Origin of the sequence: Levilactobacillus spicheri DSM 15429, from assembly GCF_001435095.1 — a bacterium.
Lineage (GTDB): Bacteria > Bacillota > Bacilli > Lactobacillales > Lactobacillaceae > Levilactobacillus > Levilactobacillus spicheri.
On the sequence record NZ_AZFC01000026.1, the window covers coordinates 1 to 57,671 of the forward strand.

53 protein-coding genes and 1 other annotated feature (1 of these 54 running past the window's edge) are annotated in these 57,671 nt (G+C 56.4%); of the genes, 17 read left to right on the top strand and 36 right to left on the bottom strand.

Annotated elements, in window-relative coordinates; translation table 11 throughout:
* Positions 1-473: 473 nt before the first annotated feature.
* From tyrS to FD37_RS07790, 5 genes are all read right to left on the bottom strand, one after another.
* Entirely contained in the window at positions 474-1,733 is a 1,260-nt protein-coding gene (gene tyrS / locus FD37_RS07770) for a tyrosine--tRNA ligase (protein ID WP_056964607.1), read from the bottom strand.
* A 54-nt stretch (positions 1,734-1,787) separates the two neighbouring features.
* Positions 1,788-1,988: a binding site (T-box leader), on the bottom strand.
* 62 nt (positions 1,989-2,050) lie between these two features.
* The gene (locus FD37_RS07775) at positions 2,051-3,433 is read right to left on the bottom strand and encodes an Nramp family divalent metal transporter (protein WP_056964609.1); all 1,383 of its coding nucleotides are present in this window, start codon (positions 3,431-3,433) and stop codon (positions 2,051-2,053) included.
* A 324-nt stretch (positions 3,434-3,757) separates the two neighbouring features.
* Positions 3,758-4,129 carry a MarR family winged helix-turn-helix transcriptional regulator gene (locus FD37_RS07780; protein WP_045807416.1) on the bottom strand — a complete coding sequence of 124 codons (372 nt, stop codon included), beginning with the start codon at positions 4,127-4,129 and terminating at the stop codon, positions 3,758-3,760.
* 131 nt (positions 4,130-4,260) lie between these two features.
* Positions 4,261-5,727 carry a helix-turn-helix domain-containing protein gene (locus FD37_RS07785; RefSeq protein ID WP_045807415.1) on the bottom strand — a complete coding sequence of 489 codons (1,467 nt, stop codon included), beginning with the start codon at positions 5,725-5,727 and terminating at the stop codon, positions 4,261-4,263.
* 174 nt (positions 5,728-5,901) lie between these two features.
* Positions 5,902-6,144 (bottom strand): hypothetical protein, encoded by a 243-nt coding sequence (locus tag FD37_RS07790; protein WP_045807414.1) that lies wholly within the window; start codon positions 6,142-6,144, stop codon positions 5,902-5,904.
* A 231-nt stretch (positions 6,145-6,375) separates the two neighbouring features.
* Here FD37_RS07790 and FD37_RS07795 point away from each other — a divergent pair, with 231 nt between their 5' ends.
* Genes FD37_RS07795 through FD37_RS07805 form a run of 3 tightly spaced genes read left to right on the top strand, consistent with a single transcriptional unit; the run spans position 6,376 to position 8,794 of the window.
* Complete coding sequence (locus tag FD37_RS07795; RefSeq protein WP_056964611.1) at positions 6,376-7,602, top strand: glycosyltransferase; 1,227 nt, start codon at positions 6,376-6,378, stop codon at positions 7,600-7,602.
* A gap of 2 nt (positions 7,603-7,604) precedes the next feature.
* On the top strand, positions 7,605-7,907 hold the full coding sequence (locus FD37_RS07800) for a hypothetical protein (protein ID WP_056964613.1): 303 nt from the start codon (positions 7,605-7,607) through the stop codon (positions 7,905-7,907).
* Entirely contained in the window at positions 7,904-8,794 is an 891-nt protein-coding gene (locus FD37_RS07805; RefSeq protein ID WP_056964615.1) for a polysaccharide deacetylase family protein, read from the top strand. Before FD37_RS07800 ends, FD37_RS07805 begins: the two co-directional genes overlap by 4 nt.
* A gap of 983 nt (positions 8,795-9,777) precedes the next feature.
* On the opposite strand, the gene FD37_RS07810 is transcribed toward FD37_RS07805, so the two are convergent.
* Positions 9,778-11,187, bottom strand: a complete 1,410-nt coding sequence (locus tag FD37_RS07810; protein ID WP_056964617.1) for a cytosine permease — start codon at positions 11,185-11,187, stop codon at positions 9,778-9,780.
* Between the two features lie 31 nt (positions 11,188-11,218).
* Positions 11,219-11,659, bottom strand: coding sequence for a nucleoside 2-deoxyribosyltransferase (locus FD37_RS07815; protein WP_056964619.1), 441 nt, complete (start codon positions 11,657-11,659; stop codon positions 11,219-11,221).
* Positions 11,660-12,000: 341 nt separating this feature from the next.
* Between FD37_RS07815 and FD37_RS07820 the strand changes: the two genes are divergently transcribed.
* Both FD37_RS07820 and FD37_RS07825 read left to right on the top strand, forming a co-directional pair.
* Entirely contained in the window at positions 12,001-12,477 is a 477-nt protein-coding gene (locus FD37_RS07820) for a PH domain-containing protein (RefSeq protein WP_045807407.1), read from the top strand.
* A complete protein-coding gene (locus FD37_RS07825; protein WP_056964621.1) occupies positions 12,464-13,921 on the top strand; it encodes a PH domain-containing protein in 1,458 nt (485 codons plus the stop codon). Before FD37_RS07820 ends, FD37_RS07825 begins: the two co-directional genes overlap by 14 nt.
* Positions 13,922-14,234: 313 nt before the next feature.
* Here FD37_RS07825 and FD37_RS07830 read toward each other — a convergent pair whose 3' ends face one another.
* Genes FD37_RS07830 through FD37_RS07840 form a run of 3 tightly spaced genes read right to left on the bottom strand, consistent with a single transcriptional unit; the run spans position 14,235 to position 16,432 of the window.
* Positions 14,235-15,158 carry an ABC transporter permease gene (locus FD37_RS07830; protein ID WP_056964623.1) on the bottom strand — a complete coding sequence of 308 codons (924 nt, stop codon included), beginning with the start codon at positions 15,156-15,158 and terminating at the stop codon, positions 14,235-14,237.
* Positions 15,159-15,169: 11 nt separating this feature from the next.
* On the bottom strand, positions 15,170-16,060 hold the full coding sequence (locus FD37_RS07835; RefSeq protein ID WP_045807404.1) for an ATP-binding cassette domain-containing protein: 891 nt from the start codon (positions 16,058-16,060) through the stop codon (positions 15,170-15,172).
* Positions 16,061-16,432 carry a GntR family transcriptional regulator gene (locus FD37_RS07840; protein WP_045807403.1) on the bottom strand — a complete coding sequence of 124 codons (372 nt, stop codon included), beginning with the start codon at positions 16,430-16,432 and terminating at the stop codon, positions 16,061-16,063.
* 276 nt (positions 16,433-16,708) lie between these two features.
* Here FD37_RS07840 and murI point away from each other — a divergent pair, with 276 nt between their 5' ends.
* The gene (gene murI / locus FD37_RS07845) at positions 16,709-17,491 is read left to right on the top strand and encodes a glutamate racemase (RefSeq protein WP_056964625.1); all 783 of its coding nucleotides are present in this window, start codon (positions 16,709-16,711) and stop codon (positions 17,489-17,491) included.
* Between the two features lie 139 nt (positions 17,492-17,630).
* Here the strand turns inward: murI and FD37_RS07850 are convergent, their stop codons facing one another.
* A complete protein-coding gene (locus FD37_RS07850; protein ID WP_045807401.1) occupies positions 17,631-18,506 on the bottom strand; it encodes a DMT family transporter in 876 nt (291 codons plus the stop codon).
* Positions 18,507-18,634: 128 nt separating this feature from the next.
* Positions 18,635-19,381 (bottom strand): DUF975 family protein, encoded by a 747-nt coding sequence (locus FD37_RS07855; protein ID WP_056964627.1) that lies wholly within the window; start codon positions 19,379-19,381, stop codon positions 18,635-18,637.
* A gap of 225 nt (positions 19,382-19,606) precedes the next feature.
* Here FD37_RS07855 and FD37_RS07860 point away from each other — a divergent pair, with 225 nt between their 5' ends.
* The gene (locus tag FD37_RS07860) at positions 19,607-21,322 is read left to right on the top strand and encodes an aryl-sulfate sulfotransferase (RefSeq protein ID WP_056964629.1); all 1,716 of its coding nucleotides are present in this window, start codon (positions 19,607-19,609) and stop codon (positions 21,320-21,322) included.
* A gap of 129 nt (positions 21,323-21,451) precedes the next feature.
* Here the strand turns inward: FD37_RS07860 and FD37_RS07865 are convergent, their stop codons facing one another.
* Positions 21,452-21,673, bottom strand: coding sequence for a hypothetical protein (locus FD37_RS07865; protein ID WP_045807398.1), 222 nt, complete (start codon positions 21,671-21,673; stop codon positions 21,452-21,454).
* A gap of 173 nt (positions 21,674-21,846) precedes the next feature.
* Between FD37_RS07865 and FD37_RS07870 the strand changes: the two genes are divergently transcribed.
* The 3 genes from FD37_RS07870 to FD37_RS07880 all read left to right on the top strand — a co-directional run bounded on the left by FD37_RS07870 (position 21,847) and on the right by FD37_RS07880 (position 24,520).
* Positions 21,847-22,785, top strand: coding sequence for a nucleoside hydrolase (locus FD37_RS07870; protein ID WP_056964631.1), 939 nt, complete (start codon positions 21,847-21,849; stop codon positions 22,783-22,785).
* A gap of 198 nt (positions 22,786-22,983) precedes the next feature.
* A complete protein-coding gene (locus FD37_RS07875; RefSeq protein ID WP_056964634.1) occupies positions 22,984-23,742 on the top strand; it encodes an NADP-dependent (R)-specific alcohol dehydrogenase in 759 nt (252 codons plus the stop codon).
* Between the two features lie 484 nt (positions 23,743-24,226).
* Positions 24,227-24,520 carry a hypothetical protein gene (locus FD37_RS07880; protein ID WP_056964636.1) on the top strand — a complete coding sequence of 98 codons (294 nt, stop codon included), beginning with the start codon at positions 24,227-24,229 and terminating at the stop codon, positions 24,518-24,520.
* 84 nt (positions 24,521-24,604) lie between these two features.
* On the opposite strand, the gene FD37_RS07885 is transcribed toward FD37_RS07880, so the two are convergent.
* The gene (locus tag FD37_RS07885; RefSeq protein WP_056964638.1) at positions 24,605-26,236 is read right to left on the bottom strand and encodes an ABC-F family ATP-binding cassette domain-containing protein; all 1,632 of its coding nucleotides are present in this window, start codon (positions 26,234-26,236) and stop codon (positions 24,605-24,607) included.
* A gap of 143 nt (positions 26,237-26,379) precedes the next feature.
* Positions 26,380-27,240: an AraC family transcriptional regulator gene (locus FD37_RS07890; RefSeq protein WP_045807393.1), complete on the bottom strand. Its 861-nt coding sequence runs from the start codon at positions 27,238-27,240 to the stop codon at positions 26,380-26,382.
* Positions 27,241-27,842: 602 nt separating this feature from the next.
* Here FD37_RS07890 and FD37_RS07895 point away from each other — a divergent pair.
* Positions 27,843-29,144 carry a DUF5776 domain-containing protein gene (locus FD37_RS07895; protein ID WP_056964640.1) on the top strand — a complete coding sequence of 434 codons (1,302 nt, stop codon included), beginning with the start codon at positions 27,843-27,845 and terminating at the stop codon, positions 29,142-29,144.
* 85 nt (positions 29,145-29,229) lie between these two features.
* On the opposite strand, the gene FD37_RS07900 is transcribed toward FD37_RS07895, so the two are convergent.
* Both FD37_RS07900 and FD37_RS07905 read right to left on the bottom strand, forming a co-directional pair.
* Positions 29,230-30,417, bottom strand: coding sequence for an MFS transporter (locus FD37_RS07900; RefSeq protein WP_045807392.1), 1,188 nt, complete (start codon positions 30,415-30,417; stop codon positions 29,230-29,232).
* A 109-nt stretch (positions 30,418-30,526) separates the two neighbouring features.
* On the bottom strand, positions 30,527-31,420 hold the full coding sequence (locus tag FD37_RS07905; protein ID WP_056964641.1) for a LysR family transcriptional regulator: 894 nt from the start codon (positions 31,418-31,420) through the stop codon (positions 30,527-30,529).
* Positions 31,421-31,535: 115 nt separating this feature from the next.
* Here FD37_RS07905 and FD37_RS07910 point away from each other — a divergent pair, with 115 nt between their 5' ends.
* Positions 31,536-32,567 carry a YeiH family protein gene (locus FD37_RS07910; RefSeq protein WP_056964643.1) on the top strand — a complete coding sequence of 344 codons (1,032 nt, stop codon included), beginning with the start codon at positions 31,536-31,538 and terminating at the stop codon, positions 32,565-32,567.
* Between the two features lie 148 nt (positions 32,568-32,715).
* Here FD37_RS07910 and FD37_RS07915 read toward each other — a convergent pair whose 3' ends face one another.
* From FD37_RS07915 to FD37_RS07935, 5 genes are all read right to left on the bottom strand, one after another.
* Positions 32,716-33,966 (bottom strand): DNA/RNA non-specific endonuclease, encoded by a 1,251-nt coding sequence (locus FD37_RS07915; RefSeq protein ID WP_056964644.1) that lies wholly within the window; start codon positions 33,964-33,966, stop codon positions 32,716-32,718.
* Between the two features lie 406 nt (positions 33,967-34,372).
* Positions 34,373-34,846, bottom strand: a complete 474-nt coding sequence (locus FD37_RS07920) for a DUF3278 domain-containing protein (protein ID WP_056964647.1) — start codon at positions 34,844-34,846, stop codon at positions 34,373-34,375.
* Positions 34,847-34,862: 16 nt separating this feature from the next.
* Entirely contained in the window at positions 34,863-35,390 is a 528-nt protein-coding gene (locus tag FD37_RS07925) for a DUF3278 domain-containing protein (protein ID WP_056964649.1), read from the bottom strand.
* Between the two features lie 33 nt (positions 35,391-35,423).
* A complete protein-coding gene (locus FD37_RS07930) occupies positions 35,424-35,954 on the bottom strand; it encodes a DUF3278 domain-containing protein (protein WP_056964651.1) in 531 nt (176 codons plus the stop codon).
* Between the two features lie 2 nt (positions 35,955-35,956).
* Positions 35,957-36,145 (bottom strand): helix-turn-helix transcriptional regulator, encoded by a 189-nt coding sequence (locus FD37_RS07935; protein WP_045807385.1) that lies wholly within the window; start codon positions 36,143-36,145, stop codon positions 35,957-35,959.
* 346 nt (positions 36,146-36,491) lie between these two features.
* Here FD37_RS07935 and FD37_RS07940 point away from each other — a divergent pair, with 346 nt between their 5' ends.
* The gene (locus tag FD37_RS07940; RefSeq protein ID WP_056964653.1) at positions 36,492-38,231 is read left to right on the top strand and encodes a phosphatase PAP2 family protein; all 1,740 of its coding nucleotides are present in this window, start codon (positions 36,492-36,494) and stop codon (positions 38,229-38,231) included.
* Positions 38,232-38,367: 136 nt separating this feature from the next.
* On the opposite strand, the gene FD37_RS07945 is transcribed toward FD37_RS07940, so the two are convergent.
* The 3 genes from FD37_RS07945 to FD37_RS07955 form a co-directional block, all read right to left on the bottom strand.
* The gene (locus FD37_RS07945; RefSeq protein WP_056964655.1) at positions 38,368-40,038 is read right to left on the bottom strand and encodes a glycoside hydrolase family 13 protein; all 1,671 of its coding nucleotides are present in this window, start codon (positions 40,036-40,038) and stop codon (positions 38,368-38,370) included.
* 37 nt (positions 40,039-40,075) lie between these two features.
* On the bottom strand, positions 40,076-41,470 hold the full coding sequence (locus FD37_RS07950) for an SLC45 family MFS transporter (RefSeq protein WP_082078037.1): 1,395 nt from the start codon (positions 41,468-41,470) through the stop codon (positions 40,076-40,078).
* A 285-nt stretch (positions 41,471-41,755) separates the two neighbouring features.
* A complete protein-coding gene (locus FD37_RS07955) occupies positions 41,756-42,757 on the bottom strand; it encodes a LacI family DNA-binding transcriptional regulator (RefSeq protein WP_045807383.1) in 1,002 nt (333 codons plus the stop codon).
* 235 nt (positions 42,758-42,992) lie between these two features.
* Here FD37_RS07955 and FD37_RS07960 point away from each other — a divergent pair, with 235 nt between their 5' ends.
* The gene (locus tag FD37_RS07960) at positions 42,993-43,334 is read left to right on the top strand and encodes an ArsR/SmtB family transcription factor (RefSeq protein ID WP_045807382.1); all 342 of its coding nucleotides are present in this window, start codon (positions 42,993-42,995) and stop codon (positions 43,332-43,334) included.
* 522 nt (positions 43,335-43,856) lie between these two features.
* Here the strand turns inward: FD37_RS07960 and FD37_RS07965 are convergent.
* The 11 genes from FD37_RS07965 to FD37_RS08010 all read right to left on the bottom strand — a co-directional run bounded on the left by FD37_RS07965 (position 43,857) and on the right by FD37_RS08010 (position 55,188).
* Positions 43,857-44,681, bottom strand: a complete 825-nt coding sequence (locus FD37_RS07965; protein WP_056964657.1) for an Ig-like domain-containing protein — start codon at positions 44,679-44,681, stop codon at positions 43,857-43,859.
* A 36-nt stretch (positions 44,682-44,717) separates the two neighbouring features.
* Entirely contained in the window at positions 44,718-45,548 is an 831-nt protein-coding gene (locus FD37_RS07970) for an Ig-like domain-containing protein (RefSeq protein WP_056964659.1), read from the bottom strand.
* Between the two features lie 396 nt (positions 45,549-45,944).
* Positions 45,945-46,634 carry a Fic family protein gene (locus tag FD37_RS07975; protein WP_056964661.1) on the bottom strand — a complete coding sequence of 230 codons (690 nt, stop codon included), beginning with the start codon at positions 46,632-46,634 and terminating at the stop codon, positions 45,945-45,947.
* 136 nt (positions 46,635-46,770) lie between these two features.
* A complete protein-coding gene (locus FD37_RS07980; RefSeq protein WP_056964663.1) occupies positions 46,771-48,309 on the bottom strand; it encodes a multicopper oxidase family protein in 1,539 nt (512 codons plus the stop codon).
* A gap of 206 nt (positions 48,310-48,515) precedes the next feature.
* On the bottom strand, positions 48,516-49,931 hold the full coding sequence (locus tag FD37_RS13035; protein WP_056964665.1) for a collagen binding domain-containing protein: 1,416 nt from the start codon (positions 49,929-49,931) through the stop codon (positions 48,516-48,518).
* Positions 49,932-50,061: 130 nt separating this feature from the next.
* Positions 50,062-50,466 carry an iron-sulfur cluster biosynthesis family protein gene (locus FD37_RS07990; RefSeq protein WP_045807425.1) on the bottom strand — a complete coding sequence of 135 codons (405 nt, stop codon included), beginning with the start codon at positions 50,464-50,466 and terminating at the stop codon, positions 50,062-50,064.
* 182 nt (positions 50,467-50,648) lie between these two features.
* Positions 50,649-51,419, bottom strand: a complete 771-nt coding sequence (locus FD37_RS07995; protein WP_147007755.1) for an MFS transporter — start codon at positions 51,417-51,419, stop codon at positions 50,649-50,651.
* Positions 51,420-51,455: 36 nt separating this feature from the next.
* Positions 51,456-51,875, bottom strand: coding sequence for an MFS transporter (locus tag FD37_RS12815; protein WP_147007756.1), 420 nt, complete (start codon positions 51,873-51,875; stop codon positions 51,456-51,458).
* A 320-nt stretch (positions 51,876-52,195) separates the two neighbouring features.
* A complete protein-coding gene (locus tag FD37_RS08000) occupies positions 52,196-52,564 on the bottom strand; it encodes a GntR family transcriptional regulator (RefSeq protein ID WP_045807426.1) in 369 nt (122 codons plus the stop codon).
* Between the two features lie 31 nt (positions 52,565-52,595).
* The gene (locus FD37_RS08005; protein WP_056964670.1) at positions 52,596-54,419 is read right to left on the bottom strand and encodes an FtsX-like permease family protein; all 1,824 of its coding nucleotides are present in this window, start codon (positions 54,417-54,419) and stop codon (positions 52,596-52,598) included.
* Positions 54,420-54,432: 13 nt separating this feature from the next.
* Complete coding sequence (locus FD37_RS08010; protein WP_056964672.1) at positions 54,433-55,188, bottom strand: ABC transporter ATP-binding protein; 756 nt, start codon at positions 55,186-55,188, stop codon at positions 54,433-54,435.
* A 901-nt stretch (positions 55,189-56,089) separates the two neighbouring features.
* On the opposite strand from FD37_RS08010, the gene FD37_RS08015 reads away from it, so the two are divergent.
* From FD37_RS08015 to FD37_RS08025, 3 genes are all read left to right on the top strand, one after another.
* Complete coding sequence (locus tag FD37_RS08015) at positions 56,090-57,043, top strand: aldo/keto reductase (protein WP_045807429.1); 954 nt, start codon at positions 56,090-56,092, stop codon at positions 57,041-57,043.
* Positions 57,044-57,234: 191 nt separating this feature from the next.
* Positions 57,235-57,507 (top strand): hypothetical protein, encoded by a 273-nt coding sequence (locus tag FD37_RS08020; protein WP_045807430.1) that lies wholly within the window; start codon positions 57,235-57,237, stop codon positions 57,505-57,507.
* Positions 57,508-57,622: 115 nt separating this feature from the next.
* On the top strand, positions 57,623-57,671 hold the 5' end (the start) of the coding sequence (locus FD37_RS08025; protein ID WP_045807431.1) for a TetR/AcrR family transcriptional regulator. Its footprint extends 602 nt past the window's final position; only the first 49 of its 651 coding nucleotides appear in the window; it begins with the start codon at positions 57,623-57,625; the stop codon falls past the right edge of the window.

The following is a 57,671-nucleotide window of genomic DNA, read 5'->3' on the forward strand; positions in this document are numbered from 1 at the left end:
GCCCTACACATATTTGGTTTGTCGAAACAATGTTCAGTTTTCAAAGGTCTACCAGTCGTCCGCTCTCACAGACAACTCGAATATCATATCATGTTATCGGCAAGCTTGTCAACAACTAATTTCGAACGCTTGATTCGAATCAGCCGCTAACGCCCTCATCAACGTATATAACTATACTAACGATTCCCGTTCACGTCAACTAAAATACTAAAATAAAAGCTATCTTTTTTCAAAGGCATATCTTATAGTCGCTGCCGGCAGAAACGTTGCGAATTGGCCGTGCGTTTCCTCCCGCTTCCGCCGATTCTGTTCGCTTTTATTTTTTGGCCGCCCACCGTGTTGTGCGCCTCCCCCCGGCCCCAGCAAAAAAGCAGGTCGGAAATTCTCAGAAAAATCGAGAATTTCCGACCTGCTGTTGGCCATTTTTTAAGTGTCCCGCGTAACCGCTAAACGGCCCGCAATTCTTAAAATGCTTAGTCGCTTACCCGGGCTAAGAAGTAACGCTTCTTCCCCCGCCGAACGATGACGAACTTACCATCGAAGGCGCTGCTTGGGTCAATCTCGGCAGCCGTATCGGTCACCTTTTCCCCGTTGATCCGGATGGCGCCGTTGGTGACGTCTTCCCGTGCCTGCCGCCGGGAAGATTCGATCTTGGTGGTGTCGACCAGCCATTCCACGATTCCCTGCTTGGCACTCGTAACCGTCACGGACGGCATGTTCTTGAAGCCTTGTTCGATTTCATTGGCCGTCAATTCCGCCACGTCCCCGGAGAACAGGGCCTTGGTGATGTGTTGGGCTTCCACCACGGCCGCCTTACCGTGCACGAAGGCCGTGACTTCTTCCGCCAACCGCGTCTGCGCTTCCCGCTTCTCGGGATGTTCCGCCACGGCGTCCGCCAACTTTTGAATCTCGTCTTGGTCCAGGAAGGTGAAGTACTTCAAGAACTTGACCACGTCCCGGTCGTCGGTGTTGATCCAGAATTGGTAGAAGTCGTACGGGGACGTCTTCTCTGGGTCCAACCAGACGTTGCCGCCTTCGGACTTCCCGAACTTGGTCCCGTCAGCCTTCAGCAACAACGGAATCGTCAGCCCGTAAACCTTGGCGTCGGACCCTTCCTGCCGGTGAATTAGGTCGATTCCGGACGTGATGTTCCCCCATTGGTCGGCCCCACCGATCTGCAATTGCACGTCTTCATCCTTGTACAAGTGTAAGAAATCGATGGATTGCAGGATCTGGTAGGTGAATTCCGTGTAGGAGATGCCGACTTCCAACCGGGACGCCACGATTTCCTTGTTCAGCATGGTGTTCACGTTGAACAGCTTCCCGTAATCGCGCAGGAAGTCCAGCAAGGACAGCTTGGACAGCCAGTCGTAGTTGTTCACGATCTTGAAGCTGCCGTCTTGACCAAAGAGGTGTTCCATCTGCTTGGTCAGGCAGTCCTGGTTGTGGCGCACCTGGTCCATCGTTTGTAATTTCCGTTCCGCCTTTTTCCCGGACGGGTCACCGATGGAGCCGGTCGCCCCACCGATCACGATGTATGGCCGGTGTCCTGCCAGCTGGAACCGTTTCAGAATCATGAAGGGAATCAGGTGCCCAATGTGCATCGAGTCCCCGGTTGGGTCGATCCCAGCGTACAGGCCGACCGCCTTTTTGTTGACCAGTTCGGCCAAACCCGCTTCATCCGTTTGTTGGTTAATGGCGCCCCGCCACTTGAGTTCATCAATAATCGACATCTGCTATTCCTCCTAGTTTATCTCAACAAAAAAGTCCCCAACGGCCAATTGGCCATCAGGGACGAATTAAAAAATCCGCGTTACCACCCAAGTTGTTGTCAAAGACAACCTCTCGTCATCGTTAACGGAATGACCCGCCGAAAATCTTCGGCCGCTCCCCAGCGTAATTCGTGTTATCGGACGTTCTAACTCGCAGCACCGTTAGATCTCTTGACCGGAGCCGAGCACACTACTCAACTGATTCATCGCTTATGCCTATGATGATACCGGCGTTGCGGCGAAAAGTCAATGCACAGTTCGTTCAGGAACCGATCCCCCTAAAAGAGGTCGGTCAGGCTGGTCCACACGATCTGACAGTTCAGCACCGTCAGGACGATCGAGCTGACCCACGCCAGCACCGTCACCCAGGTTTTATTGGCGTACTCGCCCATGATCTTCTTGGACGACGTGAAAATCGTCAGCGGAATCATTGAGAACGGCAGGGCGATCGACAGGAAGACCTGCGAGTTCACCAGCAAACGGTCCAGCGCCTGCTCGCTCCCCCCGTAAAGGATCGTACAAATGATCACCGGTGCCACCGACAGCAGCCGGGTCACCATTCGCCGGACCCACATCGGAATCTTCAGGTTGATGAACCCTTCCATGATGACTTGCCCGGTCAGCGTCCCGGTAATCGTCGAGTTTTGCCCGGAGGCCAGTAAGGCGACCGCGAACAGCGTCGATAGGAACGGTGAGGCCACCGCCCCAGCCAGGTGGTGATCCTGCAGGGCGTTGTACAGGTTGCCAAAGGTTCCCAACTGGTCGACGTCCTTACCGAAGAACAGCGCCGCCCCCAAGAGCAGCAGCAGGCAGTTGATCACGAAGGCCCCAATCAGCTGGATGTTGGAGTCCCAGGTCGTGTAGGTCACGGCCCGCTTCAGTTCGGCCGGGTCGCTCCGGTCGAACTTCCGCGTCTGGGCAATCGACGAATGCAGGTACAGGTTATGCGGCATGACCGTCGCCCCCACGATCCCCAGCGCCATGGTCAGCTGACCCGGCCGCAGAATCTCCGGTTGCGGCACGAAGTTCGCGACCGCCTGGCCCATGTTCGGCTGGGCGATGATCACCTCGTAGGCGAAGACCACCAGGATCACCGTAATCAGGCAGATGACGATGGCCTCGATCTTCCGAAAGCCCAATTTGGTCAATAATAATAGTAGTAACACGTCAAAAACGGTCAAGGCGACCCCGATGATCAGCGGGATGCCGAACAGCAGTTGCAGGGCAATCGCGCCCCCAATCACCTCGGCGATGTCCGTCGCCATGATGGCCAGCTCGGTCATGACCCAGAGCACAAAACCAATGCGTTTCGTCGTGTGGGCCCGCGTCGCCTGCGCCAGGTCCATCTGCGTCACAATACCCAGTTTAGCCGCCATGTACTGCAACAACATCGCAATCAAACTGGAGATCAGGATCACCGACATCAAGAGGTACCCGTACTGCGCGCCCCCGCCGATCGACGTCACCCAGTTCCCCGGATCCATGTACCCCACGGCGACCAGCGCCCCGGGACCCGAAAAGGCCATCAGGTTGCGCCAGAAGCCCTTCCCCTTGGGAATACTGACGGTCCCGTTGATTTCTTCCAGCGACGGCCCGTTGGCGTATCCCGCCAGGCCCTTCGCCGGTTCCCCCACTTGCTTGGTTGACACGTTATCTGTCATCGTTAAACACTCCCCTAATTTTCTTGTGTTTCCCTATTATACGGGGGGTGCGATGCCTGTAAACCCGTTTTCCGGTGGCGCCAGGGGGGCTTTCGCTTCACCCCTTAAACCACTTGACGGTCAAATCCCGGCCCGGTCGGCCTGGCCGCGCTTTTTCCATTATTACATTACTAATATCAAATTATTAGGCAACTCATATTGCGATGAAATCCCGATGATTTCGGCTTGGCGGCGGCCACGGCCGCCCCGGGCCAACTCAAAAAAGGCCTCCCCCGTGCTGCAATGGGAGAAGCCTCTCGTTTTGATTCATTTATTAGGATGGATTTACCCCTGGGCCGCCCGTTCGAGTCGGGCCAGTGCCTGATGTAAGATGGTCGGCAACTGGCGCCGAATGATCAGCAACTGCGCCTGCCCCCGCGCGGTCAACGCGAGATAGCGTCGCCGGCGGTCATCCGGGGCCACGTGCTGGTCCAGGTACCCCCGACGGCACAGGCTGACGACCAGGTTCGACGTCCGGGTGGCCGAAAAACCGAGCTTCTGGGCGACCTGCGCGACCGACAGATGTTCCACGGCCACGTAGCCAATCACCTGACATTGCGGCAGGTTCAGGTCCAGATCCGCTAGCGGCTGATTATAACAGTGCGTCACCAACCCGTAAATCGCCATCACCTTGTTCAAATCATCTTGCTCCGCCATGGTCCCCACTCCCCACGTTTTGATTCAGCTCATTTTTTGTATGCGCTTACAATCATTATACTACGCCACACGCATGACGTAGCCGGAATCTGTCCTTCCGGCCCAGATTTTTGGTGAGTGGGTGCCAGCCGTTAGTCGGAATGCTGAAAATCCAGGGCGAACAGTGACAGTTCGTGGTGCCGCAAGGTCTTGATCAACCGGTCGAGGTTTTCCCCGTACTCCAGTTCCTTGATCCAGTGGAAAGTTTCCAGATGATGTTCCTGCGCGTACTGGTACGCCAGGTCGTCGACGCCGTAGATCACCAGGTAGTTGTCCCGGTGTCGGGGGTCGATGACCATCTGGTCGCACAAAATCTGCAGGTGCACCACGCCACCCAGCAGGCGGTTGAAGACGTCGGTCGTGACCCCGACCATGTCGTAGGAGACCAGGATCTCCACCTTGGCCGCGGTCAGGTTCAGTCCGTTGGTGTACTTGCTCAGGTAACTTTGGACCAGCCGCAGGTCACTACTGGTGACCAGTTGCGGGTACAGGCGCGCCATGCTGTTGGCAATCGCCGCGGCCGCCGCCGAGGACGTCTCGGTCGCCCGGTACAGCGTGGTGATTTCCGGCCGTAAGAGCGGGTCGACCCGGAAGAGCAGCATGAACTGGCACAGCGAGAACAGCCAGTTGGCAAACCAGTTCTTCCCCTCGGCGTAGTCGGTCAGTTCGACCACCCCGGGTGCCAGGTCATAGTCGCTGACCCGTTGCTTCAGGCCCCGGTACAGGCGTTTCAGACTATCCGGCCGCAACGCCCGCACGAAGTACGGTGAACTGGTCAGCAGGTAGTCTAAGGTCGCCAGCTCGGTCAGCACCTTCTTCGGCGTGTCCCCCAGCTGCCGCTGGAAGTTCCGCGCCAAGGCCCGTAAGTCGGTCAGGTGAGCCAACGGCAACCGCAATGGCAGGTACCGGTGCCCCTGCGCCAAGCGAATCAGCGCGACCCGGATCAGGATATCCCGGTGCTGGGCCAGGCCCGGTGAATCACAGTACAGCTGACTTTCGGTGTAAGTGTCCCGAATCGCCGTGGCCAGGGGCCGGTAGTCCTGGGGCACGACCGGTAGCTCGCTCAGCTTGGTCATGGTCGTGGTGAACAGCGTCAGGTACAGCAGCTGAATCAGCGCCTCGTTCCCCGTGATTTGCAGGGGATTCGTGTTCAACTCCAACTGGTACTGGGCCAGCTGTTCACGCATCGGCCGCATCCGCCGGTTGAACGTCGACAGGCTGATGTTGTGCGCGTCACACACGTCCTGGGCCCGCTTCTCCGGGGCCATCAACGTGGTCAGAATCGCCTGGTACGGGATACTGTTCACGTACAGCCAGTGCCGGTAGGTATCCGGACTGACGGACGTGACCAACTCATCCTTGGTCAACTTGGTCGCGGGGGCCAACTTGACTAAGTCACTTCGTAAATTTAACAGGACGTGGTAGGCCTGCGAATAACTCTCGGCGGTATCGGTCGCAAAATCGGCGAGATTAAACCGGCCCCCTTGATCATTAATGAATGTTAATAACCGAATCTTGCGCGTCGCCTTAGGCGTTAACATCGCAAAATCAATTTTCACATTGCTCACTCCCCCATCTCGGACGGTCCGGCGTTTCGCTAGAGCCGTCCCTTTTTTAAAGTCTCCTGACTGCCCACGCGACCGGCCGCAACCCCGTCACGTGAGTGGGTCCCCGCTGATGATAATCAGACAGCCCCCGGCCAAAGTGGTCAGGGGCTGACACGCGGTTCCCGTCTATTCGACATCGGTAACGGTGGCGTGCTGCACGTCCAAAGCCGTGAGCGTCTCCTTCAGGATGATCCGCGGATCATCGTACCGAATTGCCGGTAATACGCTACTCAGGTAATTGCCCGTTAGCTGGCCGGCCACGATCTCGGGTTCGATGTGGACCTTTCGCCCGTCAGCCAACACCAGCGTGACGTGCTTCCCAGCTACCAGCCGGTCAACTAATGGTAACGTTTGAACTTTTTGAACCATTCAATCACCCTCCTATGCGCTTTTCTACATATATATTCTACCACGCCGTCCCCGGTTTCGTTGGCTCGGCCACTTGCCAACGTACCCACCCGAAAAATGATTCAAATGCAAAAGTTTACGTTTTCCTTATGATTTTTGCGGAACGTATTTTGGCGAGCGCTTTCCATGCTATGCTCTATGCCAGACTGGTTGATGTTATCGACAATTTACAACGGGGAGAGAGAACATACCATGTGGCTAAGCAACCTTAATACTTTTTTTGTCATCGGCTACCCCATATTCGTGTCCGTTATCTGGATTACGGGGAGCCTCTTTTTTGGCCTTTTTCGCCGGCACCAGCGACTTCGACGGGACCATCTGGTTGCCGCCACAGCGCCGTTCGTGTCCATCTTAGTCCCGGCGCATAACGAAGTCGCCACCCTCGAATCGGCGGTGCACTCGTTGGCCAACCTGGACTATCCGCACTACGAGGTCGTCCTGATCGACGACTGCAGTACCGACGAGACCCTGGCGATGATGTACCGGCTCAAACAGCAATGGGCCTCACGGTTAGCGCTCAATATCGTGGCATTGCCGGTCAATCAGGGAAAAGCCAACGCCTTAAATCAGGGGTTTAAGGTCGCCCAAGGGGACTACTTAGTGGCCATCGACGCCGATTCCTTACTGGCACCGGACGCCGTCGCCCAACTGATCACCACGCTCCAAGAAAATCCCAACTACGGTGCCGTGACCGGTAAACCGGTCGTGCGGAACCGGACCAGCCTCCTGGGCCGGCTACAATTGTTGGAATACGTGGCCGTGATCGATCTGATCAAGAAAGCACAATCGTACTTAACGGGGAGTATCACCACGGTCTCCGGGGTCCTGGTGGCCTTTCGCCGCGAAGCCCTTACGGCCGTGGGCGGCTGGAATCCGGCCGTGATGACCGAGGACATCGACATCACCTGGCGGATGTACCGTCACCACTGGCAGGTCGCCTACGAACCGCAGGCCATCTGCTGGATCCTGGTGCCCGAGCGGTTCCACGGCCTGCTCAAGCAGCGTCAACGCTGGGCGCGGGGGGGCCTGGAAGTCCTGCTGACCAACTGGCGGGGGCTGTTCAGCGCCCCACTGGGCCAGCGGTGGCTCCTGCTGGAGTCGATTGTCAGCAACGTCTGGGCCGTTTTGACGGCCTTCGGGATGCTGGTCTACGTCTTCCAGCTGGCCTTCTTGCATTCCTTATCACTGGACGGCAACCTGCTGGTCCTGATGTTCTCGTTGAACGGCATCCAATTCACCCTGGGCTTTTTGGCCTCCCAGGGCACCGCCCAGTTAGCGGGACCGGAATTACTGTTAGTGCCAATTTACGTACTGTATTACTGGCTCATCAACCTGGCGAGCTGTCTGATGGCCATCGGGTCTTACCTGGTCAATCCGCAGCGCTCCGGGACTTGGCGGAGTCCAGATCGGGGGTTATAACCGTGGAAAAACGGGGAAATTTTTCACCAATCATTCGCCGGCACACCAGCTGGCATAGTCGGAGTTTTCGGGGAATCATCTTAGTGCTTTTATGGGGCTTCATCGCGCTGGTCGTCCTGGCCAACCTGGGCTTTAGCCTGGGCTGGTACAACGACTCACTGGTCAGCCTCTACTTACTCTTTAATCTCAAGATTCACGGCGATAATCAGCTGCTGCTCTTCATCGCCGTCCTGATCGTGCTGACGCCCATCTACTGTGGGTGGCGCTGGCACCGTCTCAGTCACCACACGGGAGGTCGCCGATGAGTCAACGTCTTCGGCGCGGCCTCCTGACGCTCATCCTACTCGCCGTCGTGCTCGGCGTCGGGTGGACGATCCGTAAACAGGCCGTCGCGCAACACACCATGCAGGAAAGCTACGCCCTGCCGCAACAGTATCAAAAGATGGACCACGGCATCATGGTGCTGTGTTACCACCGGATCCTGGGTAATAACTGGTCCACGCAGGTCATTCGGGACCTGTCGCCGAACTCCCAGCTGCACGAATTCAACGTGCCGGCTGACAAGTTCGCTGAACAGATGAAGTACCTGCACGACCACCACGTCAAGGTCATCTCGGCCGATACCATGGCCCGGATGGTCGAACGACACCAACCAATTCGCGGCAAGTACGCCGTCTTAAGTTTTGACGACATCGACCGGACCGTGCTGGACCACGCCGTGCCGGTCATGAACCGCTACAAGTTCCCCTTCACAGCCTTCATCATCACGGGGAACACCGGCGAATACCGGGAAGGGACGCAACTGGCGACCTGGAAACAGATTCAGGCCGCCCAACGAACGACCGCGGGCCGGATGACGCTGGGGCTGCACACGCACGACATGCACCACTTGAACGCGCACATGCAGCCGGTCTTCATGCAGCCGCACTACGCCGGCAAGTTCCAGAAGGACTTCGCCATCTCCAAACGGGAGCTGGCCGCCCACACTGGGACCCACGCCAATTCGTTCGCCTTTCCGTACGGGTCGGGCACGGCGCAGATCGACCGTTTCCTGGCCCAGCAGAAGCTGGCCTGGGTCGCCACGCTGGACACCGGCCTGGTCACGGACGACACCGACCTGAACGCCACACCCCGGGTCATCGTCAACAGCGACAGCTGGCCGTCCATCGCCAAGTGGTTCAATCATCAATAACATGCAAAAGCCCCGGCAACGCCATCGAATTGGCGTTGTCGGGGCTTTTGCATGTTCATCAAATTAATCGCTCCATGCCGGCGAGCAAGATGGTCGCTGGCATGCGCCTACCGGTCGATCAGCCTGGGGCTGGAACGTCCCCTACACGACCACGAGCTCCTCGCAAAACCCGCGACGATCTCAAAGCTCGGTCTTTCTATAATCCAGGCAGCCCACCCGGATAACAGAAACGAGGCTACTGAGCCCCATTCTGACCTCCCTCTCGGCTGAGGTTGGTGACACCAATTTCTAACAAGAGAACGTATCTAACGTCAACCATTGTTCATTCATGACACATTTCAACAGCTATGCCACGGCAATGGGTGGGCAGCTACCATTACGGTTGATCCGCCCGAATAATCAGACGCAACTGCAACTTGCGCATCCTGCTAGCTAATCAGAAAACGGCGGTGGCCTCGAATGGCCGTTCTGTTGGCTGATGTTTCCCATTGCTAACCACGCGGAATAAGCACCGACACCACTCTAAGACGAAATAGTTGGATAACCGCTATCGACGTACCCAGGTTGAGCGGAAGCAATCGGCAACTGCCGCTGATTTTAACGAGCACACCGCGCAGCCGAAACTTCCGAAATTTACCAGTTGGGGATGTTGCGGCGATGTCACTAGGTCAGCGCAACAGAGGCGACTTGATGGTCGTGGTGAAATTGATGTTGGTCGGGGTCCTTTCCCGGCCTACATCAAGGCCGAGCTCCGGAGACTCGTGGGTTTCGAGGCTCTGGAGTCGTGCCCACCTCGACCATCTTGCTCGCCGGCGTGGAGCGAAAATCCCCACTATTATCCCTTTGTCCGCACGCACAAAAACACCACCTGCCCACCGGGCGCAAGGGAGCGCCGGCGGAGGCAGGTGGTGTCATTGTTAGTGTCCGTGAGCCGTCACCGGTGTTGCCACCGGTCCTTTAGTTTGACGGTCAAACGATGTTGGTTACTCTTGTGTAGCGGCCGCCTGCGGTTGCGTCAAGCGCATCCCCAGGTAGTAGATGACCGCCGTGATGGCCATGGCGATGAACGTCGCCCCGACCGTGGTCGCAATGAGGGCGACCTGCTTCAGGCCCCAGTAGGCCACGACCCCGAGGATCCAGCTCGCCACCGCGACCCAGTTGACCCCGTGGTGGTACCAGTAGGCGCCCCGGACCTTGGTGAACTCGGCGAAGCGATAGTGCTTCCCCTTCAAGAAGAAGTAGTCCACCAGGAAGATGGCGATTTCCGGGCCCAGGAACATTCCAATACCGTCCAAGAAGGCCTCGAACACGTCGAGGAAGCTGGCTAGGTAGACCGGAATAAAGGTCACTGCCGTCGCCGCCAGCGTCACAATCCAGAGGCTGACGTTCAAGGACAGCTTGTGAACCATGTTGGTCAGCGCCGACCCGGCCGACATCAGGTTGACCGCGTTAGCCGTGGTACTGGTCAGCACGATGACCAGCAGCGCCAAGACGCCCAGACCCAACTTCGCCGCCACGGTGCTGGGGTCGGAATTGTTCGGGTCAAAGTGGTTCAGCGTGACCGCCGTGCCGATCGTAGCGAACAGCCCGATGAAGGCGAACCAGAAGAGTCCCAGGTTAGCCCCCAGGAAGGATGCCGTGGTCGCCGCCGACTTTTTCGCTGTGAAACGACTGAAGTCGGACGCCGCCGTGACCCAGGCCAGGTTAAAGGCCGCCAACGTGTCGGCCGCCACCCCAGAGGTCATCCGCAGATTGTGCGGCGGCTGCCAGGTCGCAATGTCGTGGAAGGAGACCATCCGGAAAACCACCACGGATTCCCAGAGAACGAAGATGACGACCAGGATGATGCCGATCCGTTCGATCAAGCGGACCGACCGTTCCCCCAAAGAAATACTCAATAAATGCAAGACACTCATGATGAGGATGCCGACGATCAGGCCGAAGGTGCCCCCGGGCTTGCCGTAGACCGGCCACCCGAACAGCTCACTAAAAATGTAGCTAATCGACGTGGCCGCGATGAACGTGTTGACCGCGGCCCAACCGATGAACTGGACCACGTTGATGATCGACGGAATGAAGCTCCCCCGCAGGCCAAACGACGCCCGGGTCAACGCCATGGCGGGCAAGCCGGTCTGGTACCCCATGTAACTGGCCACCGCCAGCAAGACGTAAGAGATGAGTCCCACGACGATCAGGGTCGTGGAGGCCGTCGCTAACCCGCAGGCGGCAATGACGCCCCCGATGTACCAGGTCCCGTTGTTGGCGTTGGCGCCAATCCAGGTCGCGAATAAGTCCCAGTTCGACATCCGCCGATTGGCCCGGGGAATCGATTCCACGTGGCCGAACGTAGCGGCATGTTTCGTTGCCGCCGGTGCTTTGATCTCTTGTGCCATTCCTCATTCACCTTTCTTGTCTTAATTGAACTTACAGAATCTCGCCCACAAACTCGCCCTGTGGCAGGGTGTTGAAGTCGTACGTCGCAAAGTCAGCAACCTGCTTGGTGTAGTAGTGCAGGCTTTCCGTGACCATCAGGTTGACGCCCTCTTCCTTTTCCTGTAAGGCCAGGATCGGCAGCTGCCGCATCGTGGCGACCCCCAGTTCGTAGGCCGTGCCGGAATCGATGTTTTGCGCCTCAAAGTCCAGGACCGTGACGATCACGTCGGCCGCGGCGATCTGTTCCATGTCCCGGTGGAAGATCTCGGTGGCCCATTCCTTGGTGAACTGTTCCGCTTGGGCGTCTTGGTGCAGGCGCGGCGAGTAGAAGTCCTTCACCGTCGGGTTGGCCGTGAGCGCTTGTTCTAACCGGGTGACCCGGTCGACCTGCTCAGGATTAAAGAACGGACTTGCAACGTAGATTTGTGCCATGAAATAACTCCTCCAACATCTTTTTTCAACCACGTAGCCACGAAAAAAGCGGCCGAATTCCGCAAGAATGTCGGCCGCTAGCCGCCTGCATGCCTGCAGACTTCTACCGCACCTTTGCCAGCCTCACGGGACTAACTTAAAAGGACTATTTGGTTGTTAGAACGTATTATACGGGCTCCCTTTCCGTTCGTCAATCGTCATTTATTTGGTACCGGTTTCGTCAAACGGTTAACTTCCCAACTAACCGGAATTTCGCTTTTTTTCTGAAATCGTTTCAACCCCTAAGTTGTCAAGCCGCTGGGAGCTTGCTACACTTAACCTACAGAGAGGAGTCCCTACTTATGCAAACCACTACGCAATCCCTACCACCCCGGATCAAACGGATCTGGGGGTACAGCGCCCTCGGCAGTTTTCTGGCCCTGTTGGTCATCACCGGGCTGCTCTGGTTAGCGCACACTTACTGGCACTGGACCGTCTGGCTGGCCGTCTTCGGCGGGATCCTGACGGTCATCGAACCGACCATCGAGGCCGCCCTGATTCCCTACCGCTACCGGTTCTCCCGGTACCAGATCACGTCGCTCGCCGTCGAGATCCAGTCCGGCTGGTTGTTCAAGAAACGCGTCGCCATCCCGATCGCCCGGGTACAAAACGTCACCCTGAACGCCGGTCCGCTACTTCAGTGGCAACACCTGACCCAGGTCACCGTCGCCACGGCCGCCACCAGCCACACCATCGAGGGCCTCGAACTCGACGTGGCCGCCCAACTGCGCGAACAGATCATGCGGTTGGCTCAGGAGGCACGCCATGACCCAGCCTAAGCACACCCACCCGTTGGGCTACGTCCAGCACACCGCAAAACAACTGAAAGATTACTGGTTTCTCATCCTCCTGGCTGTCTGGCAGTGGGACCACCTGACCACGACCTGGCGGGTGGTCGCGGTGCTCGCCATGGTGACCTGGCTCCTGATCTGGCCGTTACTCAAGTGGCTGACGCTGACCTATCAGCTGACCGCCACGGCCATCGTGGTCAACTCGGGGATCTTCGTGCGCCACCACCGGCACATCCCCTATTCCCGGCTGCAAACGGTCCAACGCAAGCAGTGGTTCTACCTGCGGCCGTTTCACCTGGAGACCCTGCAGATTGAGACCGCCAGCCACCAGGACGGCGAGCCCGAGGTCCAACTGCCGGCGGTGCCCCTCACGGTGGCCGATACCCTGGAACGCTACCGGCGCGCCAGCTACCACCCGTTGTCGCCGGACGCCCCCGCCCCTCAACCAGCAACGACCACGCCGGCATCCAATAACGGCCTCGGCGCCGTGCAGCAGCGCTACGTGACGAACCGCCACACCCTGCTCCTCTTCGCGCTGACCAGCACCGGGATCATCCCGCTCCTGTTGGTTTTGCTGGCCATCTACGGCAAGCTGCCCCACAAGTGGGTCGACCTGCTGGTGGCCGACGCCCAGCACTTCGCGTTGCCCCTGCTCATCGGCGGCGCGGTGGCCCTGCTGATCATCGCCTGGCTGGGCGCGTTGATCTGGGTCCTGATCCGCTACTACCGGTTCACCCTGACCCGGACGCCCGACCAGCTGCAGATTGCCAAGGGCCTCTTCCAGCGCAACACCATCACCGCCCCGCTGAACCGGGTCCAGGCCGTCCGCACCAAGCAAAATATCCTGCGTCAGTGGCTGCACCTGCAAACGGTTCAGGTCCTGCTGGCCTCCAAGGCCGCGACCGACGATGACGACCACGACCTGGTCATCCTGCCGGCCATCGCACAGCAGCAGTTGTACAGCACCCTGCACCCGTTCATCGACTGGGTGCCCGGGGTGGTCCCCCAACTTGAGCACCTCATCGTGCCCCAGCACGCCCGCTGGCTGCTCAGCCGCAACGCGGTGCTGGTGGTGGCCCTGCCGGTCGTCTTACTAGGGTGGCTGGTTCGTCCCTGGGGGTGGCTGGGGCTCCTACTGATCCCGTTTGCCATCCTACAGGGCCAGTTCGCCGCCCACAACACCGGGGGCAGCCTGCTGACCCACCAGCTGCTGGTCCTGCAAACGGGGCACTTCTGGACCCGCGAGACCTTCTTCGTGCCGCGCGAGCAGATCCAGTCGCTCCAGCTGAACTGGTCGGTCTGGATGGTCAAGCGCCAGCTGGCCCACCTGACGGTCAACGTCCGCCACGGCAATCACAACCAGGCCATCGAGTTGCGCTACATCAGCGCTAAGCAGGCGCAAAACATCTACGACTGGTACCAGGGGCAGTGAATCTGCGCTGCACGCTTTCAAAAAAACATCAAAAAACGGACGGTTCCGACGCTAAGTCGTGACCGTCCGTTTTGCTGTCCCGACGACGTCTGCCGCCGGGACTCCCCTTGACAGGTCCGCTAATCCCCATTGGCGAGCCCATCACTTATTCAAATATCCTACTCTCTGACCAGTTTACATTCAGACTAGACACCGAGCCCCGTGCGGCTCGGCGGGGCCAGCACGCGTTCGCGCTGACCCTTAGTTAAGATAGTAGCACCATTTCCGCACGGCGTTGTTAAAGAAATGGTTAAACCGCCACCCCCGTGAACCATCAGTCCGCGTCCGACCGGTGACGCAGCCGACTGAAGCGCGGACGCCACAGCCACCAGTACCCGAAGAGCGCGCTGATGATAAAGGCGGTCATCCCGGGAGCTAATTCCCCGGCGTTCACCGAGAACAGGAACGTCACGTACAGGACGAAGACGATGTAGACCGGCACCTTTAAGCCCGGGAACATCAGGTATTCCCCGTTGTGCTCCAGCGATAGCCGGGCATAGAGGACGCTCCCCCAGATAAACAGGATCAGTGCCGCCACCACCCAGCCGAGGGCCGAGAACCACTCCGACTGGACCGGCGTCATCTTGATCCACTCGGACCAGACATTGGCCCAGCCCACGACTGACAGGGTAAAACCGCTGACCGTGACGATCAGGGCCCCGGTCTGGCCAACGATCAGGGCCGCGAACCAGAAGATGGCGAACATCCCCACGGCGTTTGCGAGACCGATGCCCCACGACGCCAGCATGCCCGGCCAGGCCAGGTTAAACGTGACGCCCGCCGGGACCTTGAGCCAGTACACCAGGTATTGGACGCCCGTAGTCATCACGGTGATGCCCAGCAAGACGCCCAGGCCAAGTAGCAACTTGGCCCAGTAAATCGTTTGCCGGCGGTACCCGCTGGTAAAGAGAAATTGGTTGAAGTGATCCTTGAGATCCTGGTTCATCAACAGGAAACCGCCGACCCAAAAGACGAATAAGAGCCAAAACGAAAACAGGGAAACGGTCCCGCGATTGCTGAACTGATAGAGCATCCACTGGTTGACCTGATCACTCAACAGACGCTGGCCGGGCTTGACCACCCAGGTCCCGGCGTCCGCCAGGGAAATGCCGATGATCACCAGCAGGGAGATGGCCCCCAGTGCGATCAGGCGCTTACGGTAGTGCCGCCAAAGTAACTGAAATAATTGTTTGTTCATCGTGCATCCCCCTACTTCATCATCTGATAACCGGTATCCTGTGACAGGTTCGCCCGGAATAGGTCTTCCAACGTCAACGGCAGCTCTTCCATCAGCACTGGCTGGAGTGCTTGAAGTTGCGCGGCCAGCTCTGGGGTGTACGCGGGGAAGACCACCACGAGAACCCGACCGGAAACGCGGATCAGCTTGCTGTGCTGCTTCAGCAAGTCCGGAATCTGTTTATCTTTAAAGACCAGCTGGATCTTGCGAGCCTTCTCTCGGACGTCCTCCAGGTTGTAGTCGTGAGCCAACCGGCTGTCCTTGAGCAACAGAACCCGGTCACTCAGACCGTCCAACTCGTTCAGATCGTGTGACGAGATTAGGAAGCCCTTCTGCTGATCGGCCACCTCGTCGATGACCATGGTCGAGATGTTCTCCCGGACGATGACGTCCAGCCCATCGAACGGTTCATCCAAGATAATGTACGGGGCGTTGGACGTCAGTGCCAAGATGACGTTGACCAGCGCGCGCATCCCCTTGGACAGTTGCCGGTACTGGTCGCCGGCGTGCAGGTTGAACCGCTGCAAGAGCTCCCGGTAGCGTGCCTGGTCGAAGTCCCGGTAGACCAGCCGGTAGAAGTCCGGCAACTCGTTCAAGCGGTAGTTCGCCAGAAAATTGTACTGGGTATCGATGAAGAAGAGTTGCCGCTGGTAGGCCGGTTCGGCCAACAGATCGTGGTCGTCGATGGCGACCGTTCCCTGGTCGGCGACGTACTGGTGCGTCATGGTCCGAAACAGGGTGGTCTTCCCGACCCCGTTTCGCCCGACCAGCCCGACGATCTCGCCCGGTCGCCAGTCAAAACTAATGTCGTTGATGATATCGTGATGCTCGATGGTCTTTCTTAACTTGCTGACGCGTAACATCTAATCAGCCTCCTCATATGCCGTTTTAATCCACCCAATGACCTGGTTGGCCGGAACGCCTAAGTAGCGAATCTCGGTCAGCAGCGTCAGCAGGCGTTGCCGACTGGCCACAATCTGGGCGGCGTTGTCGGCCGGTTCGCCGGCCTCCCGCACGTAGGTGCCTTTGCCGTGAACCGTCACGATGACCTGTTGGGCTTCCAACTGCTTGTAAGCCTTGCTCACCGTGTTGGGGTTCAACTGTTCCTGCCGCGCCATGTCCCGCACGGACGGCAACCGGTCCCCCGGCTGGAGAATCCCCTGGACGATCTGCTGCTTGACGCGTAAGACGAGTTGTTCGTAATAGGGCAGGCCTGACGTATCCTTGACTTGCATGCCATTCATCCCCTTTAAGTTTGCCTGGGTGTTCTAGGTGTTCTGTGTGTACTATTATACACAGTACACTCGAAAAGACAACCACCTAAAAATGATTCATCCCCCACACCGTGGTCGATTCCTGCCAACTGGCAGAATTCCCCTATTCACGGGACGAGTCTCACCAATAAACGCCGCCCGTAAACCAAGTCACTAGACAATTTAGCCGCTCAGTCGGTGTAGGTGTTGCAGAATCGCGCAAAAAGGCCTTTAATGGAAGCTTAGGAGGCGTTTCGAATGTCAAAGCAACAAGCACCCATCGGCGTGTTCGATTCCGGCGTCGGTGGCATCAGCACCCTGCGGACCCTGGCCCAGGCCCTACCGAACGAGGACTTCATCTTCTATGGGGATTCCGCAAACGCCCCATACGGGGAAAAGCCGTCCGACCAGGTCTGCCAGCTGGCCACGCAGGTCCTCGACCAACTCAAGCAGCACCAGGCCAAGGCCGTGGTCATCGCCTGCAACACGGCGACCAGTGCGGCCAAGCAACAGCTCATGGCCGCCAATCCGACCCTGCCCATCCTGGGCATCGAGCCGGCCCTGAAACAGGCGGTCGATGCGGGGAAACAGCACATCCTGGTCATGGCGACACCGCTGACCATCAGTCTGCCCAAGTATCAAGCCCAGGTCACCCGGTTTGAGGCCACGACCCAGATCTACTCACTTCCCTGCCCCGGCTTGGCCGACAGCATCGAAAAGGGGCACGCCGGACTGGCCCAGACGCAGGCCCTGGTCGCCCGGTTGATGGCGGACGTGACAGCGGCGCCCATCGACGGCGTGGTCCTGGGATGCACCCACTACCCGTTCATCGCCGACATGATTCGCCGTGAGTTCGACCACCCGGTCACCGTCTACACGGGGTACGAGGGCCTGGCCAAGAACCTGACCAAGCACCTCACGGACCAGGGACTCTTGCGAACCCACAACGACCACCGTCAGATCCACTTCTACAGCAGTCGCGATACCCCGGCCGAACTGGCCCTGTACCAACACTTATTCGAACACGGTATCACCGAATAACCCTCGACCCCTTCGCCAATGACGCGGAGGGGCTTTTTGGTTGCCAAATTATTTATCGCTAATAAAAAACGGCGACGGAAAAATTTCCATCGTCGTTTTACGGAACTAACCTTATCAGCCGCCCAACCTGCGGGCAAGCTTATTGGCGGGCCGAAATCACCAGGCCACCGATCGTCAGGAGAATTCCCACGAGGACCAGTGGTGTAATGGGCTCGTGCAGAATCAGCCAGGCCGTGATCACTGTGACCACCGGTACCAGGTAGATGTAGATACTGGTCTTGACCGTCCCCAGCTTCTTCACCGCGTACGCCCAGCTCAAGAAGCACAGGGCCGAGGCGCCCAATCCCAGGAATAGGAGGTTGACCAGGTTATCCGGCTGCAGGATCACCGCCAGCCGAATCCGGCCGTGCGTCGCCCAGAAGACCGGCAGGATGAACAGAATCCCGTAGATGAACGTCCGGCGGGTCACCTGGACCGGGTTGTGTCCCAGCGTGTTCAGGTAGCTGACCACGTAGGAATACAACGCCCAGATCAGGGCCGCCAGGAGCGCCAACAGGTCCCCGGTGAAGTTGATGTGTACCCCGCTGCCGTTCAACGAGATCAGCGAGATCCCCAGCATCGAAGCGATAAAGCCGCACAAAAATTGCTTGGTCAACCGCTGGCGTCCCAGGGCCGCGGCGATCAGCGCGATAAACAGCGGCGACGTCGAGACGATGACCCCGATGTTCGAGGCGTAGGTAAAGGTCAGCGCGATATTTTCAAAGAGGTAGTACAGGCAGATGCCCAAGAGGCCGGCCGCGGCCAGCGCCCCCTCCTCCTTCCAGCTGGTGAACCCGAAGAACTTGGGGTACACCAGGAACAGCCCCACCAGGCCGATGACGAAGCGAATCAGGAGGATCTCCAGCGGCGCGAAGTCGGTCAGCAGGACCTTGGTCGAGATGTAGGTGATGCCCCACAAAAAAATCGTCAGCAGGGCCACGAGATGTCCCCTTAAAGAATGTTCTGGTTGTCGCATAAGTGTGCCAAATCCCTTCTCCATCAAATTCTCTTGGCCCCAGCACCGACTATGCCGGGTCGGTGCTGGGGGTCGTGCGAGATGAAAGGTGGGGCAAGACACCACGTGCGTGCCTTGTCCCACTCGTCTTAACTAATTGAAACGTGATCGTCCTCATCCGAATCATCGGGATGGAACGGCTCATGGTTGCCGGCCTTTTTAACCAACAATTGGTTGTAAAATTTCGCCTTGGCCGTGTAGAAGTACGGCATGACGAACAGGTCCGGGATGTTCATGAAGAGCGCGCTCAGGATGAACCAACCGATGTAGCTCAGGTCCATGATGAACAGGAAGCCCTTACTGCCGTCCATCAACTGCCGGGACTGGGTAATGGCCTCCAGCGCCGAGATGGGCTGGCCCTTATCCAGGGCGTCACGGTAGATGTAAAACGCTTGCGAATAGGCATAAGCCTTCACGATACCGGGAATCACCAGTAGCAGCGTCCAGAGAAAGACCATGATGAAGGTCAGGATGCTGATCCACAGCCAGCCCCAGAAGTACTGGCTCTTCTCGAACAATTTAAACGTGCGTTGCATGGGGTTATCCAGCGTCGCGGTCCCCCGGTCGATATCGATCATGGTCAGTTGCGACCCACTCTGCAGCATCGATGCCACGATACCAAACACCCCGGCCAAGGCACTGCCCCCCGTCGTAACGTTGACCTGATGGCCCGAGGCTATGGACTGCATAACCGACACGCTATTTTGATTACTGATCATGTTCCCGATCCAGGTCAGTGCGATCCAAAGAATCGTCAAGAGTATGTAGAAAGAAAAATGTGTCCAAACTTGATTCTTCGCACCGGCCTTAATATTCAGTCGATCTTCTGTTGTCATCCTGTAATCCCCTTTTCCCGCGGTTCGTTCCGCGTTATCCGATTCCCTCTAGTATACCGTGTTTCCCCGCCCAGTAGGAACCCTTTTTTCGGCCACAAACCACGGTAGACCACCGTTAAACGGGTGGCGCGGGCCTTGGAAGCGGTTGTCACTCCCCAGGAAAATTGCTAGAATGTAGCGAGTATCTAAATAATTCGAGTGTAGACTATCTTAGGGAGTGCTCTTATGACTAAAAAATTCTGGCGCATCGCCGGTGCGGTGGTCGTCGTCCTGCTAATTGTGGGCGGCGCCACGGCCTACCACGAACGCCACCTGATTCGCCGTTACCTGTTGGTCCACCAATCGTACGCCCAAAAAGACGTGCTGCGGACCGGGCAGATCAAGTTGAACCTGCGGCCGGCCCTGTCGACCAAAAACACCACGGCGACCAACAAACTGACCGCCAGCTACCAAAAGACGCTCAAGGCCCTGCCGACCGGGAAAAGCCATGCCAAGGTCGTGGTCAACCCGTACAAGACCTCGCCCCTCTCCGGCTTGATCCTGGTCAAGACCGCCCAACCGACCCAGGTCAAGCTGACCGTCCACGGTGACCGGCCGGCGACCACGATCCACCAGACGCTCAAGGGGTACCAGACCCGCCACAGCGTGGGGGTCCTGGGGCTCTACGCCAACCGGACCAACCGGGTGACGCTGCGGTTCACCACTAAGGCGGGGACCGTGACCCGGCAGACCTACCGGCTGACCACCGGCAAGGCGCCCCACGGCATCGGGACCAACACCCTCAAGACCAGCAAGCCCAAGCAGATGGTCCTGGGGAACGGCCACACCAAGTTGACCTTTGCCGTCAGCAGTCAGGGGTACACCTACGGGCTGGACGCGCGGGGGAAGATCCGCTGGTACGGCTCCCAGAAGATCTCCCACGTCTTCAAGGAACTGGCTAACCACCACCTCCTGATTCTGACCAAGATCGACGCGAACCAGCACAAGTACAACGCGCTGCGGGAGACCGACTTCTACGGCCGCGTTTACCGGCAGTACAACTTTAGCGGCCTCTTCCCGTCCCGGCAGGATCCCCAAAAGCTGGCGACCAACACGGTGATCCACCACGATGCCATCGAGCTGCCGAACCACAATCTCCTGCTCACGGTCGATGACGGGAGCAAGAAGTTCGTCGAGGATACCATGATCGAGATTGACCGCCAGACCGGGAAGATCCAGAAGGTCATCGACCTCAAACGCATCCTGCCGAAGTCGGCCTACCAGCAGTACACCGGGACGCACCGGCCGGACGGCAAGATCGACTGGTTCCACCAGAACTCGATGACCTACGACAAGAAGCGCAATGAGCTGGTCGTCTCCGGCCGTAACCAGGACATGGTCTTCGCCATCAACTACAAGACCACCAAGCTCAAGTGGATCTTGGCGGCACCGGAAAAGCTGCCTAAGCGTTACCAGCAGTACCTCTTAAAGCCGACCACCAAGCACTACCGCTACAACGGCGGTCAGCACGCGGTCACCCTGATCCACCAAAACCAGCATCAGGGCGATTCGGTCGAGCTGGAATTCTACGACAACAACGTGCCGGTCACCCGGGGCAAGACCGCTCAATCCAAGAAGTGGTCGGCCGGGGAGATTGTGACGATCAACCAGCTCAAACGGACCGTCACCAAGACCTGGGAGTTTGGCCAACAACTCGGCCAACGCAACTTCACCAACATCGTCGGCAGCAGCTACGCCGTCGGTAAGGGCAACACCCTGATTGGCTTCGGGTACGCCGACTGGGGCAAGCGCAGCGAGTTCGTCGAGGTCAACCGCAAGACCAACCGCGTGGTCTTCGACGTCGACCGGACTCACTTCGCACACGGCGATTGGAGCTACCGGGCTCAGCGGATGTCGCTGTATCCGGGGAACCAGGCGTTCACCCTGCAAACAATCAAGTAGCCACGCCAAACAGGCCGTCTCCGTAAAATTGGGAGACGGCCTGTTTTTAGCGTGATCTGCTGAAAAAGCGGTCGTGTCGTGCGTCGCTCAGGTCACGGACTCACGAATCGGCCGTTCATTAAATGTTCGTTAATTGCTACTACTGCTCTGACTCGGCATGCCGCTCGGTTTACCACTGGGACGCTTGCCACTCATGCCCTTGGGGCCGTTTTTCATCTGCTGGCTCTGGGTCGTCTTGGCCTGTTGTTGTCCCAGCATGTATCCCGTTCCGCCACCGCCGGCGAACAGGATGATGCCGGCGGCTAGCATGGCCAGCCAGCGTTTCGGTCCTTGCTTGGGTTGTCGTTGCATCTCGTCGCTTCCTTTCCAATACCGTGATTAAAACCCAGTATACCGGGCTTGGCTTAAGACTGGCTAAAATCCGGGAACACTTGACTTGCTTTTTAACGACCAGCTGGGTAATATAAGAACTATCAAAGAGAGTTACCAATATAACGTTCGTTATAAGAGGAGAGAATTCACTGATGCGTAATGTGTACTTTAACCACGACGGCAGCGTCGATGACCTGGTATCCCTGTTACTGTTACTGCAAATGCCCGACGTGCACCTGACCGGGGTCGGCGTGGTCGGCGCCGATTCCTACCTGGAGCCCGCCCTGTCCGCCAGTCGGAAGATCATCGACCGGTTCGGCAAGGGTGCCCAACTGAACGTGGCCGCCTCGAACTCCCGGGGCGTGCACCCCTTCCCCAAGGAATGGCGGATGGACGCCTTCAGTCTCGACGCCCTGCCCATCTTAAACGAGAGCGGGACGGTCATCACGCCGGTGGCCTCTAAGCCGGCACACCTGGACCTGATCGACAAGGTGCAGGAGACGCCCGGTAAGACCACCCTGGTCATGACCGGTCCCCTGACCGACCTGGCCCGGGCCCTCGAGACCGATCCCTCGATCACCGCGAAGATCGACAAACTCTACTGGATGGGCGGCACCTTCGACGGCCGCGGCAACGTCGCCGAGCCCGAGCAGGACGGCACCACCGAGTGGAACGCCTACTGGGATCCTCAAGCGGTCAAGACCGTCTGGGACAGCGACCTAGCCATTCAAATGGTCGGCCTCGAAAGTACCCGGCAGGTGCCTTTGACGCCCGCCATTCGCCAGCACTGGGCCACGTTACGCCAACACCCGGCCATCGACTTCATCGGCCAAGGGTACGCGCTGGTGCCACCGCTGGAACACTTCGAGACCAACTCGACCTACTTCCTGTGGGACGTGCTGACCACCGTGGCCAGTGACACCCCCTCCATCGTGACCACCAAGGAAGTCACCAGCGACGTTCTGACGACGGGGCCCGGCCAAGGCCGGACCTTCGAGGTCGCCGATGGTCGGCCCCTGACGCTGGTCACCACCGTAGACCACGACGGCTTCTTCCGGCGCATCGACGAACTCGCCAGCCGCGCCGACTAATTTAACCTGCTTCCCAAGTCACTCCAACCCTGGAGCCGTGATTGCACCCCGATCACGGCTTTTTTTGCTGGAACCCGCTTTTGAAAAAATCGTTATCTTTTTCACAAATTAGTGGCGTTTCCCGCCGGAGTGCGGTACACTTCTTTTTGTGAATAAAATAACAAAAAGATATTCGGGACATCATAGGAGGCCAACAAGATGAGTCATCGATTAGACGGTAAGGTTGCAATTGTAACGGGTGGAACGCTGGGGATTGGCTTGGCCATCGCCAACAAGTTCGTCGAAGAAGGTGCCAAGGTCATGATCACCGGCCGGCACGCCGACGTGGGTGCAGCCGCCGCTCAGGGCATCGGCGGACCCGACGTCATCCAGTTCTTCCAGCACGACGCTTCCGACGAAGCCGGCTGGGTCGACCTCTTCGACGCGACCGAACACGCCTTTGGCCCGGTCACCACGGTGGTCAACAACGCGGGTCTGGCCGTGAACAAGAGCATCGAAAACACCACGACCGAGGAGTGGCACAAGCAACTCTCCGTCAACCTGGACGGGGTCTTCTTCGGTACCCGGCTGGGGATTCAACGGATGAAGAACAAGCACCTGGGCGCCTCCATCATCAACATGTCTTCCATTGAAGGCTTCATTGGTGACCCGAACCTCGGCGCCTACAACGCCTCGAAGGGGGCCGTCCGCATCATGTCCAAGTCCGCCGCGCTGGACTGCGCCTTAAAGGACTACGACGTGCGGGTCAACACCGTGCACCCCGGCTACATCAAGACGCCCCTGGTCGAGAACCTGCCCGGCGCCGAAGAAGCCATGTCGGCCCGGACCAAAACACCGATGGGCCACATCGGGGAACCCAACGACATCGCCTACATCTGTGTCTACCTGGCGTCCAACGAATCCAAGTTCGCCACGGGATCCGAGTTCGTCGTCGACGGTGGGTACACCGCGCAATAACGCGCTGATGCATCATTTGCGGCGGCTGCCGACAAAACGCCCCCTCACTGCCACCACGACTGATTAACCTGCGTCACGCGTCTATTTTGATAAAAGCCCCGCGAATGCACGAGACGTTCGCGGGGCTTTTTGGCGGTCGGTTCGACCAATTCGCACTTATTTTTGCATACCGGTTGTATTTTTGAATAAAATGGGGTACAATTCTTTTGTGAAGTTCATAACAAGCGATTGCTAAATGGGCCCAACGGTGTTCAGTTGCGTGACACCGGCTCAAGCGCTCACCGCTTGTCACCACCTCGCCGCTCGTTTTCCTGACGACGGTTCGGGTCTCTCACCGAGGCTCCCATTAGCGTTTTCACTAAACCACAAAACCACCCAGGGTCAGTCGATCCTGGGTGGTTTGTTTACTTGGCCGGCCCGCAAACTTGCATTCTGCCCGCCGCCCAACGACAATGGAGAAAATCACGTCACTGGAGGTCTTTTCATGAATCCCGCCACATTGCTGCAACCCTACCTGGACAAGTACCACCTGACCCTCGACCACCCGGCTCACGGGCGGGTGGTCCTGACCTCACCGGATTGGCCGACCCATCCCGACCTGCAAACCACCGTGCAGCACGCCCTCGCGCGCCTCGCCGGCGTCAGTCAGGTGACCAGCGACGGACCGGGGCACCTGACCGTGCGGTACGATTCCACCGTCCTGCGCCGGCTGAATCCGCTGACCCTCCTGGCCGTGGAACGGCGGATCAGCCAAGCCTACCGCCGCGCCGGGGTATAACCAAACAGGGGCCTGGGAACAAACTCCCAGACCCCTGTTTTGGTTACTTGGGCTCCCCACCGTCTGGGAAGCCCCTTTTTTGCGTTACTTCGTGGCGTACAACGCCTGGACCTGGGCTTGCGCCTCAACGTGGGCCAGGTAGTCGTCGTAGGTGGTGTCGGCCCGGTCAACGATGCCGTTCGGTCCAACTTCGATGATCCGGTCGGCAATCGTTTGGATAAACTCGTGGTCATGCGAGGTAAACAGCATGCTGCCCTTGAAGTCCACCAGGCTGTCGTTTAGCGCCGTGATGGATTCCAAGTCCAAGTGGTTGGTCGGGTCGTCCAGCAACAGGACGTTGGCCTTGCTCAGCATCATCTTGGAGAGCATCGCCCGGACCTTTTCGCCCCCGGACAGCACGTCGACCTTCCGCAGCACGTCTTCCCCCGAGAAAAGCATCTTCCCTAAGAAACCGCGCAGGAAGGTGTTGTCGCTTTCTTCCTTCGGCGCGTACTGGCGCAACCAGTCGACCAGCGGCATGTCGTTGCCCTCGAAGAACTCGTTGACGTTCTTCGGCAGGTAGGTCGTGCTGGTGGTCTGGCCCCAGGTCACCGTGCCGGCGTCCGGTTCCAGGTTGCCACTTAAGATCTGCATCAGGGTGGTCGTGGTCAGGTCATTGCGGCTGATAAACGCCGTCTTTTCCCCCGGCCGTAACGTGAAGCTCACGTCGTCAAACAGCGTCACGCCATCGACGGCGTGGCTCAGGTGTTCGACGCGCACCAGGTCGTTCCCCAGTTCGCGTTCCGGTGTGAAGTGGATGTACGGGTACTTCCGCGACGAAGGCCGGATGTCGTCCAACGTGATCTTCTCCAGTTGCTTCTTCCGGGACGTGGCCTGCTTGGACTTCGAGGCGTTGGCACTGAACCGCGCCACGAATTCCTGCAGCTGCTTGATCTGTTCGGCCTTCTTCGCGTTGGCGTTGGCCTTCAGTTGGGCCGCCAATTGACTGGATTCCAGCCAGAAGTCGTAGTTGCCGACGAACACGTTGATTTGGTTGAAGTCCACGTCACAGATGTGCGTGCAGACCTGGTTCAGGAAGTGCCGGTCATGGGAGACCACGATCACGGTGTTCTCATAGTCCGCCAGGAAGTTTTCCAACCAGCTGATGGACTGGACGTCCAGCCCGTTGGTCGGTTCGTCCAGGATCAGGACGTCGGGGTGGCCGAACAGGGCCTGCCCCAAGAGGACCTTCACCTTTTGCGGTTCCGTCAGGTCACTCATCAGGCTGCCGTGCAGCTCCTCGCCGATGCCCAGGCCTTGAAGCAACTGGCTGGCTTCGGACTCGGCTTCCCAACCGCCCATTTCCCCGAACTCGCCTTCCAGTTCAGCGGCGCGAATCCCATCTTCGTCGCTGAAATCGGGCTTCAGGTAAATAGCGTTCTTTTCGGTCATGATGTCGTGTAATTGTTGGTGTCCACGGATGACCGTGTCCAGGACCACGTCGTTTTCAAAGGCAAAGTGATCTTGGTTCAGACTCGAGAGCCGTTCGTTCGGCCCCAGCGAGACGGAACCGGTCGTGGGTTGTAGCCGCCCTTCAATGATCTTGAGCAGCGTGGACTTACCGGCGCCGTTTGCGCCAATCACCCCGTAACAGTTACCGGGCGTAAACTTGAGATTAACGTCACTGTAGAGCTTCCGACCGGAAAACTGCATACTGACATTCGAAACGGTTAGCATAGAACGATCCCTCCGTGGACTTGATTTTAGGTGTCTTCTTCACAGAAAAAACCAACGCGACGTTTGCGCGTCCACGCTGGCTGTGTGCTTCGCTGTGGTAATGTTGCGTTAGTTTACCATAAAAACCGCCGATAAGCAACGACCTACGACCAGACCTGGCGGGCGGCGTAGCGCTCCCGGTAGGTCTTGGGCGTCATCTGGTAGTGCTGCTTGAAGGTCACGAAGAAGTTTTTCTCCGTGCGAAAGCCCGTCTTGCGGGCAATCTCCTGGATCGATTCCTGGGTGGTCAGCAACTGCTCGGCGGCCCGTTCCAGCCGAATCTGGCCCAGATAGGCCTTGGGTGACACCCCTAGATAGGACTTGAAGTACCGCGAGAAGTACACGCTGGAGTAGTTCAGCTCCGCCGCTAAATCGGCAATCGCCACCGGCTCGGCGTAGTTGTCCTGCAGCTCACTGACCGCCTGGCGCAGCGGGTGTGGCAGGGGCAACTGGTCGGTGACCAGCTGGCCGCGGACCGTCAGGTGTTTGACCAGCTCCCCGACCAGCTGATACTCGGCGCCCAGGTTGATCAGGTAGGTCGCCCGGTCGTTATCCGGCGCCACCGCGTGCGCCACCAACGTCTTGACCGCCCGGTGCAGTGGCTGGTAGACCGATTCTTCGAGGTCCAGGTCGATGGGCCCCCAGACCGGCAGCGTTTCCTGGTCGACCACCGTGCGCAGCCACACGCCCGGCAGCAGCAAGGTGACGACCTGGTCGGCTTCGTCTAGGATGGTCTCAAAGCTGTGGACCACCTCGGAGTTGACCACGTACAGGTGGTGCTCCTGCAGCTGAAAGGTCGAGCTGCCGATGTGGGCGGTCCCCGGGGTCCCCCGGTAGACGTAGGTCAGCTCCACGGCCTGGTGCCAGTGCGGCAAGGCGGACTTAGGGCCCCGGGTCCCGTGGGAGATGATCTGGAGGGGCAGTTCCCGTCCGAAGTTTAAGCGTTCATGGTATGGCTGTGGCATCGTGGTTCCCTCATTTCTATAGTGGCGCTCCGCAATTGTTGTGACCAGTATACCGCGTCCCCCCGCCGAGAGGTTAATTTTAGTAATGAGATAAGTAAATTATGGGATTATATAAATGTTACCGGTTTGTTACACTGTATCACAGATAGAGGTTAGCGCATCACGAACTAGCTAGGCACCTATCTGAAGTGGGGTCCCTGTACTGGGGAGTGCCTGGAACCTCACTTCCGGTCACGCGGATCGTCCACCTATCTCGACGACCCGGCGACCACCCGCCATTCACAGGGCTTATCGACGATACAACCGCTGTTGTGGGGAACAACGCGCGTGGATAACCCGGTTACCACGATATCCGGTCGCTTGCCTCGTGGCGGTTCTTGGGGGAGAATCGCGGAGCACGACAAGTCGTCCGTCAGCAGAATAGCAATGGTCATCGGAAGTTTCAGGTCCACTAGGATGCATGACTAGTGGATTTTTTGTAACCAATTTTTTGAGCTGTTGGTTTGTTTATATGATGTTAATTAACTATACTATCTTGTGGAAGGGATTACATAATTTATAATATAGCGGATTAACTTCCCTTCTAGAAAGAGGTAGAAAATATGAACAACTGGTTGAAAGCGTTCGGCACCACCCTAATTGTTGCCACTGGTATCTGGACCGTTGGGAGCCTGCCCACCACCGCCCACGCCGCAACCACAGACGTCCCCACCACCGCACCAGTCGAAACCCCCGACTACGGTGTCGATGCCGACGCCGCCTATACGGTTTACGCAAAGCTTCCTAGCTCATCCACCATCGCTCTTGCAGGACCGGCGGGGTTCGTTTATTACCTTTTCGATACCCAGGGCAAGAAACTCACGCCAGGACTCGCCGGGGACAGCCCTTGGGAGACCGACCGGGTGCTGATCAACTTACTACCTAAAAACGCCGCTAACGAGCAAGACATTAAAACCGCTGGCGTCTATTACCATATCCTCAATACCGACCTGGTCACTAACGGCTACGTAAAGCAAAGCACCGGCGTGGCCCTCAACGACGGCACCGATGTTGGCACTGCTGACACCGTCTTGCACCTTCAATTCCACGACGAGAATGGCCAAGCCCTCACTACGGATCAGCAAATCCAAGACACGGCCATCACCCTGCCCAAAGAACTAGACGATGCCACCGCGACCAATCTCAAGACCGCGCTGACAACCGTCCAACTTCCCGTGAAGGGCTACACGTTGAAATCCGCTAAGTGGGGAACCACGGACGACACGGCCAACACACTGACCTACACTTATCAAAGGGATCAGCAACCCACGCCGACCCCTGACCCAGAACCAACCCCGAATCCCCAGCCAAAGCCAGAACCCACCCCTGAACCGGAAACGCCAACGGAGCCCACGGAACCAACGACTCCCAGCATCCCTGGTTCAGACTCCTCACACGTTGCCGTGAAGGGCGAGGCCATCTACGCCTTGAAGAAGGTGGGCCTTTATCGCCACGTCACCTTTACGGCCAAGAATCGGCAGGTTTGGTACCCGAAGCAATCTCGGCATAACCGCCCTCAGTTTGTCGTGACCGGCTACGCCCACACCAAAACGGGGGTGCTCCGTTACCACGTCCGTGACATCAACCATCACAGCAAAACCGCAGGGTTAACGGGCTACCTCACTGCTCGGTCGGCCTACGTGGCGCCCCTGTATTACCAGCAACGTCCCCGGACCATCCGGGTGCTTAATCCTAAGGGCATTAACGCCTATCAGCATGTCAACTTAACGGGACGCGTTCGGCACTACAAACGCGGAACGACCTTGAAAATCAAAGGTATTCAATCCTACCATCTCACCACGCGCTTAATCCTCACGAACGGGCATTACATCACCGGGAATAAGACCCTGGTCATTCAACAGTAACCGTCAAAGAACCGGCCACCACGGACGGTTCTTTTTTTGTGAGACGAAAAAAGGGCCGCCCCACGGCCGCCCTTCAATACGTCTTCTATTCTGCTGTTTGCATTTGGTCGGGGCGTTTCAAGAGGAACGCCATGACGTAGGATAAAATCAGGAAAACCGCCACGACCAGGTACGGGTAGTGGGTGTTCATGTCCAGCAACATCCCGGACATGATGGGCCCCACGATGTTGCCGATACTGGTCAGCGACATGTTCAGCCCGTTGATCAGTCCCTGGTTGGCCGTGCTGGCCTTGGTCAGCAACGTGGTGATGGCCGGCCGCAACAGGTCGAACGCCGTGAAGATCACCAACGTGGCGATGATCACCTCGACCTTGCTGTGCGCCTGCGTGATCCAGATCGTGCAGATGGCCGCCAGGAAGAAGCAGGCCCGGATCAACCGCCGCTCCCCGAAGACCCGCACCATCTTATCGAACAGTGCGACCTGGAAGAACAGGGAGATCAACCCGTTTAGCGTCAGCACCAGCGCGATGTTACTCAGACTGAAGTTGAAGACCTCGTTGACGTAGATACTGTAGATGCTTTCGAAGCCCTGCAGCCCAAAGGACGATACCAGAATCATGGTGAACAGGATGATGATGGGCACCGTCCAAAACGCCCGGGTCATCGGGTGACTGGTGGGTTCCGCCACGACCGGGGCATCCGGCGCCTCATCGTGTTCGGCGTCGTTGGGCAACAACGTGATCAGGACGATGGCGCTCAGAAGCCCCAGGGCCCCGGCCACCCAGAACGGCGTCTTATAGCTGACCCCGGCCAGGATACCGCCAATGCCGGGCCCCAGGATCAGGCCCCCACTGAAGGCGGCCGACAACCAGCCGATCACCCGCGCCCGCTGTTGCCGGGTGGTGATGTCGGCGGCCAGCGCCATGGCGGTCGGAACGACCATCGCGGCGGACAATCCCCCAATCAGTCGGGAGATGTTGAAGACCCACAGGTGGTTCGTCAGCGCAAACAGCACCTCGGAGACCATGTAGAGGAACAGGCCGACCGTCAAGACCGGCTTACGACCGATTCGGTCCGAGACCCGCCCGATGATGGGGGATGCCACGAACTGGGCGAACGCGAACAACGCGTTCATGATTCCCATGTCGGTGGCCGACAGGTGCAGCTCGTTCTTGATGAACGGCATCACCGGAATGACCAGGCTGATTCCCAAACACACTAAAAATTCACTAAAGATTAAGATAAAAATGGCCCGTTTCGTTTTTTTCGTCACGTGGCACCACCCCTTTTCGTTATTTTCCGGAACGTCACCGCCCCGGAACGCTTTTTTACAGCAATAGTCTCATATTACAGGGTTTATTATTAAAAGTCTAATAATACGCTTAAGCCCCTGAACGAGTTTGCCGCAGGGTGGTGGCGAGGGCCTCGTAATCCGCGGCGAAGAAGCTGTCGCGCAGGTAAACCAGGTCCAGGTCGTGCTCGACGTTGCCCGCCGCCAAGGGCAGCAGCTTGATCTGACCGGCCGCCAACTCGCGGGCGACCACCGAGCGGTACACGAAGCTGACCCCGACGTCGGCCAGGACCAGCTGGCGAATCGCCGCCGGGTGGTTGACCGTCACGACCTGTGGGAAGTCCGCCAAGGTCACGTTGGCCGCCTGTGCCAGGTGCAGTAAGATGTCGCGGCTCCCCGACCCCAGCTCGCGCACGATCAGCGGGTAGCGCGCCAGGTCGGGCCAGGTGACCTGGGTGCGCCGGGCCAACGGGTGGTCCGCCGCCACGATGCCGACGAAGGGCTCGTGCCGGATCACCTGGTAGCCAAAGGCGCGCTTATCGAAGTTCCCTTCAATCAGCGCAAAGTCGCTTTTACCGGTCTGAAGCGCCCGCAACGCCGCCTGGGTGTTGGTGATTCGGCAATTGATGGTCCGATACTGGGCCTGGTCTTGCAGGACCCGGACCAGCTGTGGCGCCAGAAACTCGCTCAGGGACAGCGTGGTGCTAAAGCTGATCTGCCGCTGCTCCGCGGGTTGGCGCAGGTCGGCCAGCAGCTTGGTCGACTGGGCCTGGGTCCGCTGGATAAAGGCGGCCAGCTGCTGCCCGGCCGGGGTGATGGTCAGGTAGGGCCGCCGGTAGTGCACCAGGGGCACGCCGATTTCGTCTTCGAGACTGTGAATCTGCTGGGACACGGCCGGCTGGGTGATGAACAGCTGCTCGGCCGTGCGGGTATAGGACTGGGTTGCGACTAGGACCAGGAAGGTTTGGTACCGTTGATCAAACATTTGGAAACACCTCATCATAAGCTAGATTTATGGAAACATCACGGATAACAATTTTATTTTATGATACCACTCCGGTAGACTAAGGCTATTCATTTGAGAAGGAGAAATTGCCATTATGTTAGAAATTCGTTCCACGTTAGCCTCCCGGCCGTTCTGGGGCGCTGCCGTCATCACGTTGATCTGCGCGGTCGCCGGCAGCGAACTGGCGCAGCTGCCCTACCTGAACCTGGTCGGCGCCCTGGTCATCGCCCTGTTATTGGGGATGGCCTGCCAGGTCCGGCCCCAAATCGTGACCCCCAACCTCGCCGGTATCGGCTTCATCTCCAACAAGTTCCTGCGGTTGGGCATCATCTTGCTCGGGTTCAAGCTGAACCTGATTCAGCTGGCCAGCGCCGGCGTCAAGACCATTTCTTTGGCCGCCGTCATCGTGACCGGCATGGTCTTACTGACCTACAACCTGAGCCGGAAGATGGGGGTCGACAAGGACCTGGCCATCTTGACGGCCACCGGGACCAGCATCTGTGGGGCCGCCGCCGTCATGGGCGTGTCACCACAGATCAAGGTACCCGCCGAAAAAGCGGAACAACAACGGGAAAATGAGGTCCTGGCCGTGGCCATCGTGGCCATCCTCGGGACGGTCTTCACCCTGATTGAAATCGGTCTGAAGCCGCTGCTCCACCTGACCGCCGTGCAGTTCGGGGTCCTGACCGGTGGGTCGCTCCACGAAATCGCCCACGCGGTCGCCGCCGGGAGTGCCGGCGGGCCGGTCAGCCTGGACACCGCCATCATCACCAAGCTCTCGCGGGTTCTCCTGTTGGCCCCCGCCGCCGTCATCATCGGCCTGTGGTACCAGAAAAGCACGCCACAAGCCAACACGGACGCCAACGCCAAGTTGCCGATTCCCTGGTTCATGGCCGGCTTCATCCTGACCAGCCTGATTGGAACCTTCATCCCGCTGGGCGACGCGGCCATCGCGGCGCTGGTCAAGTTGGCCTACATCTTCTTGGGCATGGCCATGGCTGCCCTGGGGATGAGCGTGAACTTCCGGGTCATCGCCCACCGCGGTGGCAAGCCATTCCTGGCCGCCAGCATCGCCTCCGTCATCCTGATGGGTGGCGTGACGCTGGCCAGCAAGCTGTTCTTCTAACCTTCGGCGCGCAGGGATTCCCACTGTTCACCTATATATAGCTGCCCAAAAAGGCCCCGACTGCGTAACATCGTCGGGGCCTTTAGCGTCTTTAATCGCTTTACACGGGTGGATGCATTTTCGCTTCTAGGGTGCCAATCAGCGGGGGTTAAGGCCGGGCGTACTGGTTACCGCGCGTGGCCCGTGTCGCCCCGCTGGCCTTCGCCGCTGACTCACTTTCGTAGGTGTAATTAGCGGGGTTCGTCACCTGAGAATAGTACTTATGGCTGTCAGAGACGTAGACCTTGCCGGCCGCGGCCGTGGTCCACTGTCCCGATTTGGTCCCCGCTTGGGTGGTCGAATGGCTGCTGGCCCCTGCTTGCTGGCTCGCACTGCCGGACCCACTACCGCGACGGGTGTTTGTGGACTGGCTGCCGGTCGTTGTAATGGGCTTGGCGTTGTTACCGCCGGTGCTGTAGTTGATCTTGATGCCTTCGGCCGAGTTGATCACCGCGATGGCCGTGTTGATCTGGCCATCCGAGGACTTGATGTCCACGATGGAGCCGCGGGGGATGGTTTCCTGCCGGTAGTAGAGCGGCGTGGTTTCGTACTTGATGGTGGCGCGGGTGTGTGGGTTGGCTTGCCAGTACCCCTCCGCCGTTTCTTCGGCATACCGCATGCCGCCGTCTTGGTCCGCGCCGACGTTTTGTGGCCGGGTCCCCGTGGTGAAGTTGTCCGCCGACGTGTAGGATTTGGCCCCTAACAGGCTATCACCGATGGAGTGGCTACGGTTGTAGAGGTAGCCGTGGTAGGTGCGCCCGGTGAAGACGTAGCTGATGGCGACCTTGGGATTGCTCGTTGGCCAGCCAGTCGGTTCCAGGGGGTCCCCCTGACGCGACCCCCGTGAGGCCGCGTATTCGCCGTAAGTCAACACCGCGCGGGCGGTGCCGGCGCGGCCCTGCGAGTCACTCGCAAAATGGTAGTCGCCGGCCTTCAGGTTCTTGAAACCGGTGGTGTGGGACTTGCCTAACTTCCAATAATAGTTCTGGGTCGGGCCAGCCGATTCCTGGTTGGTATAGCTGACCAGCTTCTTGAGCACCTGCCCGTTCCGGGACGTGGTCTCCTGGGCGGTCGTGGTGGTCTTGTGCTGCGCGGCGGGCTTTTTAGCGGTCTTCTGGGAAGTCGCCCGCTTGGTGGCTGTGACGGAAGAAGCGCTGGACGAGCTGGCCTTATCCGAGCTGGTCTTGGTCGTCGACTCTCCGCTGCCCCCTATCCCGATGAAAATGAAGGCGACGACTAATGCGATGAGTGCGTTGCGTCCCTGGTGGTGCGTGTCGCGCCGCCCGATTTTATGGACGACCCAGAGAACGCCTAAAACAACGGCGATGAGCAGACTGAGTGCGCCAATGAATGATGCCATGAAATACTCCTCCTCAAAAATCTATGTAGTTGCAAAACGTCATGCTGGAAAGAGGCCTTATTTAGTGGCTCTTCTAACACTATTAAGCATACCAAAAATTCGGCGTCACCAGGGATCCGATATGACTTTTGATCGTCAAAGACCGCCATTAATGAGTTGCCAACTCTTGGCAACAGCCGCTCACCCAAAAAATCCGCACGACAACGGCCCATTCTGGTCACTGCCGTACGGATTTTTTCGTTATCAGTCATCGCCTACGACCGGTGCCGGGGGGCCGTCAGTCGCACCCAGGCTTCCGCCAAAAACGCGGCCGCCATGCCCAGAATCGTCGCCACCAGGGTGTTCTCCCAGTAACCCATGAGGTACTTACCGATGCTTTTTTGCCATATGTATGACCTCCGTGTCGTTAGGCCATGACGTGCAACCGCTGCTTGAGCGTCTGGTACCGGTCGATGCCCGTGATTCCGCCCAGCACTCCCCAAAACGGCTCCGCAACCGGCCAGCCTATCGCAATCAGTAACAGCCCCATGCACACCCCGTACCAGAATCCCTGTCGGCGGGCGCGCCGCAGCTGCTGGGGTAATTCACTCGCCGGGATATCCCGGCGGTTCAGATCACGGCGCCGGACCACCCGTTTCACCCACCGGTCAGCGATCACAACCAGCAGTAGGTTGGCCAGCAGCAAAATCGTCAGGCTCGTGGACGCCGCGACCCACCGACTCAGCACCGAAACAATGAGGTCCAGGGCCAGAAACGTCGTCAGGAGAAAGACCGCTACCTGATTTCCTAAGTGGTTCACCTGCTGCCGCCGGTACTCATCCAGGTCGCCGTCCACGTCGTAGATGATTTGACACAGCCATCTAAAAACAGTTGATGCCATCAATACCTCCCCCCTCTCACACACGTTTCAGCCGTGCCCGGAGGTTCGTGTACCGCCCCCAGGCAAACACCACGCAATTAATTCCAGCTAACAGCAGGTGCTCGGATTCCCACAGATGCGGCCACAGGTTTCCCCCGGTATGGGCCCAACTCTGCAGCCCCCACACGCCCCAGGTCAGCAGTCCCATCTCCAGTCCCCGACCGGCGGACTTCCACCGGAAGCTAATGAGCTTACGCAGATAATCGCTGGTCGGAACCTCGATCACGTCCAACCGCAACCGGGTGACCTGCTGCTGATTATACATCACCAACCCCAGCACAACGATCACCGACAGCCAGGCGAGCGCGCTCGTTATTCGGGACGCTTCCGGCCGTAGTAAAGTAATCACCCAAATCATGAAAACCAGTAACAAATAGTGCAGTAGAACGATGAACGCGTGACTCGCAATCCGGTTCAATTGGCCCCGCATCCGTTCGTCGATGTCCCCTTCGATATCAAAGGTCTGCCGCAACCACCAGTCCCAGCGCGCCTCTTTGTTAGTCATTTTATGACTCCTCCTCCTTATTTTTAGCCGGCATCACCGAATGACCTTGACCCGTAACCGCCACACGCCGTACATCCAGACGCCAAAGATCAGGCCGGCCAGCCCCGCGGTCCGGTATGTGCTCAGTGTCGCCAGGCTGGTCGCGAAGCTGACGCCATCGACCCACCAGTTCATCCCCAGCGTCATCAGAAACATCCAAAGCGCAAAGTACCCGCCCACGAACAGCGCGCGCCAGCGTAGCCGTTTCAAACGCGGGCCCAGGTCCGCCGGCGCCACCTCGATGTCGTCTAACCGCAGCTTCCGCAGCATCCAGCTGACGTAGACCATGACTCCCATGATGCTCAACGGTAGTCCCAGCAAGAGCGCGACCAACACGTCCGTGCTCGGATACGTCGCGGCCGCGAAGATGGCCACCAGGTCGAGCAAAAACAGGCCACCCGTCAGCAGGATAAAAGCATTGTTCCCAATGCGATTAATCTCGTGCCGCTTATACTCGTCGAGGACCCCGTCAATGCCATACAGGTGCTTCAAGCAACGCACCGCTAAACTTGTCTTCTCCGTCATGTTCATTCCTCCCAGAATAACGTGTTCAAGTCCGTTCCCAAGGCCTTGGCGATGCCGATACACAGCTTGAGCGACGGATTGTACTTCCCATTTTCAATCAAATTGATGGTCTGGCGGGCCACCCCCACGGCCGTCGCCAACTTGAGCTGGGACCAGCCCCGCTGCAGCCGGTAGTCCTTGACACGGTTCACCACGATTCCCCCATTTCATATGTCACTTATAATTGACATCTTTAGAATACCGAACTGTGCAATAGAAGTCAACTATATATGACACAACTAACCATGGGCCGGCTCCCCGACGGCAGTTTTGATCAAATTTATTTTCAGATTTGCCGGTTATCCCCGAATTTACCCCCGTTTTATTGACTTATTCATAATTGCGTAAAGGTTCCGTCGTGAGTTTGTACAGGAATCGTAAAGTCGCCCAAATCGGCCGGCACTTCCCTTAGAATAAAACAAGTGCTTCACTTGTCGAAGCCTGGTTGTCGCGCGACCAACCGTTGAAGACCCATACCAGAGAGGAATTGATGAACCCGTGTTAACCCGTCAGAAACGCCGCCTGGGTGCTACCCTGGCTACCGCCCTCGTTTTATGCCCCCTCATGACGCCCCTGACCCAAGCGAAGGCCAGCACCGTCGATACGCTGATTGCCCCGCACCAGGCCAAGTACGGCTACTACGTCGACCACTACAAGGAGAACCGCAAGGAAAACGACCAACCAACCACGAACCCGGGGCTGGGCCTGCTGTCGAACTTCTTTCAACTCTGGTCGCCCACGGGAGAAAAGCGCAATCCCGCCATCCTGAACCAAAGCATGAACATCGTGGCCAAGGCCACCCAGAACCGGACCAAGGCCGAGGTCGAACGCTCCTTCTTCACCGACCAACGAACCCTACCGTACGGCATGCTCTCCGGCTTGGGACCTTACGAGAAGGCCTTCAAGCACAACGCTAATAGCCAGACCTGGTACCCCAAGATGCCGACCAAGCCGATCCCCGGCGACACGCCGTGGAGTACCGCGCAATGGGGCGATCCCCAATCCAAGCTGGGCCCCGTGGTCGACCTGATCAGCCAGGTACGTCAAGGCCCCTACTGTGACACCGGGGTCGTCAAGCAGATCTTCAAGTACGTCCGGCCCTACCGCCAAAGTCCTAACACGGTCAAACCGAACCCTTACTTAGTGAACGTGATGGCGACCGCGCCGCAAAACGACTACGACTTCCCGAGTGGTCACGGAACGGCGGCCTTCGAGGTCGGGTCGGCCCTGGCCTACGCCTTCCCCGAACGGTACCAACAATTAATGACCCGTTCCTCGGAAATGGGCTACGACCGGTTACTGGCCGGCCGGCACACGCCGCTGGCCGTCATGGGCAGTCGGATGATTGGGTCCGCGGTGGCCGCCAGTGTCTTGAACGACCCGGCTAACCGCGCCCTGAAGCAACGGGCTTACCAGAACGCCCACTCCAAGTACCTGCAAAAGAGCTCGTTGGTCGACCACCACGACGACTTTGCCAACTACCAGAAGAACCAAAAGGACTACCGTTACCGAATGACCTACGGCTTGCCACAAATCGGCAAGAAGGGCCAAGCCATGCGGGTACCCAAGGGTGCCGAAGTCCTCTTAGAAACGCGGTTACCGTACCTGAGCGCCAAGCAACGGCGCGTCGTCTTGGCCACGACCGGCTTTGACTCCGGGTACCCCGTGATGGACGACGCCGAGGGTTGGGGCCGCTTAGACCTCTTCTCCGCCGCCAACGGTTACGGCAAGCTGCTCGAGAAGACGACCGTGAAGATGAACGCGGCCAAGGGCGGCTTCAACGCCCGCGACACTTGGCGCAACGCCATCTCCGGCCGCGGTCAGTTGGTCAAGACCGGCTCCGGGGCCCTCACGCTGGCCGGAAAGAACCGCTTCACCGGCGGTATCGCCCTCAAGGGGGGTCAGCTGACCTTAGCCGCACCGCAAGCCGCCGGAACCGGTAAGTTGGCCGTGCAGGCCGGCACGGTCCGGACCACGACGCCAATCAAGTTGGCTCACGGGTTCCAACAAGCCAAGCGCGGCACGCTGGCCTTAAAGGTCACGAAGGCCACGGCCGTGAAGATCCACGGGCGCGCCCAACTGGCCGGTACCCTGAAGCTGAGCGGCGTCAAGGGCGTCAAGAACCACCAGAAGCTCATCACCTTTACCAAGCACCAAGGCACCTTCGCCCACGTGAAGGGTCTGCCGAAGGGCTGGCACGTCAAGTACCACCAACACAGCCTCGAACTGGTCCACTAATCACCCAACAGGGTCCCGGCAGCGGGGCCCTGTTTTTGCATAAGCGGATGACAGTCTGGACTGAGTCGACAGAAACACAAAAATCGCGCCAGAAACCGATAAGGGTTTTGGTGCGATTTTTTCAACCATTTAGCCATCACTTGAACAGGTAGACCTTACTCTCATACGGGCGTAAAGTTTGGCCTTGATCGTCATCGTAGTTACTGATCAACAACTCGTTCGCCGTAGCCTGTTGGTAGTCCCGCTGAACGGTCTGATCCGTAAAGTTCGTCATCACTAATAACGTCTGGCCTTGATAATGCCGGCGGAAGGTAAAGACTTCATCGTCATCTGGGTCGACTTCTTCATAGGTTCCGTAACGAATGACCGCCGTCTCATGCCGTAACTTAATCAATTTTTGGTAGTAGTAAAAGACAGAACTTTGGTCGGCCAACGCCGCTTTAGCATTGATTTGCGTGTAGTTAGGATTCAAGTCAAACCATGGCGTCCCAGCGGTAAAACCAGCATTGGGCGTTGCATCCCACTGCATCGGTGTCCGCGCGTTGTCCCGCGACATATGGGCCAGATACTTCAACATGGTCGGCCCATCAACCAACTTCTTCTGTTCGACCAATTCATGATAGAAGTTAATTGATTCGAGGTCCTCGTACTGGCTCAACTTGGTGTAATGCACGTTCGTCATCCCCAGCTCTTCACCTTCGTACACGTACGGCGTCCCTTGCAACATGTGTAACGTGGTACCCAGTGCCTTCGCCGAACGAACGCGGAACTCTGGCCGGTCATCGCCAAAGCGAGAAACGGCTCGTGGTTGGTCATGATTGTTCCAATAAAGACTGTTCCATCCCTTGCCATCCAGCGCTTTTTGCCACCGTCCCAAGGCTTGCTTGAGGTCCGTTAGCTTAACGGGTTGGTCATTCCACTTGGCCAGCCGTTTATCCGGATTAGGACTTAAGGTCACGTGTTGGAACTGGAAAACCATATTCAATTCGTGACTGTTCAATCCCGTGTATTGAATCGCATCTTCCGGTGTGGAACTTGGCATTTCCCCAACCGTCATGACATCATAATGGGATAAGACTTGATCGTTCATTTCATGTAAATAATCGTTTAGCTTAGGGCCATCAGCGACCATCTTTTCGACCGTCGCGTAGTTGGCGGGCGCCGGCGCATCGGGTAATCCGGCAGGCTTTGAGATCAAATTGATAACGTCCATCCGGAACCCGTTGACTCCCTTATCCAACCAAAAACGCATGATATCCCAAACAGCATTCCGGACATCGGGATTTTCCCAATTAAGATCGGGCTGACCAGGCGCAAACAGGTGCAAATAGTACTGTCCCCGTGCCGGGACAAACGTCCAGGCGGACCCGCCAAAGGCCGCTCCCCAGTTATTCGGCTCGTGGCCATCGACAGGGTCCCGCCAAATGTAATAGTCTGCGTAGGGGTTGTCTTTAGACGACTTACTTTCCTGGAACCAAGCATTTTGATCAGACGTATGGTTCACCACCAGGTCCATCAAAAGCTTCATCCCGTGTCGATGGGTCTCCGCCAATAACTGATCGAAATCGGCCATGGTCCCGTATTGTGGGTTAATCGCCTTATAATCGGCAATATCATACCCATTATCCTTCAACGGTGACCGATAGATCGGGTTCAACCACAGAACATCCACTCCCAACTTTTGCAGGTAATCCAGCCGTTGGGTGATACCCGCTAAATCACCGATTCCGTCACCATTACTGTCTTGAAAACTTTGTGGATAAATTTGATAAACAACAGAATCCTGAAACCACTTTGAACGAGCCAATTATATAACCTCCCAAAAAATCAACGATTCATCTAACTCAGGCTTTGGCCTGACCATCAAACTTCGAGTGAATCAACCGGACACTCAGGGCCGCTAAGACCAGCGAACCACCACCGACTAAGAACATCGCTGGCATGGAGTGACCAACCCACGGGAAAATCCAGAAACTGGCAATTGAGGCACAAATTTGGGGTAGGCAGATACTGCAGTTGAACAATCCGAGATAAGACCCTTCATTTTGCCCGTCCAGTGCTTCCGTCAGCAACGTAAACGGCTGGGTGTTCATGGTCAAGTAAGTAATGCCAATCAAGATAAACGGAATAATCAGCAACCACTTGTTGTGAACGAAGAAGATGGAAATAAAGCCAACGGCACCCGCTAACAACCCAATCTGATACCACAACTTACGATGGCTGGGTTTGGTATGTGCTTGGACCAATAATCCCCAAAGGACAGCGGCAATGGATTGAATGCAGGTCAGCACCCCATACCAATTACCAGCCGCTTGATACCCCGCCGAAGCAGAATTACTGGTATTCCAAACGTTCAACGAGATGGCACCCGTTGCGTAGGTCCAGGAATACAGAATAGCGAACCAGGTAAAGAATTGAACAACGGAGATTTCCCAGAAAACCTTGGGCGCCGTCTTTAATAACTCCCACAGACTAGGTTGCTTAACCTTCTTAGTCGTGTCCAGGTTGTGGTAATCGGCGTAAGTATCGGGATCATACTCATGAACTTTGATAATCGTGATAATCGACGTTAAGAGCAATACAATCGCCGCTAAGTAAAAGGCAATCTTCACGGTCATCGGAACTTCACCCTTCGGTGCCACGTTGGCGATTCCAAACGCCGCTAAAACGAACGGAACCATCGTCGCCACGACACCCCCGAGGTTGGAGAAAGATTGTTGCCATGACCAGGCCAAGTCCTTCTGGTCTTCGTTCACCATGTCCCCGATCACCATCTTGAACGGTTGCATGCAAACGTTCGACGTCAGATCCATAAACAGCGTTGCAATAGCGGCAAACCAAAGGGCAGCCGCTGAGCCGTAACCGAATCCAAAGGACCCCGCATTCGGCAAAAGAATCAAGACAATGGCGGCAGCCGGTGCCCCAATCAACAAGTAGGGCATTCGCCGACCAAAGCGATTCCAAGTCTTATCGGAATACTTCCCAATCAATGGCTGAATCACCATCCCAGCTAACGGCGGCAAAATGAAGAAGAATCCAAGCTTATTAGGGTCCGTCCCAATCGTTTGAAAAATCCGTCCAAGCTGTGATTGTTGCAGAGAAAATGCCATGTTAACGCCGAAGAAACCAAAAGTCATCGCAAAAATCGTACTTAATCGTAATGATGGCAAATGGTGCTTTGCTTTTGGTTCTTCGGGTGTCGCAACAGCATCCGTTTGAGCGATGCTACTAGCCTTCATAATGTTCCCTCCCAAGGTTTCATAAATAACGATCGATTTGTAAGCGCTTACTACATTGGTTATCCTATCACGTAGCACAAACGTTTGCAATAGCTTAGATACAGCAACCCAAACGTTTGTGTAAATCATCAACAGGCTCTTATTTTCGTCCCACTTACGCGCTCAAGGCTCCCCGCTTGGAACCCATTCATCATAAAAAAATGATGGTTTTCAAAAATGGCCACAAAAAAACCTCCAAGAATTTAAGACCGAACAGTCTTATTTTCTGGAGGAATTTAACGTTGATCAGGGAATCCGCTTCATGACACTATCGCGCTCAATCACTTGAATGGGCGTGTAGGTCTGTACTGTGGGCGTGTCTTTCGCCAACAGATGCTGAACCCCTGCGACGCCCATATCGTAAAAGCTTTGGGTCAAACTGGTTATCTGCGGTTGTACAATATCACAAAGTTCCGTGCCATCAATGCTCATCACCGACAAATCACTCGGAACCGTCAAACCCAGCATGCGGGCTTGATTCATGACCCCAATTGCCGCCATGTCACTGCCGGCTAAGACCGCTGAGACTTCCGGCTGTCGGCCATAGGACTGCATCGCCGCCTGTCCAGCGGCATAGCTGTAGTCCCCCGGATGAATCCAGTGGGGGCTGGAGGCCACTCCTGCTTCCCGCAACGCCTGCTGATAACCCGCTACCCGGAGCTTGCCGGTAATTGACGTCTGAGTATCTACAGCTGCTAGTCCAATTTGCCGGTGCCCCTGTGCTAATAGGTACTTAGTCGCCTGATAGCCTACTTGCCAATCGTCTGAGGTAATAAACGGCGACTGCGGCCCTTGAAAAGAAATTGATAGAAAACAATAGGGAATTTGTGTGGACTGTAATAGCGTCAAATTTTCTGGGTCCAATTCTAGTGATAACAGCAAGATCCCGCGTACAGACCGCTCAATCACCGTGTTTAAAGCCCGACGTTGTTGCTCAGAGTTCGTATCCCCTGCATATAGCATAATGACATTCAACCCGGCAGGGAACGCGGTCTCCTGAATGCCCTCGATAATATGATTCGCAAAATTGGTTTTAGTTGTGTTCACGATAACGGCTAAATCATGGCTTTGCCGGGTCACTAGTTCCGCCGCAGCCGTATTCTTACGATACCCCAATTCTTGGGCCACCGAACGGACCTTCCGCGCGGTCTTGGCGCTAAAAAATTCCGCCTTATTCGCTAGAACTCGCGAGACCGTCCCTGGTGAAACGCCCGCAGCCTTGGCAATATCCTTGATTGTCACACTCAATCTCGTCACCTTCCTTGATTTTGCGGGTGGTTATCTTTATTCTACCGTTTTAAAGGCGTTACTGACAATGCATTTCCACGCCTGCATTAAATCGTCGCTTTTCTCACGACATCCCCGGTAAGCGGAGCGAAAACTTTACGCCGCGGCACCGAGCGCTTAAAATAGAGAGGTCGAAACTCGTGAGGGACCCCACCATCGGGTCACCCACCACCGTCTCAGAAAGGAGTCGCTAACCATGCCCGAAGTTTCCGCCGATTCGCTTCAGTTCATCCCGGAGCAAGCGCTCAAGACCTCGCAAACCATTTTTAAGCTTCTCAGCAACGCCACGCGGATGCAGCTGCTCTACCTCTTAGAGCAACGTGAGCTCAACGTGGGGGACCTCAGCCAGCTGCTGGGCGTCGAACAGTCCGTGGTCTCCCACCAATTAGCCCTCCTCAAAAAGGATCAGCTGGTCGCCGTGCGCCGGGTCGGCAAGCAAAGCTACTACCGCCTCGACGATCCCCACATCCTGGATATCGTCAACGAAGGGCTCGCCCATGCCAACCACGTGATGCGCGGGGAACGCCATCACGATTGAACCGCAACCTAAAAATCGCTAATCGCCATAGCTGGCCGGTTAGCGATTTTTTAAAATGTTTTGAAGATTCAAACCTAGGTATCTTGAAGAATTTAGCTTCTGGCCGAACACAGTCATTGACCCAATTATTAGTGATGATAAGCTTTGGTAATCAGAATGATTCCTCCAGCAATCACGTACACTCCGACCATTAAAAAGATAATGACCTCAAGGGCTGTTCCAAAGACATTACTGGGTGCCAGGATATCTAGCATCACGACGACCCCTACAAGCGTTGAAAATAGTTAAACCATTTCGGAAATCCTTCGTATTTTTGTTGTGCTTTCATAAGTACAATCATCCCCCACAATCTCTTTAGTTCTCAATCTTCTGATTATCCCTGTTAGACAATCTAAGCCCTATTTTTCATTATGCACCAGATCAGGTCTCCTCTGAAACATTTAATTATGTACTATTTAATGGTATCTCTAGATGACAGAAAAAAGCTACCTAACGTAAATAACTAGGTAGCTTTTGTAATGGCTAAATTTCAGACAATAGATTAGCCAAGTCTTGTTTTCGGGAATTCAGTTCTTGTTGTCTTTCAGCTATTAATTGGTGGGCTTCTTCATAGTCCTTGTAATATGTTATGTAACCCTCTGCCACTTTAGCGAGAGTTACTCTCGCCTGTTCCAAGTCTTCCTTAGCCCGTTTATACGCGTCGCTATCTTTCTGGTCATTAAGTCCGTCAAGCCGAACTTCTTTTTCTCGTAATTGCTCTTCATACCAGGTCATGTCTCCAAAATAATTTTGTTGATATTTAATCAGTTCTTCCAAAGCCTCATTTGCCTTCTGAAGATTCATCTCAGCGTCAGCAATTTTATCCTTGGCCCACCGAATTAAAATCTTTTTAGTCTTCTGATCGACCGGTTTTGAACCTGAGGGTGCGGTGACTAATTGTTGCCCATTATTAGGATGAGAAGTCGGCTTCTCCACCTCTGGAGCCACAGGATTTGTAACGACTGGTTTCTGCGGTAGTTTATATTTATGTACCGTTGTTCGCGAAACATACCCCTTTTTCGTAACTTTAAATTTAAACGTCGCTTTTTTCAAGTTTTTACGGACTTTAATCGTAAAGGCCCCCTTAGATGTGGCCTCCCCCTGACCCAAGATTCGATTTTTCGTCGTCAGAACCACGACTTTCGCACCTTTTGTCGTTTTCCCTTGAACCTTCTTCGCTGTAACCCGAACTTGAGTAACTCGAGCAACTTGTTTTTTCTTAGCATGACCATGCACTGCCGGACTTCCAACAACTCCCACAATCATTCCTATTGCGACAGCCATTAGAATTTTGTAACGTGATTCCATCTCTATTTCCCCCAAATACCATTTATTTAATTTAAACTACCCCTTGGTCGCCAAGCCCTTCAACTTCTGCTGCAATCCCTTAATCGTCTGAACCAGCTGGTTACGTTGTTGTTGCAGGGACTGGAGCCGCTTGGCGCTGTCGCCATCCCGGCGAATACGGGCGACCAGCTCGACTTCCAGCCAGTGAACCTCGTCGCGGGCGTCCAGGGCCGCCACGGTGGTCTGGCCATCGAAGGCCGCGGCCCGGCGCTTGGCACTTGCCAGGTCCTCCCGTACGTCCGTGAGTTCGGCCGCCACGATCTGCCGGTGCGCCCGTTCCTGGGTCAACTGCTGTTCCGTCGTGGCCAGCTGCCCCTTGAGGGTGGCCACCCGGCGTTGGGCCCAAGTGATCCAGGCCGTCGAGGTGTTGCCAGTCGGGGCCGGACTCGCCACCGGCGTCGACGTTGTGGTCGTCCCCGTCGTCGGGCTCGCGACCATCGTCGGGTGCCCGGTCCCGGTCGTGGCACTACTCCCCGTTACCGTTGGTTTTGCCGGCTGGGACGTCCAGTGGTAGCCCGCCGTGCGTGGCAGGTAGCCCTTCTTGGTCACCTTCAGCTTGAAGGGCACCCGTTGGACACTTCGGTGGACCCGCACCTTGAACCGTCCTTGCTGGTTCGCCTTAGCGTGTCCCAGGACCCGGTTGGCGTGGGTCAGCACCGTCACCCGGGCGCCCTTCGTCGTCCGGCCCTGGACCATCGTCGCCGTGACCCGCACCTGACTGAGCGGCTTCACCTGACGCTGCTTGGCATTCGCCGTTCCCGCCGACCCCATGAGACCGATGGTGACCCCCGCTGCGACGATCAGTAATGCCCGTTGATATTCCTGCATAATGTCCTCCCCGAAAGCTAATCTCTGTTACGGGAAAAGCATATCACCCAGATCGATTGTGCACCATTTATCGGCCCCAGAATCGCTTCGCCCAGTCTCACCAGTTATAAGCCTATTAATACAGAGCCCCCGGTGCTTCACCCCGTCAGCTGAGCGCTTCCATTCGCGTGACAATTGGTCTAAACCGGTTAGACCAGTTTCGCAATTCCGCCGTGATCAGCGGCCCCCACCGCAAAGGCTGCCACTTCCGGACATGGTCCCAACCCTTGGCGCCCAAGGGTTGCCCCCATCACGGCGGCCCAACGCAGTTTTAATAATTATTTTGATGAAAGCTGACGTCTCCGCCCACACGTGAAACGGGCCACGAACGCGTAATCGTCCGTGACCCGTTTCAAATCATGCTAAGTCTTCCGGCCCACGCAACGCATTGCGGTAGAGCCACTGACAGAAAGTCTCGGTGGCGTCGGGCTTGCGGTAGAAGTTGGCCGCCGACCACTGGTACTCGGCCAGCTGATCCGGCGTCAGCAACAAGAGGCCCGCGCCGCGCTTCAACAGGAGTTGGTTGGCCACCAACCAGGCCGTGGCGGTGTTGCCGTCCCGGTACAACTGGTGACGCAAGATGTAGGCCAACGCGTGCACCGCCCGGTCGGTGTAGTCCGTGTGCTGTAAGCGCAGATCGACCAGGTCACGCTGAACCTGGTCGGCCTGGGGCACCGGCCACTGGACCGATTGCTGGCCGACGTCGGCCAACGGGAGGGTCCGCAGCTCCCCGCCGTTGAGGCCAATCCCCTCGGTCGCGAGGTCGTTGATGTGGCCGAACGTCAGGAGGTCGAACCCCTGGGGTGAGCTGGTGATGAAGGCCACGGCAGTCCGCAGGTTCAGGAGCTGTTGGGTGACCCGGGACGTCAGCGTCGCGTTGACCAGGCGCCCTGTCAGGAGTCGATTGACCTGGTTAAAGTCCGGGGTCGCCCCCTCCAGCTGGGCCAGCATGGCCACCAAGGGCACCTGGTTGCGGATGACCAGCTGGCGTTGGGCCAACGGGCTTAAGTGGTACCGACTGTGGGGGTAGCGCGCTTGTTCATCCATCTTTACATTTCTCCTCTCGGTGAACGCACGTCCTTTCCAAGTCCACACAACGGTGGGACTCATTGAAAAAGAGAGGGGGCGCTCAATAGGGACAAAACGGGGACGTGGCAACCGTCACGTCCCCGTCCCCTAAGCATCACATATCCATGCCCATCTTTTCGTACGAGCTCATGCCCGCCAGATGGAGGTCCTTGACGTCGATGCCGCGTTCGGCCGCGACGGCGTTCATCAGGGTGTCCATGTCCATTAATTGATACTTTTTATTCGGTTCCTGGGGATCGTAGGCCTGAATCTGGGCCATCATCCCGCCATCCTCGTGCTCAATGATGTGGCAGTGGTACATGAAGATGCCCGGCTTATCGAACCAGACCTTCAAGCGGACCGTTTCACCCGGATTGACCCCGACGGTATCCTTGAAGCCGTGTTCGTTCGGGTACGGCGCGTGGCCGTTCCGCGACACGACCAGGAATTGCGTCCCATGCATGTGGTACGGGTGGACCATGCCGCCATCCATGTCATTGGTGTTGGTGACGTCCCAGAGTTCTACGTTGCCCACCTGCTGCTTCGCGTCGATCCGTTGCATGGCGAACTTCTTGCCATCGATCATGACCTGTTCGTCCATCCCCGACATGACGACCTTGCGTACCGGCATGCCCGGCGTCACGGCTGGGTCCGGAATATCGACCAGGTGGTCCGGCAACTGCACGTCCTCACGCTGGTAATCGTGGATGCGGAAACGCACGATGGGCACATCGTCGCTGTACAGCGTGACGGTCTCACCGGGCTGAACGCTACCGAAATCGACGATAATCTCCGCCCGTTCGGCACAGGTCAGCATCAGGTGCGTGAAGCGCACGGGTTCGGGCAGGACCCCGCCATCGGACGCTACCTGGGTAAATGGCAGGTCATGGCTAAAGTGTAGCCGCCATTCGCGCCGGTTGGCCCCGTCTAAGATCCGCAAGCGAATCCGTTGGGTGGTCACGTCGAAGTACGGATTGATGGTCCCGTTGATCATCGGCGTGGGCCCCTGGACCCCATCGGGATCGTAGTCGGCGTTGTAGTCCCACTGGTTGTCGTCATGGAAACGCCGGTCCTGTAAGACCAACGGAATGTCGTCGACCCCGTAGTTGCGTGGGAACGGCAACTTGGCCTCCGTCTGGTCGGTGACCAGCACCATGCCGGCCAGGCCGTGCCAGACCTGTTCGGCCGTGGAAGGACACGGGTGGGCGTGCAGCCACAGCGTTGCGGCCGGTTGGTCGACCGTAAAGTCGATGTGCCGGGTCTCTCCCGGGTAAACGGGTGCATGGCAGCCACCATCGGTGTACGGCCCCGGAACGTTTAACCCGTGCCAGTGGAAGGTGGTCAGCTCGGGCAGGCTGTTCTTCAGGTCGATGTGCATCCGCTTGCCCTTCGCGAAGACCAGGGTCTGCCCCAGTAGCGTGGTGTTGTAGCCCCAGGTCTGCGTCTTCTTGCCCGGCAACAGCTGGGTCTCGCCGGCCTGCGCCTCGACCGTGTAGTAGGTGTCGGTGGCGGTCTCCTTGTCCGGCTTCAGCAGGGGCGGGATTCGCAGCGGTTGTTGTGGCGTCTGGGGTTCCTCGAGCGGAACGTAGCCACCATCGTGCGTGTTGAACGCGGGCTCGTCAAAGAAATAATCAGTGTAAGTTGGTTTTGTCATGCGTATGAGACTCCCCTTCTACAAACTAAATGATTTCGATTCCATCTCCATCATACCGCAGTTTATTGGTCGGGGCACGTCCCGAAAAAAGTCGTCATTAATTGCCTTGTGAAACCGCCTCGTCACCACGCAAAAAGCTCACCGGTCGCCCCGTTACTGAACGGGAGACCGGTGAGCGCTGTTATTTTTGGATAAAACGGGGGTGCTTAGAAGAACCGCCGTCCGGCTGCGAGGGCCAACATACTGGTCAACAAGCCCAGTCCGGCCACGCGCGCCCAGGAACGGGCTTCGTTGGTTTGAGGCAATTTACCGGTGTGATTGCGCCGGTTGGACTGCGAAATAGCTTGCGCACGTCCAGCGGGTTGACTCGCCTTGGCCGTCGTATTGGTCTTGGTGTCATCCGTAGGCGTCTGCTTATCGTTAGTAGCTGCCTCTTGGCCAGACTCTTCACCAGTCTCTTCACCAGTCTCTTCTCCATCCGTTCCGTTTTCATCGACATCCGGATCTGGCTTAGGTTCCGGGTTCGGTGTCGGTTTTGGATCCGGCGTTGGTTCTGGATTTGGTGTCGGCTCCGGATTTGGTGTCGGCTCTGGGTTCGGCGTTGGTTCCGGTTCTGGTTCCGGATTTGGTGTCGGCTCTGGATCCGGTTCGTCAATATCGGTTCCATTGTTGTTTCCACTTCCGGACCCTGTATTTTTACCCGTGGTAGATACCTTACCATTGGCGACTTCTTTGTTTGAGCCGCCCGAGGTGCCACCACCCCAGGTCATCTCGGCTTCGTTTCGGAAAACGTACCCATCATGAATAACGGATGGATCATCAATCGTTGTGTAATAATCAATCGCAATCATACTATCGATTGTGCCGTTGAATGCCATGTCAAACCCTTTATCGGTGTAGGTCACGGTGTATTTCTGACCTTCCGTTAACGTTTCGTCTCGCTTGTAACTATTCTGCCCCGTCCAGTGAGCCGTTGAGACCGTCACGTCTTTGATCATGGTCTGATTATCACCGATGATATCCGTGACCTTGACGTTCTCCATCGTCAATGCTTGGCGGTTGACCAAGACCGTCCACTTAACGGTATTATCATCTTGCAGGGTCCCCTTTTTGGAAAGGTTCGCCTCATTGGGGATGATATTAATTTCATCGTCGTGGTTATTGGGAAAGTTCACGTCCTGCTCACCATACTCATCGCCGTTATACTTGGTGGCCAGGTTCAATTCAAGGTTCTTGTTGCTCATGCCCTCAGCCTTATCGTTAAGGGTCACTTCGACAGTTTGCCCCCCCTTGGACACCTGTGCTGTGCCAATAACCGTTTTACCATCAGGGGTGTAGATGTTAAACGTATCCGTCTTAGCGGATTTTAAGTTATCTGGTAATGGAATCGTAATCACATCACCGCTATGTAAAGGTGTGTCCCCGAATTCTAAAACATAATTGACATCAATGGTATCTCCCGGCTTAAAGTCTGGGCCGTTGGTCACTTTGGCCGACGTCACGTATGAGCTACCGTCGATCGATGCCGCCTGAGCAGTCAACGTTCGTTGTCCGACGAACATTACCACGAGTGCACCAACCATCAGGATCAGCCATTTTAATACTTGACGATTTTTCTTCATAATGGTCTCCTCCTTAAACAACTTTCACACTTGAGTATACGCGCCATTTCGCCGTGATACCACCTGTTCTCGGGATTTGACACAGAAAAAGGGCTCCCGCAAGCGGGAGCCCGGGTGGGGAGCGATGTGCTTAGCAGATGCGCGTACCCAGCGTCTGCATTTCCTTCTTCAAGTCAAGCTTGGACTTTTCCTCGGCGGTATAGGTGATCAGACCCACGGCGCTGTCGATGATCCCACTATCGTCGCGTAAGGCGAGCTGGTTGTGGACCCGGTCCAGTGACAGGCCGTTGCCCAGGTAGATGGCGTCGGTCTGACTGGTCCAGAGTTGGTAACCCGCGTTGTTGTCCACGGGGATCTCGTAAGCCGGGTCCTTTTCGGTCAGGGCGACCAGTTGGAACTTGTCGCCGATGGCACATGACCCGCCAATGGTCGAATAGCGATTAGAGCCATCGTCCGTCGTGAGTAACAAAACGCTCCCGGCAGCAACGTTTTCGGCTAAGTAATCCTTAGCAGCATCTTTAATCTTCATTTCCATTCTCAATGCCCTCTTTTCTTCTATCCTGTTAGCAATTAAATTGCGCACAACTATTTTATACACCTCTCCCAATCCACTGTAAAGTCATTAGCTCATCGACACGCGATAAATTTGGGGAAATTACACTCTAAAAAAGCATCTGTGCTTTATTTATGTTGAAATCTGAACCCAAATCAATCATTTTAAATTTCCGTGCGCCCATATTTATTCAGTTCTTTCCGAAATTTCAAGCTAAATACTGGTATTGAAGCTATTAACATAATGATGCCTAATACAATTACTATTTCTGATATACTAGCAACTCGAACTAAAGGTGCACTCATCAACGCAGCCACTGGATTAGCAATTGAAAAAATCGTTAGTACTGATCCAACTATTAAACCAATATTCTTAGAGTTAGCAGAAATCTGGATAATTGAAAAATAGATTACGGACGAGATGCTGTTCAATACGCCATAACCGATCCATATCACAGCAATATATATAACGTTTACAAGCTCATGCGGCAATATGGCATTAACGCCTAACAAAATTAGCATGATTGCTTGACCAGCTAATAAGTATGGATAGATTCTGGGTGAATTCCAATATTTATGTTGTTTAGAAAAGACTAAAGCACCGATGATACCACCTACAGTGAATGAGATGTCAATCACGTTATATACAATTTTGAATCTTCCAAACAAGTCAATACTATATTTTGGCATTAATAGCCAAATTGACCAAAAGCAAAAATTTGTAATTAATGCTACCGGTATCATAAAACTAATCAACCTGTTCTGAATAACTAACTTCAATCCCGCTATGAAGTCATAAAACACCTTATTTACATTCATTTTAAGCTTATTTATAGGTGCTACATCTGCATGTAGATGATAGAGCAAAATTAGTGAAAGACTCAGTGAAACAGCAACAATGATAAATGCAGATACAGGTTTTTTTAAAATTACCATGACAACCGAAACTGCCGAGGAACCGACTGTAGCAATTTAATTTGCAACTGAAACCCAAGAATTCACCGTAAAAAGCTCTTTTTTGTTCGTAACCAAAACTGGTGGAAAAGTTTCTACGAGCGGAGCATATACAATTCCGATTAATGCATTCAGTACAACAACTAAAAAAATAACTTTGTTGGGTCTACATACTAAAAATAAGAGAAGCCCTACTACAATAATTAACAATCGTAACATACCAATTACACGCAATGCCTCCACTTTACTATATTGATCAGCAATATAGCCACCGATGAATGATAACAAAGTAGCAGCCATTGTAAGAGCTCCTAAGCTAGCAACGATTGTTTGATTTCTTGTGCAGTAGTATAGATACCAATATGCATAAGTGGTAACGGATCCCATTGCTAAAGTTCCTAGAAAATCACTAAAGACAACCCTTTTTATACGTTTCATAATTAATCGCCCTCTAAAAGAAAGGAGATACGCCCCGAGTAACCGGATTTTGGGTCCGCAATAATAGTCTAAGCACAAACGGCGTTAAGCTAACTAATATTTCTGGTTGTAGTGTCGTACTAAACACCTTAACAGTATAGCCCAATGTCGGCTTCAGACGCTTCTATTGTAATTCGCTGAGGGATGAGTTTGTATAACCAAATTGTTATCCACCCGCAAAGTAGATGGGGGTTGTTTCACACGCTTTAGCGTGCTCAACCGGGCCTAAAGACAACTACAAAAAAGGCCGGGAGTATCTCCCGACCTGAGCTGTGATGAACTTACGACGTGTAGGAGCGTTTGATCAAAGCAATGACCTCGTCTTCGGACAGGTTCAGCTTCTTCGCCTCGTCGGTGAAACGGCTCACGTAGCGTTCGTAGAACTCCGCGCGGCGCTTCTCCCGGATCATCTCCTCGGCGGTCGGGGTCACGAACATCCCCACGCCCCGCCGTTTCTCAATCATCCCCGCGGCCACCAAGCGGTTCATCCCCTTGAGAACGGTCGCCGGATTGATGTGAAATTCCTTGGAGACTTCCGTGGTCGACGGCACCTGTTCGCCGGCCTGATAGACCCCCGTGAAGATGGCTTCTTCGACCTGCTCGGCCACTTGTAAATAGATGGGTTCTGGACTATCAAAGTTAAATCTCATGGCGTTATCTCACATTCTTTTTGAACTCGGCTTAGTCCTGGCGGGTCTCACTTGGCATGACCAGGTTCAGGTACAGCCCCAAGGTGATCAGGTAATAGATCACGTACAGGCCGATAAAGATCAAGAACGTGGTCCCGATGCCCAGGTACGGGCTCATCGGTGCTGCCATCAGTGGTTTAAACATCTGTAACCCAAACAGAACGTCTACGATTCCCATGATACCAGGAATTGCGAATAAAATCCCGATTTCTTTTGCCAGATTGCCGCGCATCAGGCCGCGCCGGACCCCGACCTTGTTCAGCATCGCGTACCGCCGCAGGTCGCCCGGGGCCCCGGACAGGATCTTGAACATCAGGCACGACGCCAGCATGGCCAGAAAGGCGATGCCCAGGAAGTACCCGATGAACTCGAGGCCGCCGAAGATACCGTTCATCAGTTGATAAGACTGATAAGTGCCGACCGTGAGCGCCCCGCCATCCGCCGCGGGAAATCGCTTCTGCTCACTCCGGTCGAGCTGTGCCAGCACCTTCAAGTCGTCTTGCATGTGCTTGATGCGCACCGTGGTCACCCGGTACGTCTGGCCCTTCAATTGCCGGAAGGCCCGGGCGCTGAGAATTTTCGGTGTCGTAAAGTCACCTAACTTACGCGGGTTCAGCACCATGAAATCGATCCGGGTGGCGCCGTCCTTTTTAAAGGTCTTCAACGACTGCGTGTAGAACTTGGCCCGGCCCCCGGTGGACTGAATCGGCTTGGCCAGCTCGAACGGCTGGGCTTGCAGCTCCGTGGCGTTGTAGTAGGTAGTCTTGCCCACGACCTTTTGGGTGTAGGTGGCCTGGTGCGCCACGTGGAGTTGCTTGATCAACGCCCGTTGGTGAGCGTTGACGTCATGCACGGCCACGGTGTAGGACCCCAGCGAGTCGGCGGTCATCGGCATTTGCCGGTGGTAGCCGGACCCCACGGTGATGGCCCCCAGCGCCATGGCGAACAGCAAGGACACGATGGTCAGCATCCGCGTGTAGTCGTGCACCCGGAAGTTCAGTTGGCCCAACAGGAAGCCGTTTAAATGCCGGTGCGCCCAGCCGGTCCTGCGCAGGCCCCGAATCACGGCCAGCACCGTGGCGTGGAAGATCAAGTAGGTCCCGATGGTGATGGTCACCAGTGCCAAGGGGATTGCGGTCAGCTGCAGGCTTTCGATTGAGGCCATCGCCCAGTAACCCGCGGCGACCAGCAGGATGCCGACCACTCCCGCGATAAATTGCCGCACGGGCCGGACTTTCGGTTGGTTGGCCTGTTGGTCGGCGTGCAGGAGCTGCTGGACCGTGGTCCGCATCAGCCGCGTCAGGTTGAACAGCGAGGCCAGGATGAACAGGCCGATGTACAGCACGGCCGTGAATCCGATGGCCGGCAGGTAGAACGACGTCAGGTGGCTCAGGTGCAGGCCCAGCTGGTCGAGGAGAAAGCCGACCAGAAACTTGCTGGCCAGGATTCCCAAGCCGATGCCGACCGCCGTGGCGACGGTCCCTAAGATCAGCGTTTCCAAGAAGACCAATTCCCCGACGCGCTTGCGCTTGGCCCCCAGCATCATGAACAGGCCGTAGTCGTGCTGGCGCATGCTCAGGAGAAATGAGTTGGCGTACATAATGTAGACCACGGTGATCAGGGCCAGTAAGACCGCCCCGAACCCGAAGACCACGCTGGCGGACTTGACCACCGCGTTGGCCTTGATGAAGGCCTGGTTGGTCGCCAGGTTGGCGAACATGTAGAAGATGGCCGCCGACATGGTCAGCCCGGCCAATAACACCAGGTAGTCCCGGCGCCGGTTCTTCACGCCGGCTAAAGCTAATTTCGTTAACATTCCTGGCTCCCCCTTATTCGCTAAACGTTCCTAATTCGGTCAAAATCTGTTGGTAAAAGTCCTTTCGGTCCTGGTCGCCCCGCTTCAATTCGGACCCAATCTGGCCGTCCTTGATGAACAGGATGCGCTGGCAGAAGCTGGCGGAGAACGGATCGTGGGTCACCAGCAGCACGGACATGTGTTGTTCGCGGTTAATGGTGGTCAGCAGGTCCAGCAGCTCCCGGGCGCTGGTCGAGTCCAACGCCCCGGTGGGTTCGTCCCCCATCAGGATGGCGGGTTCGTGGACGATGGCCCGGGCAGCGGCGACCCGTTGCTTCTGGCCCCCGGAGAGTTGGGCCGGGTACTTCTTTAACAGGTCGGTGATCGACAGCGTCGCGGCGACCTTCTGGATGGCTTGGTCCATCACCTTGGACGCGGTCCCCTTCAGGGCCAGCGGCAGGCCGATGTTTTCCTCGGCGGTCAAGCTCTCGAGCAGGTTAAAGTCCTGGAAGATGAAGCCGACTTCTTGGGCCCGAAAATCGGCCAACTGGTTGCCCCGCATCTTGGTGACGTCGTGACCGTTCACCAGCACGTCCCCCTGGGTCGGCGTGTCCAGCGTGGACAGCATGTTCAACAGCGTGGTCTTCCCCGACCCGGACGCTCCCATGATGCCGACGAATTCGCCGGCCGCCACGGAAAAGTTCAGGCCCTTTAAGGCGGTGTAGGGCCGTTCGCCGGCCTTGCCATAGGTTTTTTCTAAGTTATGCACATCAACGACTGCATTGGTCATGAGTTAATCCCCCGTTTGTTAGTTCATTGGTTAGTTACTTGTGTAATTAACTATAACGGCTTTTGTGGAAAAGTCAACCGCTAATCTGAATTTAGTGGAAAACTTCCCGTCCAGAAACCATTATCATAGATAAAATCATCCGCTCCATGCCGGCGAGCAAGATGGTCGTGGTGGGCACGATTCTGAAGCCCTGTGAAACCCCCACAGGTCTCCAGAACTCGGCCTTGATGTAGGCTGGGAAAGAACCCCAGCCAACATCAATTTCACCACGACCATCAAGTCGCCTCTGTTGCGCTCACACAGGGTGGCCCTGGCCACGAACGGGACGAATTAGCAACTAATCTCGTCATAGCAGTGACTGATAATCGCTGAACAGCCCAAGGTATCGTGATTGTATGTTTCTCACGTTTAACCGTTTCGATTCCCCTAGAATGGTGGGCTAATCGTGACCAATCCCAGTTGAGGGAAATTAATTGGCAGCCGCTTCTGATTGAAGTTAACTAGCGTGACGTGTGCACTTTCTAACCAAGTCCGCCGATGTGAGCCGGGAGGGAGGTCGGAATCGGGCTCAGTAGCCTCGTTTCTGTTGTCCGGGTGGGGTTCCCGGGCTACAGAAAGACCAAGCTTTGAGATCGTCGCGATCTTTGCGAGGAGCTCAAAGTTGTGTCGGCTACGTTCCAGCCCAATTCTGACCGACCGGGAGGCGCTGACCTTCGCCGGCGTGAAGCGACTGTCATCCTCATTCAATTAAATCTACGCCCGGTCACCCATCACCCGCTTCACCGTGTTCCCCTTTAAGTTACCCACCGTCCACAACGAGCCGATTATTCGCGACTCACCGGCTTTAGGGGTAAACTTTAAACTGTGTAAGACAAAACTATTAGAAAGAAGGATTTTTGGCATGAAACAACTCAACTTAGGCGGCACCAACTGGCAAGCCTCCGCTGTAGCCCTGGGCATCATGCGGATGGCGGACCTGTCCGTTGCCGATGCTGCCAAGGCCCTGGAGGCCGCCCATGACGCTGGCATTACCTACATTGACTCTGCCGATATTTACGGTGACGGGGCGTCCGAACGTAAATTCAAGGACGCACTGGCCGCATCAAGCCTGTCCCGCGACGACTTCTACATCCAATCCAAGGGGGGCATCGTCTTAGACCCCGCTCGGAGCCACGATGGTCTGGTCTTCGGGAAGCGCTACGACTTCTCTAAGCAACACCTGCTGGACGCCGTCGATGGCATCCTGTCCCGGATGGGGCTGGATTACCTGGACGCCTTCTTACTGCACCGGCCGGATCCCCTGATGGAACCGGAAGAGGTCGCCGACGCCTTTAACACCCTGCAACGTGAGGGCAAGGTTCGGCACTTCGGGGTCTCCAACTTCGGCGTGCAACAGTATCTGATGGTCCAAGCCGCCGTTGACCAGAAGCTGATGTTCAACCAGCTGCAATTCAGCGCCGCCCACACCGGGATGATCGACGCCGGCATGCACGTCAACATGGACGACAAGTGGTCCGTCGACCACGACAGCGGCATCCTCGAATTCTCACGGCGCAACCACGTGACCATCCAAGCCTGGTCACCGTTCCAATACGGGATGTTCGAAGGCATGTTCATCAACGACCCGAAGTTCAAGGACTTGAACGCCGAACTACAAAAGTTGGCCGACAAGTACGGCGTCTCCAAGAACGGCATCGCCGTCGCCTGGATCTTACGCCACCCCGCGAACATCCAAGTGCTCTTAGGAACCATGAATCCCAAGCACATCGCGGACAGTGCCGCCGGAGCCGACGTGCAGCTGACCAAGCAGGAATGGTACGACATCTACTTCTCAGCCGGCAACGTCTTACCTTAAATTCTCAAATCATTTCACGCATGCGGCGTCGTGGCCCTGGTCACGGCGCCTTTTTTGCGGCCGTCATCCGGACAAGATCTACCCCCAAAACTTTTTTCAAAAGCCCCTTGTGCTTTTTCCGTTTGGTGGTATTATGAAGGTGTTCGTAGGGCGAGTGATTACTCGCTCGACAAAGAAAGGGGATTTTCGGAATGTTCACGACGACTTTTTGGATCTTAGCTATTTGGCTGATTGTTAACGGCGTTTGGACCTGCTTTGCCACGCATAACCAAGCATTGATGAAGTGGTTTGGTTGGATCAACGTGATCGCCATTATCTGGGGCTTCTGGGCGTTCTACGGGGCCGCCAGTGTCGCCGCCCTCTCCGGGTGGTTCACCACCGTAAACTGGGTCAACGTCGTCTTAGCGATCATCCAATTCTACCTGGCTTACCGCAGCACGCACGCCACCGCACAGCAACACTAGTGCTGCACCACCACACTGATCGATTCTCAAAAACGGGTAACGCCATTTGACGTTACCCGTTTTTGAGAATATCAGCTAAAATAGGGATAGTGTCATCTACAAAGGAGTCTTCCCCATGCCCAACAAAAAAATTCTCGATGCGTTTCCCGCGGCGATCAACGCCA

Bases quoted from the DNA above. Each gene is read 5' to 3' on its own strand.
- tyrS (WP_056964607.1), bottom strand. From the start codon at position 1,733: ATGTCGATTATTGATGAACTCAAGTGGCGGGGCGCCATTAACCAACAA.
- FD37_RS07775 (WP_056964609.1), bottom strand. From the start codon at position 3,433: ATGACAGATAACGTGTCAACCAAGCAAGTGGGGGAACCGGCGAAGGGC.
- FD37_RS07780 (WP_045807416.1), bottom strand. From the start codon at position 4,129: ATGGCGGAGCAAGATGATTTGAACAAGGTGATGGCGATTTACGGGTTG.
- FD37_RS07790 (WP_045807414.1), bottom strand. From the start codon at position 6,144: ATGGTTCAAAAAGTTCAAACGTTACCATTAGTTGACCGGCTGGTAGCT.
- FD37_RS07795 (WP_056964611.1), top strand. From the start codon at position 6,376: ATGTGGCTAAGCAACCTTAATACTTTTTTTGTCATCGGCTACCCCATA.
- FD37_RS07805 (WP_056964615.1), top strand. From the start codon at position 7,904: ATGAGTCAACGTCTTCGGCGCGGCCTCCTGACGCTCATCCTACTCGCC.
- FD37_RS07810 (WP_056964617.1), bottom strand. From the start codon at position 11,187: ATGGCACAAGAGATCAAAGCACCGGCGGCAACGAAACATGCCGCTACG.
- FD37_RS07815 (WP_056964619.1), bottom strand. From the start codon at position 11,659: ATGGCACAAATCTACGTTGCAAGTCCGTTCTTTAATCCTGAGCAGGTC.
- FD37_RS07820 (WP_045807407.1), top strand. From the start codon at position 12,001: ATGCAAACCACTACGCAATCCCTACCACCCCGGATCAAACGGATCTGG.
- FD37_RS07825 (WP_056964621.1), top strand. From the start codon at position 12,464: ATGACCCAGCCTAAGCACACCCACCCGTTGGGCTACGTCCAGCACACC.
- FD37_RS07830 (WP_056964623.1), bottom strand. From the start codon at position 15,158: ATGAACAAACAATTATTTCAGTTACTTTGGCGGCACTACCGTAAGCGC.
- FD37_RS07835 (WP_045807404.1), bottom strand. From the start codon at position 16,060: ATGTTACGCGTCAGCAAGTTAAGAAAGACCATCGAGCATCACGATATC.
- FD37_RS07840 (WP_045807403.1), bottom strand. From the start codon at position 16,432: ATGCAAGTCAAGGATACGTCAGGCCTGCCCTATTACGAACAACTCGTC.
- murI (WP_056964625.1), top strand. From the start codon at position 16,709: ATGTCAAAGCAACAAGCACCCATCGGCGTGTTCGATTCCGGCGTCGGT.
- FD37_RS07850 (WP_045807401.1), bottom strand. From the start codon at position 18,506: ATGCGACAACCAGAACATTCTTTAAGGGGACATCTCGTGGCCCTGCTG.
- FD37_RS07855 (WP_056964627.1), bottom strand. From the start codon at position 19,381: ATGACAACAGAAGATCGACTGAATATTAAGGCCGGTGCGAAGAATCAA.
- FD37_RS07860 (WP_056964629.1), top strand. From the start codon at position 19,607: ATGACTAAAAAATTCTGGCGCATCGCCGGTGCGGTGGTCGTCGTCCTG.
- FD37_RS07865 (WP_045807398.1), bottom strand. From the start codon at position 21,673: ATGCAACGACAACCCAAGCAAGGACCGAAACGCTGGCTGGCCATGCTA.
- FD37_RS07870 (WP_056964631.1), top strand. From the start codon at position 21,847: ATGCGTAATGTGTACTTTAACCACGACGGCAGCGTCGATGACCTGGTA.
- FD37_RS07875 (WP_056964634.1), top strand. From the start codon at position 22,984: ATGAGTCATCGATTAGACGGTAAGGTTGCAATTGTAACGGGTGGAACG.
- FD37_RS07880 (WP_056964636.1), top strand. From the start codon at position 24,227: ATGAATCCCGCCACATTGCTGCAACCCTACCTGGACAAGTACCACCTG.
- FD37_RS07885 (WP_056964638.1), bottom strand. From the start codon at position 26,236: ATGCTAACCGTTTCGAATGTCAGTATGCAGTTTTCCGGTCGGAAGCTC.
- FD37_RS07890 (WP_045807393.1), bottom strand. From the start codon at position 27,240: ATGCCACAGCCATACCATGAACGCTTAAACTTCGGACGGGAACTGCCC.
- FD37_RS07895 (WP_056964640.1), top strand. From the start codon at position 27,843: ATGAACAACTGGTTGAAAGCGTTCGGCACCACCCTAATTGTTGCCACT.
- FD37_RS07905 (WP_056964641.1), bottom strand. From the start codon at position 31,420: ATGTTTGATCAACGGTACCAAACCTTCCTGGTCCTAGTCGCAACCCAG.
- FD37_RS07910 (WP_056964643.1), top strand. From the start codon at position 31,536: ATGTTAGAAATTCGTTCCACGTTAGCCTCCCGGCCGTTCTGGGGCGCT.
- FD37_RS07915 (WP_056964644.1), bottom strand. From the start codon at position 33,966: ATGGCATCATTCATTGGCGCACTCAGTCTGCTCATCGCCGTTGTTTTA.
- FD37_RS07920 (WP_056964647.1), bottom strand. From the start codon at position 34,846: ATGGCATCAACTGTTTTTAGATGGCTGTGTCAAATCATCTACGACGTG.
- FD37_RS07925 (WP_056964649.1), bottom strand. From the start codon at position 35,390: ATGACTAACAAAGAGGCGCGCTGGGACTGGTGGTTGCGGCAGACCTTT.
- FD37_RS07930 (WP_056964651.1), bottom strand. From the start codon at position 35,954: ATGACGGAGAAGACAAGTTTAGCGGTGCGTTGCTTGAAGCACCTGTAT.
- FD37_RS07950 (WP_082078037.1), bottom strand. From the start codon at position 41,470: ATGAAGGCTAGTAGCATCGCTCAAACGGATGCTGTTGCGACACCCGAA.
- FD37_RS07960 (WP_045807382.1), top strand. From the start codon at position 42,993: ATGCCCGAAGTTTCCGCCGATTCGCTTCAGTTCATCCCGGAGCAAGCG.
- FD37_RS07965 (WP_056964657.1), bottom strand. From the start codon at position 44,681: ATGGAATCACGTTACAAAATTCTAATGGCTGTCGCAATAGGAATGATT.
- FD37_RS07970 (WP_056964659.1), bottom strand. From the start codon at position 45,548: ATGCAGGAATATCAACGGGCATTACTGATCGTCGCAGCGGGGGTCACC.
- FD37_RS07975 (WP_056964661.1), bottom strand. From the start codon at position 46,634: ATGGATGAACAAGCGCGCTACCCCCACAGTCGGTACCACTTAAGCCCG.
- FD37_RS07980 (WP_056964663.1), bottom strand. From the start codon at position 48,309: ATGACAAAACCAACTTACACTGATTATTTCTTTGACGAGCCCGCGTTC.
- FD37_RS13035 (WP_056964665.1), bottom strand. From the start codon at position 49,931: ATGAAGAAAAATCGTCAAGTATTAAAATGGCTGATCCTGATGGTTGGT.
- FD37_RS07990 (WP_045807425.1), bottom strand. From the start codon at position 50,466: ATGGAAATGAAGATTAAAGATGCTGCTAAGGATTACTTAGCCGAAAAC.
- FD37_RS07995 (WP_147007755.1), bottom strand. From the start codon at position 51,419: ATGGTAATTTTAAAAAAACCTGTATCTGCATTTATCATTGTTGCTGTT.
- FD37_RS12815 (WP_147007756.1), bottom strand. From the start codon at position 51,875: ATGAAACGTATAAAAAGGGTTGTCTTTAGTGATTTTCTAGGAACTTTA.
- FD37_RS08000 (WP_045807426.1), bottom strand. From the start codon at position 52,564: ATGAGATTTAACTTTGATAGTCCAGAACCCATCTATTTACAAGTGGCC.
- FD37_RS08005 (WP_056964670.1), bottom strand. From the start codon at position 54,419: ATGTTAACGAAATTAGCTTTAGCCGGCGTGAAGAACCGGCGCCGGGAC.
- FD37_RS08010 (WP_056964672.1), bottom strand. From the start codon at position 55,188: ATGACCAATGCAGTCGTTGATGTGCATAACTTAGAAAAAACCTATGGC.
- FD37_RS08015 (WP_045807429.1), top strand. From the start codon at position 56,090: ATGAAACAACTCAACTTAGGCGGCACCAACTGGCAAGCCTCCGCTGTA.
- FD37_RS08020 (WP_045807430.1), top strand. From the start codon at position 57,235: ATGTTCACGACGACTTTTTGGATCTTAGCTATTTGGCTGATTGTTAAC.